The sequence below is a fragment of the Serratia sp. CY33802 genome, from assembly GCF_052169095.1.
Lineage (GTDB): Bacteria > Pseudomonadota > Gammaproteobacteria > Enterobacterales > Enterobacteriaceae > Serratia > Serratia bockelmannii.
Map to the genome: position 1 here is coordinate 1,297,744 of NZ_JBJNLL010000002.1, position 53,045 is coordinate 1,350,788.

A 53,045-nucleotide genomic window follows, 5' to 3' on the forward strand; every position below is an offset into this window, starting at 1 on the left:
CGGTAATGCGCCGCCTGGCGTTGCGCGACCACCAGCGAGCGCTCGCCGCGCTCAAGCGTCACCCGCACGCTGTGCTGATGCACGCTGACGTCGACGCCCTGTTCAGTGCGCGCCACGCTGAACTCGGTGCCCAGCGCCTGGGTGACGCCGTTTTTCGCCTCCACCCTGAACGGACGGCTTTCCGCCCCGCCCAACGGCGCGACGATAAAATAGGCGGCGCCGCTCAGCAGCCGCACCTTGCGCTCATCTGCGGAATACGCCAGCGCGATCGCGCTGCCGCTGTCCAGCGCCACCCGGCTGCCGTCCGGCAAAGCAACTTCGCGCACCTCACCGCGAACGGTTTGATAATCGGCCTGCAGGCCGATCCACAGATCCGGCCCGCGATAAACGCCGAATGAAACGGCGAGCGCCACCGCCGCTGCCACCGCCCAGCGGGGCCATCGATGGCGAGAGGGCGTTTTCAGCGTCGCCACCTGCGGTTGTAACGCCTGCCGCTGCTCAGGCGGCAGTTGCCCAAGCGTCGTCCACAGCAGGCGAGCCTGACGCAGCGCCGCCGGATGCTGCGGATCGGCGGCCAGCCAGGCGTCCAACGCTCGCCGCCGATCGGCCGGCAGCGCCCCTTCGGCCAGACTCACGGCCCAGGCGGCCGCCTGCTGTCGCGCCTGTGCGGTTAGCGGTTTCATAATGGCATAGACCTCTGTTTTTTCTGGTTATAGGTTAAGACGTCTGAGCGCGGATAAACCCGTAAAAAAGTTGCCATTATTGTTCTTCCATCCGCGCCATCAGCCGCTCGAGCGCGCTGGCCAGGTGTTTTTCCACCGTGCTGAGCGACACGCCTAGCTGCGCCGCCACCTGCGCCTGGGTCAGGCCATCGAGCCGGTTAAGGCGGAAAATTTGCTGCGTGCGCGGCGGCATGTCCGCTAGCGCCTGCTGCAACAGCTGCAGCAATTGGCTATCGATCGCCCGTTGTTCAAGCGCCGGTTCACCGGAGGGATACTGCGCCAGAATGTCGTCTTCGACCGCTTCGGTCTGCCGCCGCTGCTGCTGGCGCACATGGTCGAGCATCAGGTTTTTGGCGGTTTTGTACAGGTAGGCTTCGATATCGAGAATGTTACCCTGCGGATATTGCTCGGTAAGGCGGGTAAAACTTTCCTGCGCCAAATCCGCGGCCAGCTGAGGGTCGCGCAGTTTGGCGTTCAAATAGGCTTGCAGCGGCCGCATATGGCGCAGAAACAGCGCCTGCAACTCGGAATTGGACATCTCTTTTCCCAGAAGTGAAACACCCAATAGGGGCGATAAAAATCACATAAATGATTATCATTATCAATATTGTTCTGGGAAATATATGCTAACGCGGGGGGATAAACAGGAAACCGGCCTGGCGCCGGTTTCCGCTGTGCAGCAGGTCAGAGCTCTAGCGCCTCGTCTTCATAGCGGTGCTTGGCGTCGAGCGCTTCCTGCTCGGTTTCATGTTCACTGAGCAGCGTATTCGGCTCAATGTCGTCGGTGCGCACTTCAAAACGGCGCAGATGCAGGTTCGGGTCGCCCCGAAACACCTCAACGACGCGGGCGCTCCGTGGATAAGCAGGTTGATCATTTTCGCGCATGCCGTTCTCCCGTGTGTTTCACACAGTAGCAAGTATAGCAGCCGCCCTCATTCCGGCACGCGCGAGCCAAGATCGCGATCGCCGGGGGCGCCCGCCAACAGCTCGGTCAGTTCGTCGCAGGCGCAAATCCGGCCTTCACGCACGGTGAAGTGCGCCAGCACCCGCACGCGGCTGCGGGTACCGTCGCGCTTTTCCACCTCGACCAGATGGTGGGTCAGCACTGCCTCGCCCTGCTCCGCCGCCGCGATCACGCTCAGCGTCATGCGGCGGGTTTGCCGTTTCAGCAGCGCCATATGTTGCTCAAACTGCGCGAAGTTCAGCACCTTGCCATCCACCTGCTGGCGGTAGCCTGCGCTGAAACGGGCAGCGAGCTGCGTCGGCCGATGCTCCGGGCTGGCGACGACCTGCTGCAGCGTATCGAGCACCAGGTTCAGTGGGGTAACTTGAGTCATCACGTTTCTCCGAAATAGGGTGAACGGTGATCCTATCCCGGCCAGACGATGGCATAATAACCACATCAAGACTTTCAATAACGTTAAACGGCCAACATGACGCAGATCCGCAGCCAACGCCTTCAGCATGAAAAAAAGCACCTGACGCCCTGGCACCGGCACGAAGGCGGCCAGATCTATCTCTTGACGCGTGGCATGCTGGCAATGGAACTCCCGGGCCGGCAATGGGCGATCACCGGCGGTACGCTGGGCTGGCTGCCGCCGGGATGCGCCCATCAGGCGCTGGCCTGCGGCGACGTAGCGGGCTGGAGTCTGTATCTGCCGGGGGAAAGCGTGCCGGAGATGCCGCCGCAGCCGCAGCTGTTCACGGCCTCTGCGCTGTTGCAGGCCCTGGTGGAGCGTATCGCACAGTTCCCCGCCGGCCCACTGAGTGCGCCGCAACGGCGGCTGCTGCAGGTGCTGCTGGATGAAATGCATACGGCAAGCCGCGCGCCGTTGCAATTGCCGCTGCCGCAGGACGCCCGGTTGCTGAACATCGCCCGGGCGCTGTTGAACGATCCCGCCAGCCTGCGCAGCCAGCGCGACTGGGCCGACTGGGCCGGGCTCAGCCCGCGCACCCTGAGCCGCCGCTTTGTGCAGGAAACCGGCATCAGCTTCGCGCTGTGGCGCCAGCAGGCGCGGGTATTGCGTTCACTGGAGGGATTATCACGCGGCGCAGCGGTCGCCGAAGTGGCCGACACCTGTGGCTACGACAACGTCAGCGCCTACATCGCCGCCTTTCGCCGCCGCTTCGGCGTCACGCCCGGGGCGTACTTTGCGGCCGCTCGGCAAACGGAATAGGAAAACGGGCGCCCAGCGCCCGAAGAGAAGAAAGGGTTATTTCACCGTCTCACGCGGCAGCACCGCGAGGATTTGCTCCACCACCCGCTGCGGATCGGCGGCGCCGTCCATCACGTAATGCGCGGCGTCCTGATACAGCGCTTCACGCGCCGCCAGCACCTCGAGCATCTCTTCGGCGATCGGCCTGCCGGTGAGCGTCGGGCGCTGCGCATCTTCCGGGTACTCTTCCAACCGCTGCGCCAACACGCTGGCCGGCGCGCGCAGATAGATAACGGTGCCATGCTGGCGCATAAACTGACGGTTCTCTTCCGCCAGGATCGCGCCGCCACCGGTGGCAACTACAGTTGACGGTTTGGTCACGGTTTGCAACGCGATGGTTTCGCGGCGACGGAACCCCAGCCAGCCCTCGCGCTCGACCATTTCCGCCACGCTCATCTGTACCGCTTGCTGCATAAACAGATCGGTATCGACAAACTGATAGCCCAACGCCAGCGCCAATGCGCTGCCTACCGTGGTCTTGCCGGCTCCGCGAGCGCCTATCATGAACAGGGTTTGTGTCATTACGGGTTGTCCCTTATGCGGTGACTTGAGTGCATTGCATACCAAAATACCGAGCGGGTGCGATGGCGTGGTGGCTGCATCATACCCTGCCCGCTCTGTATTTCAATATTTACGATAGTGTAAATTCCATGGCACAGCGACTGCCGACGGCAAAGCCGTGCGCCAGATCCTCATCCAGGTGCCGCCGCAGGGCGACCGTGAGCCGCGCGTCGTCGAGCAGCCGGAATCCCAGCCGCCGGTAGTAGGGCGCATTCCACGGCACATCAATGAAGGTGGTGAGCGTCAGGCGAGTGGCGCCCTGCCGTTTGGCTTCTTCCACCACCGCGCCGATCAGGCGGCGGCCGACGCCCTGCCGTTGCCAGGCAGCGGCGACCGATAATTCGGCGACATGCCAGTCTTCCCCCTGAGCCAACACGGCGATAAAACCGGCGCACTCACCGTTGTCGCTTTCCGCCAGCCATTCACGGCGCTCGGCGATAAACGCGGCGTGCTGTTTCGGGGCCATCACCTCGCCTTCGGCGATAAAGCGCCATTCCGGCTGCTGGCGAAACAGCTGCGCCGCCGAACGTTCAACCGCCATCAGATGCGCGATATCTCGCTGCTGCGCCAAACGGATCTGCAGGCTCATGAGTTCTCCTTAACGTTGGGGCGGTTATTTAAACAAATTCCACCGCCCGTGGCTCAGAAATCGATACTGCCGCGCAGCACCACCTCACGCGGCTCTCCCACCGCCACGCGCAGATTGCCACCGCTGGACGGATAGTAGGTTTTATCGAACAGGTTCTTCACGTTCAGCTGCCATTTCACCCGATAGCCGTTGATCGGCATGGTGTAAGCGGCGAACGCATCGGCAACGGTGTAGTTATCCAGGTAGAAGCTGTTGGCGGCGTCGCCCGGGCGCCGGCCCACGTAGCGCGCGCCGGCGCCGATACGCACCTCATCTCCGCTGTACAGGCCCAGGCTGCCGAGGTTCTGGGTCAGGAACAGCGAGGCGGTATGGCGCGCCACGTTGGTCATCTCTTTCCCCTTGTTGTCCGGATCGTCCACCACGCGGGCGTCGGTATACGCATAGGAACCGATCAGGCTCAGCGAGTCGGTGAGATTGCCGGCCACGTCCAGCTCCACGCCCTGCGAACGCACGCGCCCGGCGGTGCGCGTCACGGTTTCGCCCTCCACCAGCTCATTGACCATGACGTTACGCTTGGTGATGTCGAACAGCGCCAGCGTGCCGGTAACGCCGTTCGGCAACGCCAGCTTGCCGCCGACTTCCCACGACTTGCCCTGCTCCGGCGGCAGCGAATCAATTTGGGTGGCGATGGAAGAGTTCGGCTTGAACGACTCGGTATAGCTGCTGTACAGCGACACGTAAGGCGTCAGCTTGTAGACCACCCCGGCGCGCGGCACCAGCTTGCCGTCCGAGCTGTCGGTGTTGGTCTGGAACGGCCGCCCCTTGCCGGCATAGACGTCGAAAGCGTCGTAACGCAGCCCGCCCATCACCAGCCATTTATCAGTCAATTGGATAGAATCCTGCATAAACCAACCGTAGCTGGTGAGGTTTTCCCGCTGGTCGCTGTCTTTGGCGCTGACCGCGGTCGACGGCGGCATCAGGCCGTATACCGGATGATAGATATTGAAATCGCTGTTCTTTTTACCGCGGATCATGTCGCCGCGGTAGGTACGGTTATCTTCAAAATCGAAGCCGAACAGCATCTGGTGGTTGATGCTGCCCCAGTCCACGTCGCCATTGAGCGTCAGCTGCACCGCGTTGGCGTGGCTGACGGCATGGGCTGTCGAGTCGGCCTGGCGGCTCAATGCGCCGGTCACCGGGTTCAGCGCCGTGGCGCGCGCCTGGTTGTCGCTGTAGCTGTTGCGGCTGTAGGCGTAGGTCAGCGAGCTTTTCCAGCGCTCGTTGAGCGTTTGATCGATCTGCAGAGTGACGCTGTCCTGATCGCCGCGGGTAGCGTTATAGGCTTCGTCGAAACGGCGATCGCGCGGCGTATTCACCGGTTTGCCGGTGCGCGAATCGATAATGGTGCCGCGATCGAACGGCACCAGATATTCCATATGCTCGTAGGCCAAGCGCACGGTGGTGTTCTCGCCATACCACATCAGCGAGGGCGCGATCACCGTCTGGCGGTTGCGGCCGAAGTTGCGCCAGTAGTCGGTTTCATCGTGATCGACGATCATGCGATAGGCGAATCCCGACGTACCGAGCGGCCCGGTAACGTCGAGCTGGCCGCCGCCGCCGTTGAAGCTGCTGCCCCAGCCTTCCACGTGGGTATGTTGCTGCAGCTGGGGCTTTTTGGTGATCATATTGATCATCCCGCCCGGCTCGCCCATGCCATACAGCATCGAGGCCGGCCCCTTGAGCACCTCCACCCGCTCGGTGGTCGGCGTAAAGTTGCGTGCCTGCACCGAGCGCACGCCGTCGCGCAGAATAGAGCCGTCGCGGTTATCGCCGAAGCCGCGTTTCATGACCGCGTCCTGAGTGCCGCCCAGCGTGTTGGCCTGGGTAATGCCGCTGACGTTGTACAGCGCTTCGTCCAGGCTGCTGACCGCCTGATCGGTAATCACCTGCTGCGGCACCACGTCGATCGCCTGCGGCACATTCAACAGGTTGGTTTCGCTGCGGGTGCCGGTGACGCTGGTCAACGGCTGATAGCTCTGCACACCGTCGGCGTCTTTGCGGCCAATCACCGTCAGGCTTTCTTCTTTCGACGCGACTTTTTCCGCCGCCCACGTCGGCAATGTTGCGCAGGCCGCCAAAGGCAATGCGCACCACCAGCCGCGCTTGTTGTTATTCATTATCTAACTGACTCCAATAGGTCCCTGAAAAAGGTAACGGCAAAAACTGCTGATACAGCTGTTGGAAGGTCTGCTGCGGGTTGATGTCGGCGAACAGATCCGGGTAAAACGCTTTGGCGAATACCTCGACCAGCACCACGTGGTACGGGCTGAGGTAAAAGTTGTGCCAGACGCTCCAGGCGCGGTGGTTTTTCACCGCCTGCAGGCTGGCCAGCATCGGCTGTTTGGCGATCAGCCGGCGGAAGCTGTCGGCGGCCTCCTGTGGGCTGACCTGCGGCCCGAGGCGCAGATCGGACAGCCGTTTGCCCTGCGGGCCGGCCATGCCGGTGGCGAGGTATACGTCGGGATTGGCGCTCAGAATGCTTTCCGGGTTCAGTTCGCCATACACCCCTTTGACGCTGGCGTTGGCGATGTTGTCGCCGCCGGCGAAGGTCAGCAGATCGCCCAGGTTGCCGTGTGCGGCGGTGGTGCAACAGGTATCGCGCCGCCCCAGATGCAGGTGCAGCATCACTTTGGGCTTCGCCCCCTGATAGCCCGCCAGCCGTTGCTGAACCACCGCCATATGCTGCTGATAAAACGCGATGAACTGCTCGGCGCGCTGCTGGCGATTGAGCACTTCGCCCAGCAGCCGCACGCTCGGCACGGTGTTGTTCAGCAGATCGATACGCAGATCGACGTAGATCACCGCCACGCCGGCCTTGTTCAGCGCGGAAACCAGCAGATCGTTGTCGCCGTCTTCACGCGCGTAGCGCGCCAGGATCACCAGATCCGGCTTCAGCTGCAGCAGGCTTTCGATGTTGACCTGGCGGAAATTATTGCCGCTGATAATGGGGATCGCGGCGATCTGCGGGAACTTCTGCGTATAGCGTTGCCAGCTTTGCGCATCGAAACGCGCCAGATCCGCCGGCCAGCCGACGATGCGCTGCGCCGGGTTGCCCGGCTCCAGCAGCGCCAGCGTATACAACATGCGGCTCTCCCCCACCACGATGCGCTGCGGATTGTCCGGCACCACAACCTGACGGCCGGTGATATCGGTCACCGTCTTCGCCTGGGCGGAGAACACGCCGAACCACAGAGAAAGCAGCAGTAAAATGAGGAAATTGCGCATGATTGAGCCGAAAGGGGGAAATAGTGTGCGCATGATAATCACTCTCATTAACACTTGCAATCCTGCGCCGCCATTGCCAAAAGAAATCCGGGAAACGGCGCCGGGCGCGCGGCAAACACGGCGAAACCGCTAAAATAACGGCTTTAAAAAGTTAAAAAAATGGCGGGGAAATCGGTTAAATAGAACGGGGAAACAGCTAAAAACCGGGAGACCTCCATGACTCAACGCATCATTCCGCTGTCGGAGTGCCCGCAGTTTGCCGATGTGTGCGCCGCCTGGGCCTTCGGCCAATGGGGCTCACAGCGCGGCGGTTCGCTGGAGCGCACCCAGTTGCGCTTCGCCCACTGCAGCCGGCCAAGCGACGATCACCTGACGCTGATGATGATCGACGGCGATCGTCCGGTGGGCATGGCCAGCCTGTGGCCCAGCGACGATCATCAGCGCCAGGATCTCACCCCATGGCTGGCCGGCGTCTTCGTGCATCCCGATCACCGCCGCAAGGGCATCGCCCACCGTCTTGAGATGGCCATCGTCGAGGCGGCGCGGCAACGCCATCACTCGGTTTTGCATCTCATCACCGACAAATCGGAAGCGCTGTACGCCGGCTGGGGTTGGCATCCCGTGGAACGCCGGCGGCAGCATGACGAAGAAGTGGTAGTAATGGCGAAAACGCTGTAGCTAACGCGGCGTACAAACATACACCAGCGCCGGCGGGAAGTTGCGCACCACCCGCAGGCGCTTCCAGTGAAAATAGCGGGACAGCAATTTTTCCGACAGGTGGCTGTATTGAAACAACACCAGCGTGCCGTTGCGCGCCAGCAGCCGCTGCCGGGCCTGCTGAAGAATGCGCACGCTTATCCTGACCGGGATCGACAGCAGCGGCAGGCAGGAAAACACCACGTCGTAATCCGTGGCCATTTGGGTCGCCGAATGGGGCATCACCTGCAGCCGCCGATCGTCTATCCCCCGAAGCCGATGCACGAAATGCGGTTGAATTTCGAAAGCCTCCAGCGCCGCATCGGCGCGCATCCGCCCCAGGATGCGTTTGGTCAGTACGCCGTCCGCCGCGCCCAGCTCCGCGATCGACAGCGCACGGGTCCATTCAATCTGGTTCAGCATCGCCTGGCACAGCCACGGGGAAGAAGGCGCCAGCGTACCGACGGTGCGCGGTGAAGCCATAAATTGCTGCAGGTAAGCGAAGTGATTCATCAGTTGCAGCCGGGTCGCATTTAACATTGAGGCCTCCTTGGGTTAAGCCCCCAATGTGAGCCGAATTTCTTAAGTAATCATTAACATGATTCCGAAAGCGGCAGACACAGTTGTAATAAAATGCGACCTCAGCCACGACGGCACAAAGAAAAACGGTCGTAATAATGACCTGAAAATAAGCCGTTTATGCGCCGACTGTTCAGATAATTATTACGACCGTTTATTTTATTGGCCACGTTGCCGTGGCCAGAGAGTAACAATCAACGCTTAGCGATAAATTTCCGCATTGCCGCGCCAGTTACTGGAGTCCCCGGGGGTGTCCAGGCCGATAATGCGGTAATGGCTGGCGCCGTCCGCCGCGGCTTTTTCTTTCAGGGCGGTGATGGCGTCATGCGGTGAGCCGCTAATGCCGGAAACCGACACGACGCCGATGCTTTGCAGATTGGCGGCCTGCTCGCTGTTGACCTGTTTCACCGACGACAGCGGCGCGGCGAAAGTGGAGAAGGAAGCGGCGGCGATCAATACGGCTGCGATGCTTGGGATAAGTTTCATGATTGACTCCAGGTGTTCTTGTTTATTAGCTCGTTGTCAGTGATGTTAATTATCCGCTAGCCAATGAAAACGGACGTCATGCAACGTAAAGAACATCAATCATTGTGAGGAGAATAAGGAGGATATGAGTGCGAGTGTGTATTTTCAGGCAGGAATGACTTTATTGAGTTCACCTTACCCCTATTTGATGAACAATTAAAGACAGGGCGAAAGAAAGAACGCACGCCGCCGCTATTTAAGATTTTTTACCCGCCGAGGCGCGCTGAGCTACGCTGATTTTGTGGCTTACCCTTTTAAGGAAGAACGCTTATGTCGCAAAACCTGCTGCGCGTGCGTGACGGTCAGGGCGCGTCGGTCTCATTCTCCGAACTGCTGTTCGATCTGATCTACGTTTTCGCCGTGACCCAACTTTCCCACTATCTGTTGCATCACCTGACGCTGACCGGCGCGCTGGAAACCCTGCTGCTGTGGTTCGCCGTCTGGCTGGCCTGGCAATACACCGCCTGGGTCACCAACTGGTTCAATCCCGATACCCGTCAGATCCGCCTGCTGCTGTTCGCGATCATGCTGCTAGGGCTGTTCGCCGCCGCCGCGCTGCCACAGGCGTTTGGCGAACGCGGTCTGATCTTCGCGCTGTTCTACGTCGCCATTCAGGTTGGCCGCTCCGTCACGGTGCTACGCCTGCTGGCGCCCGATCATCCGTTAAAACAAAACTTTCGCCGCATTCTCGGTTGGCTGTGCATCTCCGCCGTCTTCTGGATCGTCGGTGGGCTGGCAGAAGGCAATGCCCGCCTGGCGCTGTGGGCGATCGCCGTCTTGTGCGAATACGTCTCGCCGATGTTCGGCTTCCGTTTACCGGTCCTGGGGCGCTCGGACAGCAGCAGCGAATGGACCATCGAAGGCCACCATCTGGCAGAACGTTGCCAGCTGTTCGTGATCGTGGCGCTGGGAGAAACCATTCTGATCACCGGCGCTACCCTGAGCGAGATGGAAAGCTGGAGTCTGCCGGTGCTCATCGCCTCGCTGGTGGCCTTTCTCGGCAGCCTGGCGATGTGGTGGGTTTACTTCGACACCAGCAGCAAAGCCGGCAGCCACGCCATCAGCCAGGCGGAAAACCCCGGCCAACTGGGCGCTTATTTCCATTATGTGCACGTCGCGCTGGTGGGGGCGATCATCGTCTGCGCCGTGGCCAACGAGCTGGTGATCGCCCATCCCGACGGCCGCATCCAACACGCCACGGCGGCGGTGCTGCTGCTCGGCCCGGCGATTTACCTGTTCGCCAACGCGCTGTACAAACGGCTGGTGTATCACCGTTTTCCGCTGTCGCACCTGGTTGGGCTGCTGGCGCTGGCGGTATTGGCCCCTATCGCCTATTTAACCGATCTGCTGATGGTCAATGGCCTGACGACGCTGATCATGGTGATGGTGGCGGTGTGGGAGAGCATCTCGCGCGGCAGAGCGCCGCAGCAGCATGCGGAAGCCTGACACAAACGGGGGCGCTATCGCCCCCGCTGTGAGATTGATGACAAACCTCATGCCATTGCCGGGTTTGCAAAGAGCAGCGGATAAAAAACAAGGAAAATCAATTTATTGATTTTCGGCTGATGGCCACAAAGGAGGAAAAACCACGTTTTTTCCTCCTTTGTCAACGGTCTGACGGGGGCGCTATCGCCCCCCTATCTCGGTCACTTCAAGGGTTGCGGCAAGGTGAGCACCCAAAGCTCACTCAGCGATTCCGGCTGCTCCAGAGGGCGCAATTCGATGCGGGCGTCGGTTTTGTCGCCGTCGAGGCTCAACCGCCCTCCTTTCTCCAGCTGATAGTCACCGATTTTCTTGCTCTTTGGCGACGCATCCACCAGCTTGGCCTGCAAGCCGAAATCGTTGTCATTGATCACCGCCAGCGTGCGATCGTCGATCAGCGCCAACCCTTCCGCTTTCTCCTGGCGCCAACCCAACTGACGCAGATCCGCCACTTCCCGTTTCTGCGCCAGCTTCACGCCGCGTTTAGCCAGATCTTTCGCATCATCGAACTCCAGCGCTTTACCCTGGCCGTCAAACGCGCTCAGATCGCTGGCCTGCGCGAGATCCACCAGATAGATCTTGTTGATCATCGTCTTTTCTTTACCGGTTCCCTGTTCAATCAACAGGATGCGCTGGTTGTCCAATGCCACGACATCGCCAATTTTGGCGTCTTTGGCTTTTTTATAGCTGTCGATATCGATGGGATAGCCGTACATCGCGGTTTTGCCACTGCGCGGATCGAAGCTCACCAGCCGGGTAAACTGCGCCTTGTTTTTGCTTTTGCCGTCGACATCCAGCGTGCTCTGCACCGCCGCCAGAATGCGCCCATCCGGCATCCGGGTCAGCCCCTCAAAACCGCGGTTAGGCTGGCGCCACTTCAGGATGTTCGGTAACCCGCTCGCCACCGCCTGCTCGCCGGCCTGCGGCGTTGGGCCATATTTGGCGAGGATTTTACCTTTGCCGTCGACATGGATCAGAAACGGGCCGTACTCATCGCACAGCCAATAACCGCCGTTACCGTCACCGATGATGCCTTCGGTATCCAACCCGCGGCGATCGCCGGACAGCGGTTGCAGCGCGTCGTTCAACGCCACTTCGTTCGTGGAACCAATCAGCTCACTCGGCAGCGGCAGCCCGCTAATCGGCCCTTTTTCGTCATGCAAGGGCCGCGCATTCTCGGCCACGGCCTTGCCGCCGCCGATACGAATGTCCATCAACAGAGGCGTGAATTGCGGATTGGCGAAAATCTTGGCCTCTTGCTTGCCTACCGCCGGGGCATCGGCATTCGGGCCGCGATCGGTCAGCGTCGTCAGCACCAAATCGTCGCCCTGCTTCTTGTTGAACATCAACCCGGAGCCGATCCCCACCGGCAACCCCTGTGGGAAATGCTTGGCGAACGCCCCCTGATAGGCGACGCGTTCCCCACCGGGGAAGCCGACCATATAACGCGCCACCTCAATGTCGGCAGCGTGGGCCAATACAGGAAACAGTGAAGCCAACAGCAGGGAGAGCGATTTTATTTTCATATTTGTTACCCGAGGTTAAATGAAGCGTTGTCAGGCAGAAGACGATATTAATTTAGCATGACACTTAGATGACAATAGGCAATTCGTCAAATGCACATCAGGCAATAAGGTTGGCTGGCAAATAGAAATTAGCAATTAACCTGAGCGTATTGAATGGAGAAAACCGCTGGAAAAAACCGCCCGGAAATAACCCGTCATTTTGCTTAGGGTAAATTCTGATAACAAAGATAAAAAAATCGGCAAACGCGCGTCAACACGGCGAAAAACGGTGTTTTTCTCATAGACAAAATAAAATACCAGGGATTTAATACCGCCGTTATTCAAGGTGCATTAAGAAAATTCTATAGAATATCTGCATGAACTGAAAAAGCTGTTCTATAGTTTTTAGTGCTAACGCCCGTTAGTCAATTCCGCAGGATGGAATCTATGTCAAAGCGACTTTTTGCTGAATTTTTTGGCACATTTTGGTTGGTGTTTGGTGGTTGTGGTAGCGCAGTATTAGCAGCGGCATTCCCACAACTGGGTATTGGTTTCCTCGGCGTCGCGCTCGCTTTCGGTCTGACCGTGGTGACGATGGCCTATGCCGTCGGCCATATTTCCGGCGGGCACTTTAACCCGGCGATCACCGTCGGCTTATTCGCCGGCGGCCGTTTCGCGGCGAAAGACGTGATCCCTTACGTGATCGCACAGGTGATCGGCGGTATCGCCGCAGCGGCGGTGCTGTATCTGATCGCCAGCGGCAAAGCCGGTTTCGACGCCACCGCGGGCGGTTTCGCCTCCAACGGTTACGGCGAACACTCACCGGGCGGTTATTCTCTGCAATCAGCCATCGTGATTGAGCTGGTGCTGACGGCCTTCTTCCTGATCGTTATTCATGGCGTAACCGACAAGCGCGCGCCGGCAGGCTTTGCCCCGCTGGCGATCGGCCTGACGCTGACGCTGATCCACCTGATCAGCATCCCGGTGACCAACACCTCCGTTAACCCGGCGCGCAGCACCGGCGTAGCGATCTTCCAGGGCACCTGGGCGCTGCAGCAGCTGTGGGTGTTCTGGCTGGTGCCGCTGGTCGGCGGCATTATCGGCGGCCTGATCTACCGCTGCCTGCTGGAAGACAAAAAATAAGCGTATCGCAGTCGATCGCGTTTCACGGGGCAGCCTTCATCGGCTGCCCCGTTGCTTTCAGCCCTTCGTCACTTCAAACATCATGATATCGCTGGTAAAGGAGCCATCCAGCTGAATCGCGAAATGCTCCGCCACCTCTTGCGACACGCTTTGCTGCAGCGCGCGGATCGCGGTGACGAAATGCGCCGGGGTGCGCATGCGCGCCACCCAGCTATCGAACTCCAGCATCAATCGATCCGACGTCACCTCACGCACCACCAGCCCGGCTTCGGTCAATAACGCCAGCCACTCGCCTGGCGCATAGTTGCGCACATGCGAGGTATCACGCAGCACTTCCACGGTTTGCAGGTAGATATCCAGCAGCGGATGCCCCGGCGAGACCACGTCCATAAAGATCGCGCTGCCGCCCGGTTTGAGCACCCGCCTGACCTCACGCAGCGCCTGGCCGACATCGTGCCAGTGGTGCGCCGAATAGCGGCTGATGACCAGATCGAAGCTGGCGTCCTCAAACGGCAAAGACTCCGCCACGCCTTGCTGCAGCTGAATGTTACCCAGGCCTTTTTCCGCCGCCGCCTGCTTCACCACCGCCAGCATTTGCGCCGACAGATCGTAGGCCACCACCTGCGCCACCCTGGCCGCCGCGGTGAAGCTGGCATGCCCGGCGCCGCAGCCCAAATCGAGCAGACGCGCGTCGGCATGCGGCGCCAGTAACTGCGCGAGGCGTTGCAAATCCTTGCCCTGCGCATGTACCGCGCTGGTTAAGTAGGCGTTGGCCTGCTCGCCGAACTGCCGGTCTACCGCGTTTTTGTGGCTGTTGCTGTTGCTCATGTTTGCTCCTGTTATTATCCGGCTTGCGCCTGTGCCTGAAGGCTTTTCGGCTACTATAATCAGGCTACTATACGGGTACAATATGAGCAGTTATCCTGGTATAAATAGGTACCACGCTATGTCATCAGAAGCCTTATCCGGGCCAAAAGCCCTCGGCGCATTTCTGCGCGCGCACCGCGAACGCATCACGCCGGAAATGATCGGCCTGCCTAGCTCTTCGCGCCGCCGCACCAGCGGCCTGCGCCGCGAAGAACTGGCGCAAATCAGCGGCATCAGCGCCACCTGGTATACCTGGATCGAACAGGGCCGCGAGGTGTCTATTTCCCCCTATACGCTGGCACGCATCGCCAAAGCGCTGCGGCTCGGCCCGGCCGAACGCCACTACCTGTTTACCCTGGCGCGCATCGCCGATCCCGAGCAGGAAGCGCACCGCGAAACCGCCAACGACGCGGTGCTGCAAAGCGTGCATCAGATGACGGTGCCCTGCTATCTGCTGGACGTGACCTGGAACGTCGTCGCCTGGAACCCGCAGGCGGCGGCGCTGTTCCGCGGCTGGCTGGATGTGGCCAACAGCCCCAACCTGCTGCACTTCATGTTCTTCCACCTGTTGGCGAAAACGCTGGTCAGCGATTGGGAGGAACGCGCTCGCCGCGTGGTGGCCGAGTTTCGCGCCGAGACCAGCCATCATCAAAATACCGAAGAGATGCGCGCCTTCGTGCGCAACATGACGCACAACAGCGCGGACTTTAATCACTGGTGGAAGCAGCATGACGTGATGGCGCGCGAAGGCGGCGAAAGAGCGTTCGAACATCCTCAGCAAGGCGCACTGCGCTATCGCCAACTCACCTTCCATCCGGCGGAGCACGCCGGTCTGAAGCTGGTGATGCTGATCCCGCTGCCGCAATTGGTAACAAATTCATAGGCAGGTTTACCCGCCATTTATTTATTGGTTCATGTAAACGCGCTAGGGTGATTGTTACCGATGATAGTCATCATCCAGCAACGTTATTTATCTCCCGAGGTACGCCTATGCAATCCGAAGAACAACGCCTTATCGATGGTCTGTTTGGCCGCCTGAAAGAAGCCGAGACCAAGACGGGCCCACGGGATCTCCAGGCAGAGCAGCAAATCAACCAGCATATTCGCGAGCAGCCTTCCGCCCCTTATTACATGGCGCAGGCGATGATCATTCAGGAAGCAGCGCTCAAGCAGATGGACCAGCGGGTCAAAGATCTGGAAGCCCAGGTCGCGCAGCTGCAGCAAACTGCCCACGGCCAGCAAAGCAGCGGCGGTTTCCTGGCCGGTCTGTTTGGCGGCGGCAGCCGCACGCCAAGCCCGCGCGAACAGTATCAGGCGCAGCAGCAAAATACGGCGGCCTGGAACAACGCGCAGCAACAGCCTCAGCAACCGGCCTATGCCCAACCGCAGCAGGCGGCGCCTTCACGTGCCGGCGGCTTCCTGGGCGGCGCCTTGCAAACGGCGGCGGGCGTCGCCGGCGGCGTGGTATTGGCCGACATGCTGACCGGCATGTTCCGCCATTCGCAGCCACAGGAAATCGTGAATATTATCGAAGAAACCCCGGCGCCGCTGGACGACAGCGCGATGCGCAATTTCGACGCCTCCAACAACCTTGATACCTTCAACAACGGCGACGGTGGCAGCTTCCTGAACCAGGACAACGGCTTCCAGAACGCCAACTATCAGGACGACACGGACTACGCCGACGACGATTACAGCGACGACGACGACTCCTTCCTGTAATGCCCTCTCCCCCTCTCACCCGCAGAGGGGATTTCCCGTTTCGCCAATCTGGTCTACAGTGAACACTGTTCATTTATCCAGCAGAGAGAAACGATGACAAGCTTTAATCCTGCCACCCCTTTCTTCAGCGAACGCCTGCAGATGCGCCCACCGGTAATGGCGGACCTCGCACGTTTCTACGCCATCTTTGGCGATCCGCAAACGCAGCGTTTCAATCCCGCCGGCCCACTCACCAGCGAAGCGCAGGCCGCATCGGCGCTGCACGAGAGGATTGCCGGGTGGCAACAACACGGTTACGGTTCCTGGGCGATCGCTCTGCGCGAACGGCCGGATTGGATTATCGGCTTTGGCGGATTGTCCCGGAAAGCGCTCGGGGCGCAGCGCACCGTGAACCTTGGCTATCGCTTCGATACTCGCGTCTGGGGCATGGGATTGGCCACCGAGATGGCGCGGGCTTCGCTGCAATACGGTTTTGTCGGATTGGCGCTGGAGGAGATTTCCGCCATTGTACGTGCGGAGAATCAGGCCTCGTGGCGAGTATTGGAAAAGGTCGGTTTACGGCGGGTGGATACGCTGGATGACGTGCCCGGCGCAGCGCCGAGCCTGGTGTATACGCTAAAGCGCGGCGACTATCAGGGTTGATCGTCGCTGATTTTGGCCAACGCCATGCGGTAAGATTTGACCTTCTGACGCTTTTTCAACCAGGTGGTGGTAGACACGATGAACACCGCGCCCGACATCGCCAACACGCCGGTCGGGTGGCCGTAAAACACCATCAAGGCAAAGTACACGGCGGAAACGATCGCCACCCATTTCGCCGTATTGCCCATGTCGTTCTTCTCCTGGGTCAAACGGCGGATGTGCTCTTCTTCACTGATTCCCATACGCGCTCCTTGTTGGCTGAACGTTCCATTATATGGAGCTGGAGTGTTGATATTTCAAGCGGTTGGATGGTAAAGAAGCGTAAAGCTCAGGCCGGCGGTTCCTGCCGCCGGGGCAGATAACGCCCGGGCTGATCGGTGCCCGGCAGGCCGGTGCCGTCGTTGCGGCCAAACAGCCGGTAGCGATTGCCGGCGACCGCATCATAGACCTTGTCCGCCAGTCGCGGCGGCAGGTAACGCGCCAGCGCCAGTACGCGGTACGGCCACCCCACTTGACGCAGCGCCTGAAACAACGCCGCCGAACGTAGCCAACAGCGCCCCTGCTCAACATAGACCACGGAATCGAAACGATCGGTAGGCAATCCCAGCGCCTGCAGGATCGCCTGCCCTTCGGCGGATTGCACCGTCGCCAACAGAATGCGCCGCTGCCGATCGGCGCGAATAAGATACCTCACCAGCCCGTGACACAGATTACATTCGCCGTCGAACAACAGCGCGCGATCGCCGGGCTGGAGATAAGGCAGATGTGATAAAGGGGTCATCCCGCCTCCCGAAAAACGCTCGCCTTAGCCTAACGCGCCTAGCGCGCCCAGGCCAGAGCGGGATGACAGGGCGTGTTAAGGCGCGGGCGGTGCGTCAGGCACCGCCACCACCGCGACGCGAACTTCGTAATGTTTGGCGCTGCCCGCCGGGATCACCGCCGTCAGTTTGTTGATGGTTTCCACCGGATTGTCGCTGGCCGAGGTGGCGCAGAACAGCTCGCCGCCGTGGCAGAACCCCGGCTTGGGCGGGTGCCCGCCCGGGAAAGGCGGCATGCGCATCGGTTCATCCGCCACAGGCGGCAACGCTTTAGCCGCAGGCGCCTCGGGGGCAGACATCGCGCTCGCGCTGAACAACAGCGCCATGCCCATGCAGGGCAGCGCCAGGATCTTGATTGCTTGTTTCATTGAATTAGCCTCATTTGCCGGGTTCGGGATTACGCTACCCCGCCCCCGGCCCATGAGAAAGCCGCTTTTCGCTACCTTTTCGCCCCGCTGCGCTTTGCTTACATCCCGCGTCTAACGTGATGAAAGGCGAAAGGTTGGGTAAAGGGCCGTCGCGTTACTTGCCGTTCGTCAGCGTGTTGTAGCTGGTCATCAGATTGCGGTAGTCCGGGATATGGTTGGAGAACAGCGCGCCCAGCCCTTCGATGTCATTGCGCCAGTCGCGGTGCAGCTCGCAGGCGACGCCGAACCAGGTCATCAACTGCGCGCCGGCGGCCTCCATGCGGCTCCAGGCCGACTGACGCGTCAACTCATTGAAGGTGCCGGAGGCGTCGGTCACCACAAAGACCTCGAAACCTTCATTGAGCGCCGACAGCGCCGGGAATGCCACGCACACTTCGGTTACTACGCCGGCGATGATCAGTTGCTTGCGGCCGGTGGCTTTTACCGCCTTGACGAAGTCGTCGTTGTCCCAGGCGTTGATCTGGCCAGGGCGAGGAATGAAGGGAGCATCGGGGAATTGGGCTTTCAGTTCCGGCACCAGCGGGCCGTTGGGACCGTTTTCGAAACTGGTGGTAAGAATGGTCGGCAGGTTGAAGTATTTCGCTAAATCACCCAGCGCCAGAACGTTGTTTTTAAACCGATCGGGATCGATATCACGCACCAGCGAAAGCAGCCCTGCCTGATGATCCACCAGCAATACGGCGGCCTGGTCTTTGTCGAGGCGCTTGTAGTTTGCAGTCATGGTTTTACTCCTGTGGGGTTGATGTTGCGGATGAAACGCCCCGCCTGGCGGCGGGGCGTTGAGGTTTAAGTGTAGCGCCTGAGCCGGGGACCACGGCCCGCCCCAGGCGCCAAAGTTCAACCGGCGCTCGCTTCGGCGTTCATGCTGCCGAACTTACCGCTGTTGAAATCGCGGAACGCCTGCTGGATTTCCGCGTCGCTGTTCATGACGAACGGGCCGTAGCCGACGATAGGCTCATCGATCGGTTCGCCGCTCAGCACCAGCAGTGCGACGTCGTTGTTGGCTTCGATGGTGATCGAATCCCCCGCCCGGTCGAAACGCACCATTTGGGTTTCGCGCACCACGTCTTCGCCGTTGACCAGGATCGCACCGTGCAACATCACCAGCGCCAGCGTATGGCCTTCTTTCACCGTCAGCGTGGTGGTATGGCCGGCATTCAGCTTCATGTCCCACACGTTGAGCGGGCTGAAAGTGCGTGCCGGGCCGGCGTGGCCGCCAAAGTCACCGGCAATCACCCGCACCTGCCCGGCGCCGTCCGCCAGCGGAACCACAGGAATATCGGCGTTCAGCAGCGTCTGGTAACCCGGCTCGGCCATTTTGTCCTTGGCCGGCAGGTTAACCCACAGCTGCACCATTTCCATGGTGCCGCCCTTGCGCGAGAAGTCCCGAGAATGGAACTCTTCGTGCAGAATGCCAGAGGCGGCGGTCATCCACTGGACGTCGCCGGGGCCAATCACCCCACCGCTGCCGGTCGAGTCGCGGTGTTCCACTTCGCCCTGATAGACGATGGTCACCGTTTCAAACCCGCGATGCGGGTGCTGACCCACGCCACGAGTGCCGGAGGCGGAGCGGAATTTGGTTGGCGCTGCGTGATCCAGCAGCAAGAACGGGCTCATTTCCGCCCCCAAATCGTTATAAGAGAACAGCGAATTCACCAGGAAACCGTTACCGACCCAATGTGCTTCCGGGCTGTTGTGAATACCGAGGATTTTTTTCATCTTGAACTCCCGTTTCAGACCTCACGGCCTTAAGTTGATGTCAGAAGTTTAATCCGCCGGGGTTTGCTGCAGTAGTAGGCAAGATGTACACTCAGCGTTCTACTGATAGAACGATAAGGGATGCGATGCTGACCGATCTGAACGACCTGTTTTTCTTCGCCAGCGTGGTCGATCACCAGGGATTCGCCCCCGCCGGCCGGGCGCTGGGCATTCCCAAATCCAAGCTCAGCCGCCGCGTGGCGCTGCTGGAAGAGCGGTTGGGCGTGCGCCTTATCCAGCGCTCGACGCGGCGCTTCTCGGTGACCGAGCTCGGCCAAACCTATTACGCGCACTGCAAGGCGATGCTGGTGGAAGCGGAAGCGGCGCAGCAAGCGATCGAGCAGACCCGCGCCGAGCCCTGCGGCACGGTGCGCATGTCCTGTCCGGTGGCGATCTTGCACACCCGCGTCGGCAGCATGGTGGCAGCTTTTATGGCCGATTACCCCAAGGTGACAGTGCATCTGGAAGCCACCAACCGCCGGGTGGACGTGGTGGGGGAAGGGTTGGATCTGGCGATCCGCGTACGGCCGCCGCCGCTGGAGGACAGCGATCTGGTGCTGAAGATCCTCGCGCAGCGCACCTGGTGCGTCGCCGCCAGCCCGGCGCTGGTGCGCACCCTCGGGCCGGCGCAAACGCCGGAAGACCTGCGTAAATACCCGACGCTCGATCTCGGCCCGGCGCGCGCTCAGCACCAATGGCGGCTGACCGGCCCGCAGGGTGAACGGGTGGAGTGGGAACACACGCCGCGGCTGGTCACCGACGACATGCTGATGCTGCGTACCGCCGCCATCGCCGGCGCCGGCATCGTTCAGCTACCGGCGATGATGATGCGCGACGACATGCTGCGCGGCGAGCTGGTGCAACTGTTGCCGGGCTGGCAGCCACAGGGCGGCGTGGTGCACGCAGTCTACCCGTCGCGCCGCGGCCTGCTGCCGGCAGTGCGGCTGCTGCTCGACTATCTGGGGGAGCAGTTCGCCAGCATTGAAGAAGAGTGATCAGGCGGTGATTTCGATCGCGTTGCCATCCGGATCGCGAATGACGGCCTCGTAGAAGCCGTCGCCGGTCCAGCGCGGCGCAGACAGCAAAATGCCCTCCTGCTGTGCGCGCTGCGCCAACCGATCGACCTGCCGCTCATCCCCCAGCGACAGCGCGATGTGCGCCCAACCGACCCGCTCCTCCTGCGCCTGCGCCGGCAGCAACGTCGGCACGCACATGATCTCCAGCGACGGCCCGGCCGCCAGGCTGACGAAGCGGGAAACGAACCCCGGCCGGTTGCGGCTGACATACTCCTCCCCCGCTTCACCGTTGAAATAACGCTGCCAGAACGCCAGCTGCGCGTCGATGTTATGGGTCCACAGGGCAACATGGGCTATTTTCATCATCATTCTCCGATCGATAAATCGCTGTGCCAGATCTGGCCGCCGCCTTGCGCCACCTGCAACTCAAGCTGCGGGTGCGCGCCGCGCGCCGTCACCAGATGATCTACCCGCCCGGCGGGCAGGAAGGGGTAAGGGGCATAGGTATTGAGTTTGTCGCGGGTGCACAGCACCGCCACGCTGCCGGCGCGCGTCAGCAAGCGCTTTTTGAACGTGGCGTCCTGATAGCTCAATGCGGAAAAGCCACCGGCCGGGTCGTAAGCGCAGATGCCGGTGAACACCAGATCGAAATGAAACCCGTCTATCTCTTCCGCCGCCTTGGCGTCCACGCAGCCGCCGACCTGCGCATCCAGTTCGCCGCCGATCAGGATGGTGCGGATCCCCGGCCGTTCCAGCATTTTGCCGGCGATGCTCAACGCATTAGTTACCACCGTCAAACGCCGATCGCGTGGCAACAGCTCTGCCAGATACAGGTGGGTGCTGCCGGCATCGAGGAAGATCAGCTGTTCTTCGCCGATCACCCCCAGCGCGGTCTGCGCCAACGCCAGCTTCTCATCGCCGCTGAGGGCAATGCGCGCCGTCATGGGGCCTTCGGCCGGGGTCGGCGCCAGCGCACCGCCATAGATGCGTTTGCACAGGTTCTGCGCCGCCAACTGGCGCAGATCGCGGCGGATGGTCGCTTCGGTGGTATTCAAACGCTGCGCCATCTCCATGGCCAGCACCCGCCCCTGTTGGCGAAGCGTGTCGAGAATGGCCTGATGGCGCTCATTGGGTAACAGTTTGGACATCGCGGGGATCCGGTGGCGCTAAAGTGATCATAAATGTACACAAACGTACACAATCGAACAATCACTTTTTTGGCAACACTCGAGCGGCAGTGCTCATCTAGACTGAAAGTGACATCACCATTAAGGGATTATGACGCGATGACCTCCGCCGTGCTTTATACGCTGTTTCCCGCCGCAGCCACCGTCGTCGGCGCAGCGGTGGCGCTCTATCGCCGCCCCGGTGACGCCGCAATGCGCGTCATCCATCACTTTACCGCCGGCATCGTTTTCGCCGCCGCCGCCACCGAAATCCTGCCCGATCTCAAGCAGCTGTCGCCTGTGGCGGTGTTGCTGGGCGGCGTTGCGGGGGTGCTGTTAATGCTGCTGGTTCGGCGGCTGGGTGAAAAAGCGCAGGGGCCGGTCGGTTTTATCGCCGCGGTCGGCGTCGATATCTTTATCGATGGGCTGGTGCTGGGCATTGCCTTCGCGGCCGGCGCCAAAGCCGGCCTGCTGTTGACGCTGGCGTTAACGCTGGAAGTGCTGTTCCTCGGATTATCGATCGTCGGCGATTTGAAAGACTTTCTCGGCAGGCGGCTGCGTGCCATGGCGGCGATAGTCGGCCTAGCGCTGCTGCTGCCCATCGGTGGCCTGCTGGGGGCGCCGGTGGCCATGCTGGGCACATTTTGGCTGACCGCCTTTTTGGCCTTTGGCCTGATCGCCCTGCTCTACCTGGTGACCGAGGAGTTACTGGTCGAAGCGCATGAGGGCGGGAAAGAGACACCGTTCGCCACCGCGATGTTCTTTGCCGGCTTCCTGCTGCTGTTGTTGCTAGAGGAAGGTTTGGGGTAAAAAACGGGAATTTCATGGCGCATGCCGCCCGATGGCAACGCTTTGGCTATACTGTGGCAAGCGAAGTTACCGCAGACGTAACGGCTTGGGCGTAAAGGGAAAACGATGTTATTGACGATCGCAAGGTGGCTGTTTCAACTCCCCGGGAAGCTGTTCGGGCTGATTTTCAAAAATCGCCTGAGGATATTTTTGTTCTTCATGCTGGTCGCCATCGCGGTGCTCGGCGCCAAGCGCTATCTGCGCGCCCACCAGTATGACGACGAGTTCAGCCTCGCCGCCCCCGCCGATTACAACCGCGCAATAAAGCGCGAAATGCCGCTGCGCGAAGCGCGTGAACAGTGCGGTGGGCCGTTGCACGACAATGCCGGCCAGCCGTGGCCCGCCTCAGCCGGTTATCTGCATCAGCCGACCAGGCTGCCCGCGACCAGTCTGCATCGGCTGACGCTGGATAATCAGGGCAACGATTTCGCGGTGCTGGTCAAGCTGGAAACGCCGGCGGCGCCGCAGCAGCTGGCGGAAGTCTTTATTCCGCCCGCTGGCAGCTTCGAGGTAAAAATCAATGCCGACGCGGAACACGTGATGAAAATCAAGAACATCAAGACCGGCTGCATGTTCCGCTCCAGGTCATTCAACCTGGATAAACAGCGCGATTGGCGCATGCCGCTGACGCTACAGAAGGACGGCAGCCTGCAGCTGCAATCTATAGGCGATCGCCAATTCTGATCGGGCGCCGGGCAGAAAGAGCCGGCGCCGCATAGGGTTACTTTTTCACCGGATGATCGCGGCGGAACAGTTCCCAGCTTTCAATTTCCTGCCCACTCGGCAAGGTACAGGTGGAATACTGGCCTGCCGCATTCTCTTTGGCGTTCAGCTTGCCGCCGATTTTGGTGCAATACACGTCGGCCGGGTTCGCCATGCCGATCGGTTTCACCTGCGGCGGTGGTGGCGCCTCGTTGGATTTCACGGAACACCCCTGCAACATCGTCATCCCTGCCAGCAGGGAAAGCATCAACGTTTTTTTCATTTTTTCAGCTTATGCAAAAACGAACGGCGGAGCGCTCCGCCGTTCGCTCATCATGAAATAAAGGATTTGCCCTGCTTCAGCACCAGATCGCAGGCTTTTTGCTTCACCTTCTCGGTGATCTGCGAGGTGCCCAGGCTGTTCAGATCCAGGCTCTTGCCTTCGCCAGTCTGCAGCAAGCCACCCAGGCCCTGCTGATAATCCTGGCTCTTGGCGTTTTCGGTGCTGGTGATGCCCAGCTTGCTGAGCAGCTGATCTTTCACCCCTTCGGCGCCGTTAGCCGACAGCACGTTGTTTTTCACGCAGTACTGCAGGATACCGGCGGCATTGGTCATGCTGCTGGAGCTCAGCGCCTTGTCGCCGCCGTTCAGCAGACCGGTCAACGAGGAGAGTGACATGCCGCTGCTGCTATCGCCGCCCGACTTGCTCAGTTCACCCGCCGCGCTGCTGAGGGAATCCATCAGCCCGGCGGCCTGGGAGGCACCGCTGGCCAGGGTAGCGGACAGCGCCAAGGCCAGCAGTAAACGATGTTTGGTGATCATAGTGGTGAAACTCCTGTAATAACGGCATGCGATCGGCGCAGCGCGCCGGGATACCCTTCCGACGCCGCCGGCGGCGACAAGTTCCTTTTATCTCGCCACCGCGCCATTTTTCGGAATTCAGGAAATTTAGAACTGCCAGCGCAGCCAGGCGAAGAACACGTTGCCGTTGTTATAGGTACCGGGAATGTAGGTCGCCTGGAACGTCAGCCGCTGATAGCCGATAGAGGCCAGCGGCAGCGGCGCCGGAATAGGGATGTATTTCCAGTTGTCGCGCGCGGTGACGCTGGCGGTGAAGCCCAGCCCCAGGCGGAAATCTTTGTCATCCAGCGGGCGCCAGATCTTCTCGTAGGCGTAACCACCGATCGGCTCCCATTTGTTGAAGGAGTCCTTGAACGCCATGATGTAGATGCCGTGCCAGTCACCGTCGCTGTCGTAGCGGGAGATGCCGTAACCGGCGCCCCACGGGCGCTCGTTGTACTTATCGATATGTTCATCATCGTAAGTCCAACGGTTGTGCCAGGTGATGGCTGGGATATAGAGATCGTGGTTAGGCGAGTTGTTCCAGGTCTCCGCCACGTTATCGGTAAAACGCTGCCATAGACCCGGTTTTTCAGCCTGTGCGGTATTGCCACTTTCTGTACCAACCTCAGCGTAAGAAGGCAGTGCAGGAAATATCAACGCCAGAGAACATGCCAAAAGAGTCCGTTTGAGAAACATCGTAAAGCTCCTGTAAAAATACGGCCGCAGATTCTTACCGATAGCCCAGGCAAGATCAAGCTGTATCTAATTTATCCAACGCCCGTTGTGCTTTGGTTAAGTTTAGCACCGGAATATTCCCAATAATTTTTAACAGGTTGCACCGGTTTCCCCTATGCTATCGCCTTTAGGAGGGCAAAACCGTGGGAAAAGTCCGCTTTGTCGTTCGCTACTCGCGGGCCAGGTGCTTGACCAATACATCGACATCGAGGCGGTTCACAAATTCCAGAGAATATGAGGAATAGAGGCCGAACAGGCGGTTTTGGTGCCCGACCACCACCAGATCGATGCCAGCCTGATGAATGAAATCGCTCACGTCCTTAAAGCGCCGGATGGTGACGATTTCCTTGACCGCAACCGGCGCCTCGACGGCGCTCACCAGCCGGCTCAGCATCGCCTTGGCGGCGATCACCTCCTGCGCCTGGCGATCTTTGACCAGCGCATCGCTGCCGTACTCCAGCTCGGCGTAGTCGGCGTTAAGGTGGCCGACGGTGAGGGCAATCGGCAGCCCGCGCACCATCGCCACCGTTTGACGCAGCAACGGCAGCCCGTCACGCTCATCATGAATCAGTACCAGAATATGTCGATAGCTTTTCATCGCAGTTCCCCCCACAGGCCAGTACCGCTGGGACATCATCCCCTCTGGTAGGTATACGCCATCTGCGCGCACGTAGAGAAAAGTTTACGTATCACTTCCTACGGAATGTGATGGCCACCACGTTATATTAATGCCCGTGACGGCACATTTTAGCGCCGGCCCGACGTGGCGCGCACTGCAGGCCCGTAAAGCAAAGCTGACGAAAAAAGGCGGACAAAAAACGATCGTTGTTAATTTTTTGTTTTTGATTGGTTACAAGGTGGTTTCATGAAATAAGCGTGCGGCGGATCACCAAAATCCCCCTTTACGCCAGGTTCTGCTTTTCTTTCCCAGGCAAAAAGCGTTACGCCACCCGATGGGATTTAACGCGGCGTCAAAAGTACCGGATGACTCACCCTACATCACGATAAATGCCAATGCGCCGCCGCTTCTCTAGCGATATACCGACAATGAAAAATACCGTCTCTTTCCAATATCCAATACCCCTACTTTTTATGTATTACTCAATCGCGTAAAGCGCCGAATACAAACCGCCTATTCACCGGCCGCCCCCCTTATCTTGAACAAGCTGAGACTTTAAATAACTGTTAATGCTAACGACACAACATCGCCAGCAATTTATTTTTGCTGATTTTCGCCTGACAAAAATAAAGATAAATAATCCGGAGCAATCAATGAAAATAACTATCGGGTCATTCATTCTGCAACAGCTTCACGCCCTGAACGTCGATCGTATTTATGGCGTGCCCGGCGACTATAACCTCAGCCTGCTGGAGCTGCTGGAAAACGACGAGCGGCTGGCGTTTGTCGGCAACTGCAATGAATTGAACGCCTCCTACGCCGCCGACGGTTACGCCCGCATGAAAGGCGCCGGCGCGCTGATCGTCACCTACGGCGTCGGCGATCTGGCCGCGCTGTCCGGCATCGCCGGGGCCTATGCCGAATCTTCGCCGGTTATCTGCATCGCCGGCACGCCGCCGCTGCATGCGATGAAGAATCATCAGCTCTTGCACCATACCCTGGGCGATGGGAATTTCGACAACGTCATGAACTGCTTTAAACAATTCACCGTCGCTCAGGCTCTGATCACGCCGGAAAATGCCGCACAAGAAATACCACGCGTTATTTCCCGCGCCTGGATAGAGAAGAAACCGGTGTATTTACAGCTGCCGTCGGATATTTGCGATGTGGAAATTGAAATCGCCGCGGCGGCGGCGGCACCGCAATTACCGGCCAGCGATAAATACAATGTGCAATTAGCGGCGATGGCGCTGTTAACCAAAATCAAACGCGCACAGCGCCCAATCATGTTGGTCGATCAAATGGTGGATCGCTACCAGTTGCAGCAGTTGGTCATCGCGGTCGCTCACCGCTTCGCCATTCCGCTGACCAATATGCCCACCGCCAAATGCATTATCCCGGAAAACACCGCCGGTTGGATGGGCGGCTACAGCGGTAACCTGTCGCGCCCCGAACTGTATGAACACATGGCCCACTCGGATTGCGTGCTGAGCTTCGGCGTACGTCTGGTAGACTCCACCACCGGCTATTTCTCGCAGCAAATTCCCGCCGCCGCTCAGGTGGATATTCAGCCGTTTTCGATGAAACTGGACAACACCTCCTACCCAGCGGTAGCGACGGCGGATCTGCTGCAGGCACTGCTGGATCTGAGCGAAGACACGCCGGCGCAGCGTTTATCACCGCTGGCCGATCCCCGTGAGAAGCTGGCGACGCCGAGCGACGCGCCTATCGACCAGGCCTATCTGTGGCGACGCATTCAACGCTTCATCCAGGCGGATGACGTGGTAGTGGTGGAAAACGGCACCTCAGGCGCGGCCATCGGCGGCATGCGCATGCCAGGGGGCGTCAAGGTGGTCAACCAACCGATTTGGGGCTCGATCGGTTATACCCTGCCGGCGCTGCTCGGCACCCTGATGGCGGCGCCGGAGCGCCGCCACCTGCTGTTCATCGGCGACGGCTCCTTCCAGCTCACCGCGCAGGAAGTGTCTACCCTGCTGCGCTGCGAGCAAAAGCCGATCATCTTCCTGATCAACAACGACGGCTACACCATTGAACGCTATATCCTCGGCGAAAACTCGTCTTACAACGACATCAGCCCGTGGGACTACGCCAAACTGCCGGCGGTATTGAATACCCAGGCGCAGCCGTTCAGCGTGGCGGTGGAAACCACGCAACAGCTGGAAATGGCCCTGGAACACGCCTCGCGGCAGGATCGGCTGGCGTTTATCGAGGTGAAAGTGCCGATGATGGACACGCCACCGGTGATGAAAGAGTTCTGTAACCGCTGCAACAGCTTTAACTTTGGCCTGACCAACCCGCGTCGCAGCGCCTGAGGCGCGATCGCGCCGCCGGTGGTTCAGGAAACCGGCGGCGTTTTTTTATGCCGTTACCCGCCGGCGCGCGCCATGCAGCGCTGGCGGCGTTCGTCCACCCGCTTGGCGAACCAGGCGGTGGTCAGCTTGCGGGTGATTTTCGGGCTCTCCAACTGGATACCCGGCAGCATCTCACGCGGCAGCTTGCCGCCCGCCAGCGCATAGACCTTCTTATACAGGTCGGTATCGGCAAAGCCGGCCGTGTCGCCTTTCTCCAGCGCCCGGCGAATGGCGCTGTCGCTCATGTTCAGGCGCTTGCCGAGCGTGCGCACCGCCAGCTCGGTCGAACCGGGCTTGTCGCTGCCGAAATCGATAAGATCGCCGTCCAGCGCCAGCGGAATGGCGCTCGCCCGGCTGACCGCGTTTTGGAACGCCGCGTTGCGGCTGGCGTACCAGCCGGCGTTGAAGTCGGCGAAGCGGTAAATCGGCCGGCTGTAATCGGCCGGGTACCCCAGCAAATGCATAATGCCGAAGTACATACCGCCGCGCCGGCTGAAAACTTCGCGGCGAATCGAGCCGTCGACCGGATAAGGGTACCCTTTGGCGTGCGCCTCGGCGAAGGCGATGCTCACCTGCATCGGGCCGCCGGTATGTACCGGATTTAAATGGCCGAACAGCTTCTGCCCCATCGGCACGCGGTCGATCATGTCATCGAAGATATCGCTCAGATCCTTCTCGGTGCGCACCTTATCCAGCCGCTCGCTGTAGCTCTGGCCGTTCGACGACGAAATCTTCAATGCGGTGTGCACCAAAAAGTTCGGGATGTGCATCTGATCGGCGCGGCGGTCGATCTCCTTCCAAGCGATCTTCGGCAGCCCCGGCACCTGCGGGTTAGCCTGGAACGTCGACTCCTGTTCGGTCACCGCCAGCACCGAACACAGGTTCTCATCGCTCGGCTCGATGCCCTGCGCGGCGAAGGCGGCGGTAATATCGGTAGCCCAGCCCTGCCGATCGCCGGCGTTGGCCGGGATCAGCGTCATCAGTCGGGCTTTGACGTCGGCGGGGCGCGCCGCCGGTGCCGTGGTGGTGGTTTTGCTGGTACAGCCCGCCAGCGCCAGCAGCGCGGCCAGGCTTAGCAAACGGAAGGGCATCGGGTGGAATAAACGAAGTATCGGCATCTTTTCCCTGAACGTGATGACATGAACAGCACTGAAATTAGCCCAGCCGCCGCGCACAATCCAGTATAAATATACCCGTTCCGCCGCACAGGTGGGCCGGGAAATACCCAACAACGCAGGGAGAACAAAATGATCGAACTCAAAGAAATGACGGCGCAGGAACTGGATCACTACCGTAAATACGGGGTAAAGGCTTACGCAGACGATTTGGCGCGTTCGTTTCAGCTCAGCCAGGAACACGCGTTGATCGAGGCCGAAGCCAATTTCAAACGAGGGCTGGCGATGCCCGGCCAACGGTTGGTATGCGCGAGGCTGCCGAATGTCGAGGACAGCATCGCCACCGTCTGGTACGCCATTGAGCAACGAACCTTCGGTAAGCAGCTGTTTATCTATGATTTTGAAGTGACGCACGCCTGGCGTGGCAAAGGCTATGGCGAGCGGGTACTAAATGCGGTGCTGGACGCGGCGAGAGCACAGGGGGCGGAATATGCCGAACTGACGGTGTTCAACGATAATCCGACGGCCGCGCGCCTGTATTCCAAGTTAGGTTTCGATGCGGTCACCACCCGTATGCGCCGCCGTTTGTAGCAATAGGTTTGCGAAGCTCGGGATTTTCAAATGACGAATAAAGATGTATTTTATATGCATCATATAAATCACTTTGCTTGCCCAGCCAAAGGAGCCCCCTATGGAGCAGCAGCTGCTTTGCTATAAAACCCTGCCAGAATGGAACAGCGACACGCTGCCGGCGGCCTTCCGCCAGCGCCACAACACCCAGAGCGGCACCTGGGCGAAGCTCACCGTACTGAGCGGGAACCTGACGTTCGCCATGATGACCGAAGACGGCGCCACCACCGAGACCTGGCAGTTCAGCCCCGAAAGCCAGCCGCCGTTTATCGCACCGCAGCAGTGGCATCGCATCGTTTCCTTTTCGGACGACATGACCTGCCGGCTGGCGTTTTACTGCACGCCGGAAGATTACTACCACAAGAAATACGAACTGACGCGCACCCACTCCGAAGTGATCGAAGCGGCGGCGCGCATCGCGCCGGGCAAGGCGCTGGATCTGGGCTGCGGCGGCGGGCGCAATTCGCTCTATCTCAATCTGAAAGGTTTCGACGTCACCGCCTGGGACAAGCACGCGCCGTCGATAGCCCGCCTCAATCAGATCGTCGACGCCGAGCAGCTGACCCGCCTGAGTGCCGGGGTGCAGGATCTCAATACCCATCGCTTCAGCGGCGACTACGACTTCATCCTGTCCACCGTGGTAATGATGTTCCTCGAGCGGCAGCAGATCCCGCCTATCGTGCAAAACATGCAGGACAGCACCGTGCGCGGCGGCCATAACCTGATCGTGGCGGCGATGGATACCGAGGATTATCCCTGCCCGCTGCCGTTCCCGTTCACCTTCAGCCCGGGTGAGCTGAAGCATTATTATCGCGACTGGGAGATCCTCAAATACAACGAGGACGTCGGCCAACTGCACAAGACCGACGCCAACGGCAACCGCATCTCGCTGCGCTTCGCCACCCTGCTAGCGCGCAAGCTATAGCGCGTCGTGAAAGATCACCCCCAGCGTGTGGCGTTGGCCGGCGCGTATCCGGCTGACGCCGTGGCGCAGATTGACCCGATAGTAGCCTTTCACTCCCGCCACCGGCCGATGATGCACGGCGAACACCACGGCGTCTCCCTGCTGCAGCGGCACCACCTCCGGCCGGCTCTGCATCCGCGGCCGCTGTTCGGTCAGCACGAATTCGCCGCCGGTGAAATCCCGCTCGGGGGCGGAGAGCAAAAATGCCACCTGCAGCGGAAACACCCGCTCGCCGTACAGATCCTGATGCAGGCAGTTGTAATCTCCCGCTTCGTAACGCAACAGCAGCGGCGTCGGCCGCCGTTGGCCGGCCCGGTGGCATTCGGCCAGGTAAACCTCATGGTCGGCGGGATAACGCACCGCCAGGCCCAATAAGGCGTTCCAACGGTTGGCCACCGGCGCCAGCCGCGCATACATCAGGCTGCGCGCTTCGGCCACCGGCGACGGCAGCGGATAGGTGAAATAGCGGTACTCGCCGCGGCCAAAACCGTGCTTCTCCATCACGACGCGGCTGCGGAAGTGCGCATCCTGCGGGTAGAGCGCCGCCAGCTCGCGGCACAGCTCTTGGCTGAGCACGCTGGGCAACCGCGCGCAACCCTGCGCATCGAGTTCGCGCTCGATGGCCGCCCAGTCCAATTCGGCCAGCCGCGCCGCCAGCGCGCCGCTCATCGCTGCGCCTCTTTTTCCAGCAAGGCTTTCTTGCGCTCGACGCCCCAGCGATAGCCGGACAAGGCGCCGTCGTTGCGCACCACCCGGTGACAGGGGATCGCCACCGCCAGCACGTTGGCGGCGCAGGCACCGGCCACCGCGCGCACCGCTTTGGGCGCCCCGATGCGCCGAGCGATATCGGCATAGCTGACGGTTTCGCCGACCGGTATCGCCTGCAGCGCCCGCCAGACCCGCTGTTGAAACGCGGTGCCGCGAATATCCAGCGGCAGCGCCAACCCGTTCTCCGGCGCTTCAATCAGGCCCACCACCTGCGCCATCAGCGCTTCATACTGCGCGTCGCCGCCGATCAGCTCGGCGTTGGGGAATTTGTCCTGCAGATCCTGCACCAGCTGCTGCGCATCGTCCCCCAGCAGAATGGCGCAGATGCCCACCTCGCTCTGCGCCGCCAGGATCTCGCCCAGCGAACAGCGCCCGACGGCGAAATGAATGCGCATGCCTTTGCCGCCGGCTCGGTAGGCCTTCGGCGTCATGCCCAGCGCGGCGTTGGCTTGTTGGTAGAAGCGGCCGTTGGCGCCATAGCCGGCGTCGAAGATCGCGTCGGTCACCGTTTCCTGCTGCGTAAGGCCGGTGCGCAAGCGTTGGCTGCGCTGCGCGTCGGCGTAGCCTTTCGGCGTCAGGCCGGTGATCGCTTTGAACAGCCGGTGGAAATGGTATTGGCTCAACCCGACGTGGCGCGCCAGCGTCTGCAGCGACGGCGCTTTCTCCGCCCGTTCGATATAGCGGCAGGCCTCGGCTATCTGCCGCGCATGCTGTTCCGTCAACGGCGTCAGCCCCTGGCGGCAGCGTTTGCAGGGCCGATAACCCGCCGCTTCCGCCTGTTCGGCATCGTCGAACAGCTCCACGTTTTGCCGATTCGGCTGACGTGACGGGCAAGAAGGCGAGCAATACACGCCGGTGGTTTTCACCGCGTAGATAAAGCGGCCGTCGGCGTGCTTGTCGCGGCTGACAATCGCCAGCCAGCGCGGATCGGCGCTGTCGATTACGTTTTTCATCATCCGTTCCTCACTGCGGTTTCGATGTTAACCAGCATAGTGACGGGCCGTTGGCGAAACACGCCGACTCTTGCTTTTTAATTCGGCGCCGACGTTTTCAACAATCTTTCGACAATTTTTAACCAACAACATGAAGTTTATTACGTTGCCAACCCGGTTGCACAGCGTTAGGATCGCGGCCGGCCACGGGCGTGGCCAGTGTTTTTGCCTGTTAGTTGCGCGCATGGAGAGGTTATTGTGTTAGAGAGTTTTGGCGTCCTGAATTTATGGACCTATTTGGCCGGGGTGGTCTTCATCATCATTCTGCCGGGGCCGAATACGCTGTACGTGCTGAAAACCGGCATATCGCGCGGCGTGCGCGCCGGCTATACCGCCGCGCTGGGCGTGTTCATCGGTGATGCGATCCTGATCTTCTGCGCCTATATCGGCGTGGCGTCGCTGATCCGCACCACGCCGTTCCTGTTTACCCTGGTGCGTTTTCTCGGCGCGATTTACCTGCTGTTCCTCGGCGCAAAAATCCTCTACGCCACCTTCGTGCAGAAGGCGCAGGCGCAACAGCAGCAGATTGAGGGCGGCCACAGCATTCTGCGAAAATCGCTGACGCTGAGCCTGACCAACCCGAAGGCGATCCTGTTTTACGTGTCGTTCTTCGTGCAGTTCATCGATTTCAACTATGCGCACACCGGGCTGTCGTTCACCATTTTGGCGCTGATCCTCGAAGCCGTCAGCTTTATCTACATGAGCACGCTGATCTTCTCCGGCGCGATGCTGGCGCATTTCTTCAATCACAAGAAAGGCCTGGCGAAGCTCGGCAACGGCCTGATCGGCCTGCTGTTCCTTGGTTTCGCCACCCGTCTGGCGACCCTGAGCTCGTGATCCCTCCCGGCCGGCGCCCGCCGGCCTCGGTTTACCCTTCCGTCACGGCAAAATGACACGCAGGACAAACCGAATGTCAGGCAGACCAAAGCCGCCGCTTTCCCGCTGATCTAGACTTGCAGGGTTAACGATAACCTGATGAGCCTGATCGGAGGATGTATGTCTGACAATACCGTAGCCGTGCTGGATAGCGTATCGCGTTTTCTCGATCGTCAGCATGGGCTGTATATCGACGGCCAGTGGCGCGCGTCCGCCGCGGAAGGCCGCCTGGCGGTGTATAACCCCGCCAATGGGCAGCAGATCGCCACCACCGCCGACGCCAATGAACACGACGTCGCACTGGCGGTGCAGTCCGCCCACAAAGCCTTCAGTGAAGGCGTCTGGGCGCAGCGTCTGCCGGTCGAGCGCGAGCGTATCCTGCTGCGCTTCGCCGATCTGGTGGAGCAGCACGCCGAGGAGCTGGCGCAGTTGGAAACCCTGGAGCAGGGCAAATCCATCAACATCGCCCGCGCTTTCGAAGTCGGCAGCACCCTGAACTGGATGCGTTACACCGCCGGGCTGGCGACCAAAATCACCGGTCAAACGCTGGACGTCTCTATTCCGATGCCGCCGGGCGCCAAATATCAGGTTTATACCCGTAAAGAGCCGATCGGCGTGGTCGCCGGCATCGTGCCCTGGAACTTCCCGCTGATGATCGGCATGTGGAAAGTGATGCCGGCGCTGGCCGCGGGCTGCTCCATCGTCATCAAGCCGTCGGAAACCACCCCGCTCACCCTGCTGCGCATCGCCGAGCTGGCGAGCGAAGCCGGCGTGCCGCCGGGCGTGTTCAACGTGGTCACCGGCCGCGGCACCGTGTGCGGCAAAGCGCTGACCGAACATCCACTGATCGCCAAAGTCAGCTTTACCGGCTCCACCCCGGTGGGCAAAAGCATCGCGCGCGCGGCGGCGGATCGCCTGACCCGCGTGACGCTGGAGCTGGGCGGCAAAAACCCGGCCATCGTGCTGAAAGATGCCGATCCGCAGCAGGTGATCGAAGGCCTGATGCTTGGCAGCTTCCTCAATCAGGGGCAGGTATGCGCCGCCAGCTCGCGAATTTATATTGAAGCGCCGATTTATGATCGGTTGGTGGCCGGATTCGAACAGGCGGTGAAATCGCTGTCGGTCGGGCCGGGGATGGATACCGGCGCGCAAATCAACCCGCTGGTGTCGCTCGCGCACCGCAACAAGGTGGCGGCCTACCTGGACGACGCCCGGGCGAAAAACGCTGAGCTTATCGGCGGCGCGGCCGGGCCGGACGCCAACGGCTTCTACATTCCGCCGACCCTGGTGATCAACCCGGACGATCGGCTGAACCTGACGCGCGAGGAAGTGTTCGGCCCGGTGGTCAACCTGATTCGGGTGGCGAGCGCCGAAGAGGCCTTGAGCAAAGCCAACGACACCGACTTCGGGCTGACCGCCAGCCTGTGGACCACCAGCCTGCAGCAGGCGATGGCGCTGACGCCGCGCATTCAGGCCGGCACCGTGTGGGTCAACACCCATACGCTGATCGACCCGAACATGCCGTTCGGCGGGTTCAAACAGTCGGGCAGCGGCCGTGATTTCGGCCCGGATTGGCTGGATGCCTACACCGAATCGAAATCGGTCTGCATCCGCTATTGAGTGAAGCGGCGCGGGTCTGGCCCGCGCCCTGACTTACTGATACTGCCGACGGTATTCGCTCGGCGACATGCCGAAACGCTGCTTGAAAGCGGTCGAGAAATGGCTGTGATCGGTGAAACCCCAGTCGAGGCCGACGCCGGCCAGTTTTTCCTGCCCGGCGGCGCTGCGCAGCGCCTGCGCGCACAGATCCAGCCTGCGGTTCCTGATGTACTGCGCCACCACCAGCCCCTGACGGGCGAACACCCGATACAGACTGCGTAACGACACCCCCAACTCGGCCGCCACCCACTCAGGGCGCAGCTGCGCCGACTGAATATGCCTGTCGATCAATGCCAGCGCCTTGTCAAAGACCGGTTGCTGCCCCTCCGGCCGCGCCTGCTCGAGCGCCAGAGCCGGGCGCAGCAGCGCCGCCAGCGCATTCAGCACCGCCTCGCTTTCCGCCGCGGCAAGCTGAGGATCCTGCATGCTGCTCAGCACCAGCTGGCGGCTGAGGCGCACCGCGCTGAGCTCGGCTCCCAGACGCTGAGCGCAAGGCGGCGGCAGCGGCAAGCAGCCGCGCGGCAATAACAGGGAGATTTGGCGCGAATCGCGCTGGAAAGTGAAACTGCTGGGCTGTGAGGCATCGATCAGCGTCATGTCGCCGGGAGAGAGCACCGTTTGGCGATCGCCCTGCTCCATCAACGCGCTGCCGCGCAGCTGGATGACGGTGAAAAAGTGCGCACCGTCGCTGCGGGCAATTTCACGCGGCGTGCGGTACAGCCGAGCCTGGGACACATCGACCACGCTCAGGCGCAGGGCATGGGCACGAAACTCCTGCATCGCCCCGCTGAAGCCGGGCCCCAACGTTTTCGCGCAGAATCGGCCGCAGGCGGTGTTGATTTTCCCCAGCCACTCTTCGAAGCCGACGTCCCGGAGCGTTGCCAATGCCGTCATGATCTCTCCCTTCAAACAGCAGCGGTGCTGCGCCGTTGAACAGAAAAACACCATAACAATCCGTTAACACACAATCAATGGCGAGCGGGGGATTTGGCGCCGCGATCACAGATCATCGGGCGCACGTCATCAATCCGCCACGAAACCGTCATCTCATCGTCACAGGCCTCGCCAAAAATACAGGCTGTTCCCCCTTCACGTTGACTCCCTGGACATGACCCGATGAAATCGTTGCAGAAATCCATTTTAGCGCTGTGTTTGTTTACCACCAGCGCCCTGGCCGCGTTCCATGCGCAGGCGGCAGAGGAAGCCCAACCGTTCACCACCGCGCAGCAGGTGGATCTGACCCACATCCTGCCGCCGCCGCCGGCCAACGACTCGGCGCAGACCCAGCGCGAACTGCGGGAAGTGCTCGACATGCAGCAGAAACGCACGCCGCAAATGGCCAGCCAGGCTAAGGCGGATGCGGAAGAGAACGTCTGGGTATACAGCAACGTGATGGGGCCGAAGTTCAACGCCGAAGCGTTGCCGGCCGTGAGCGCCTTCTTCGATCGCATCGTCGCAACCGAAGCGGCGGTGGTCGATCCGGCGAAAGATTTCTGGAAGCGCCCGCGCCCGCATATGTTGGACAGCCGCATCGAGCCGATCGTCAAGCGCTCCAGCTCCGGCTCCTGGCCTTCCGGCCACACCACGCTGGGCACGCTGATGGGCATCACCCTGGCCAATATGGTGCCGGAGAAGCGTGCCGCCATCATGACGCGCGCCTGGCAATACGGCGACAACCGGGTGGTGGCGGGGATCCACTACCCTTCCGATATCGAGATGGGCCGCATCGCCGGCAGTGTGATCAGCCAGCAGCTTTCACAGCAGCAGGATTTCCAGCAGCAGTACCGGCAAGCACGCGACGAGCTGCGCCAGGCGCTGGATTTACCCGCGGCGAAATAGACCCGGCGGCTAGCACCGCGCCCTGACGGCCCGGTTTACGGCTGTTTGTCCAACAGGTAACGCACCACCGCCGCGTACTCTTTGGCGTAGCCTTCAACGCTGGTGCTGGCCATGCCGGCATTGTCTATCTTGTATTTGCCGGCCACGTAGAACGACGGGGTGCCGCGCACCTCGAATGCTTTCACCGCTTCGTTCTGCTTGGCGATCAATCCTTTGACCAGCAGGCTGTGGCGCGCGTTTTCATAGGTAGCGGCATCGATGCCGGCCGCCGTAAACACCCGCTGAATATCGTCGGCGCCGTTGACGGCGCGCTGTTTCTGCACCGCGTCGAACATCGCCCCTTCAATCTTGTCTTCCACGCCCAGCACCGTCGCCACCGCCCAGGCTTCGGTCAGCTCATTGCCCAGTTTGCCCATCAGGCTGACGTGATATTTGGTGACTTTCTCACCGGCGGGCAGCGCCTGCGCCACGGTACTGCCTACGCGATAGGTATCGGCGAACTGATAGCAAGGGCCGCAGTAGAAGGAGAAGAACTCCACCACCGCCGGCGCGGCGGCCACCGGCTTATCCAGCCGGGTGTATTGCTCGCCCGCACGGTAATCCGCGGCCTGAACCGCAGGCAGCGCCAACATCAATACGACGGCGGCGGCGAACGAACGCTTAACTTTTGCCAACATAAACACTCCTGGTTTCATCTATGAACATCGTCCTTAGCGGCGGTTTTTATAATCAAATAACCGCCAGAAGACCAGTTTTTATTACCTTCTATTTGTGAGGGATTATGTTCAGCGACCTTCGTAACCGTCCCAGTACGCACCTACCGCTTCCTGTGAGAGCACCTGGCGGCGCTTAGGATTGTCGGCGCTGCTGTAGGCGCGATTAATGAAAATGGTTTTGTGTTCCATGTTCTGCTGGAACTCCGCGCTGGCCAGGTAATCGGCCTTTTTCTGCGCCTCGCTGCGCGCCACGCCTGCCGCGCGATCCTTTTTCCCCAGTTGGTAGAACTGTTCGAACATCGGCACGGCGTTCTTAATACTGCCGTTCACATCGGTGCGGAATTGCGGATCAAAATCGTCGCGAGTTTGATAAACGTAGTGTTTGGCATGCTGCTCGGCACTGCTGAGGTGATGGGTGCAGGCGCTGAGCGCCAACAGCGGCAACAACAGCGCCGCGCTTTTCAGTCTTTTCATGTCGTCTGTCCCTGTCAGTGAGGAAGGTTCCTTTAGCGCCACGAGCATAGCGCCGCAACCCGGCAAACGTCAAACGACAAAAAACGCATCACATTGTTTTATATTAATATTATATACACTGATTGGTATTCATTGCCTGAAACACTATGCTTTAACAAAACAGGGTAAACACTCACCGACAGCGAGGCGGCCAATGAAACCGATCGACAAAAACGTGGGGGAGTACGACCTCACGGCGGAAAAAAAAGCGGGCATGATCACCGGCACCATCCGCGGCGAACTGCCGGACAGCGACGCCAATCTGCCGCTGCTGCCCTTCTCCGGCACTTTCGCCGGCCCCAGCGTGGCCGAAGCCATCGCCGATATTCAGCAACAGTTCCCCGACATCGAACCGGCGATTATCGACGATTTGCGCGAGGAACTGCTGAAGGCCGGGTTCTAATCCGGATCGCGGTGCCGCACGAACGGACTGTAGACCGGCGCGCCGGGCTTCAACGCCAGATCGGCGTCAAAATCTTCATTGCGATTGAACGGCACCGCCGGCCAGGTGGAAAACGCGTTCAAACCGTCCCGGTACGTCTGTGTCACCTGTGCCAAAGCGGCATTTTGCGCCTGCAGAGCTTCGCCCGCCAACCCGCCGCGCACGCCATAGACCAGGAACGGCTCCAGCACGCTAAAGCCGATATAGTGCAGCGCATGCATGATTGGCCACAGCATCAGCCGCATATCGCCGTCGCGCCCGTTCGGCGCGCAGGCCTGTGCGGAAGCGCCGGCGGTCACGGTCAGCAGCGCCCGCTTACCGCACATCACGCCGTTCTCATGGCGGTGGCGGCTGTCGTAGATCCCGCCGTAAACGAACACCCGATCCATCCAGCCCTTGATGATGGCCGGCGCGCCGAACCACCAGAAAGGGAACTGCAGCACCAGCGTATCCGCCCAGCGCAACAGCTCGATATGCCGCCGGATCTCCGCCGGCAGCGCCTGGATCGTCCAGTGATGGCGCTGCTCCTGCATCGCATCGAACCGGTCCACCTGCTTTCTGCTGGGGTAATGGCCGGCGCCCTCGCGCGGATCAAACCCCTCCTGATACAGATCGACCGTTTTCACCTGATGCCCCTGCGCCAGCCAGGCCTGCCGCGCCTGTTCGGCCAAATGGGCATTGAAAGAATGCGGCTCGGGGTGAGCCAGCACAATCAGCACGTTCATCCTGTGTCTCCCGTTGTAAGGTGGTGCTGTTATGCTGTGGCTTTATCGTCCCCTTGGCAATTACGCACCTGAAGGTAACCCCCAATGGCTTATCCCGGCGACGTCTATTCGAGCAAGTGTTCCGCACGCGATGCGCTGGCGCTGATTTCCGGCAAGTGGGTGATGCTGATCCTGCCTGCGCTGGCGCAGCGCCCGATGCGCAACGGCGAGCTGCTGCGCCGCATCGACGGCATTTCGCAGAAGGTGCTGACGCAAACGCTGCGCCAGCTGGAACGCAACGGGCTGCTCGAACGGCTAGATTTAAGTGAAAAGAATCAGGCGCATGTGGAATACCGGCTCAGCGCCGTCGCCTGCTCGCTGGTCGAGACGCTGGCGGCGCTGGACCGATGGGCGGAATACCATTTCCCCGAGCTGGACGCCGCCCGCGAGCGCTATGATGCCGACCGCGGGCGCGAGACCGATTAAAGCGGTTTGGCCCGCAGCGTCTCGCCGCTGCGCACGAAGTTGCCGGCCCCCAGATGATGAATGGTGTGCAGATCCGCATTGGCGGCGGTGAAGTTCCAGCGCCCTTGCTGGAACATCCGCTCGTCCGCTGCCGCGCTCAACACCTCGCCGAAGCAGGTGTCGTATTTTTCCTGTGCGCCGCTTTCCGGCAATAAGCGGCACTCCAGCCACGCCACGCAACCCTGTTCGATCAGCGGCACCTGCAGCGTGGCGCTCGGCGCTGCGGCGATGTGAAAGCGGGCAAACTTGTCTTCATCCAGCCCGGACACGCTGCCAACCGCGTAGGTGGCGTCGATGAACATGGCCGCCGGCACGCAAATGCCGAATGCGCCGCTCTCCTCGATCATTTGCCGGCTGTGCGCCCCTTTGTCCACCACAATGGCGATGCGCGGCGGGCTGAACTCCACCGGCATCGACCAGGCGGCGGCCATCACGTTGCGTTTGGCGCCGTCGTGGCTGCGGCTGGTGATCAATACCGTCGGGCCGTGGTTCAGCAGGCGGCTGGCGTGTTCGAGGGCGACAGGACGAAAGTGGCTCATCGGGAAATCCTTGCGAGTGACTGATTGTCCCGCAGTGTAGATCTGCGCTGCGGCGGCAGGCAACGCGGGGCGCACAGAATGCGCAGGTGAGACGCTTGTTCCCCGTCTCGCCATCCGTTATCTATAGTTAGATCAATTCGCCGGTAACGGCCCACTCCACCTGAGGATCTTGCCTTGACGTTTTTAAAACACCCTATCGCCGGATTGGTGCTGGCCGGCTGCGGCCTGCTGTCGGCGGGCGGCGCGCTGGCCGCTTCCGATGCGCTGGTGTACTGCACCGTCGCCTCGCCAGAATCGTTCAACCCGCAGCTCTCCAGCTCCGGGCCGACCTTTATCGCCACCTCGCAGGTGCTGTACAACCGCTTGGTGACGCTGCGTGAAAGCGATAAAACCCCGGCCCCGTCGCTGGCCACCGAGTGGAGCGTCAGCCCGGACGGCAAGACCTATACCTTTACCCTGCGCCAGGGCGTGAAATTCAACAGCAACAAATACTTCACCCCGACACGCGACTTCAACGCCGAAGACGTGGTGTTCACCGTGATGCGGCAGAAGGATCCCGCTAACCCTTATCACAAGGTCTCCGGCGGCAACTATGAATACTTCACCGACATGGGCCTGGATAAGCTGATCACCAAGGTGGAAGCGGTGGACGAGCATCACGTGCGCTTCACGCTGAGCCAGCCCAACGCCGCCTTCGTCGCTGACTGGGCGATGGATTTCGCCTCGATCCTGTCCGCCGAATACGCCGACGCCATGCTGAAAAAGGGCACGCCGGAATACGTCGACAACTGGCCGATCGGCACCGGGCCGTTTGCGCTGCAGCAGTACAAACAGGATTCGCTGATCCGCTACATCGCCAATCCGCACTACTGGCAGGGCGAAGTGGCCAGCAAGCACCTCATCTTCTCCATCACGCCGGATCCGCAAACCCGGTTGGCCAAACTGAAAACCAACGAATGCCAGATCATCCCCGCGCCGCTACCGGAACAGTTCGCCGCCATCAAGGCCGACGGCAACCTGCAGCTGCACGACATTACCGGGCTGAACGTCGGCTATCTGGCGTTCAACACCCAGAAAAAACCGTTCGACAACCTGCTGGTGCGCCAAGCGTTGAGCTACGCGGTAGACAAGAAAGCGATCGTCGCCGCGGTGTTCAAAGACAGCGGCACGCCGGCCAATTCACTGCTGCCGCCGGGCATGCTGGGCTACAACGACAAACTGCCGGAGTACGCCTACGATCCGCAGAAGGCGCGCGAGCTGCTGAAGCAGGCCGGGCTGGAACAGGGCTTTGAAACCGACATCTGGTCGATGCCGGTACAGCGCCCTTACAACCCGAACTCCAAGCGCATCGCCGAGATGATCCAGAGCGACTGGGCGAAGGTGGGCGTGAAGGCCAAGATCGTCACCTGGGAGTGGGGGCAGTATCTGGCCGGGCTGCGCAAAGGCGAGCAACAGAGCGCGCTGTACGGCTGGGTCTCGGACAACGGCGATCCGGACAACTTCGCCACCCTGCTCGGCTGCGCCGGCGTGCAGAGCGGCGCCAACGTGGCACGCTGGTGCGATAAGGATTATGACCGGCTGATCCAGCAGGCGATCCAGGAGAACCAGCCGCAGGCGCGCGCCAAGCTGTATCAACAGGCGCAGGTGATCTTCGCCAAACAGGCGCCGTGGCTGCCGCTGGCCACCGGCAAAGTGTTCTACGCCACCCGCAGCAACCTGAGCGGCTATGTGGTGGACGTGAACGGCAGCGATTTCGCCAAGGCCAAATTGAACTGATCTTAGGCGCCGCAGCGCGGACTGCGGCGCAACCCGCTTCATCGCTTAATAAGCTGCCAGCCTCTGAACCTATCATTATTAGCTTCATAACTTACGGCGCTCACCTATCACCAGACGCATATCCCACTAAACCAATAGCTTAATAAGCGAGCTGAACCTGGCGTTTTGCCTAAATTGCGCGCACGCGCTTTCCTCCGATGTAACATTTCGTTACCATCGACGCACAGACCCTTTAACATCAAAAGGTAACCCGGTGCAGAACACCTACATGCCGTGGCAAATTCGCCTGCACTGGCTGGTGGCGATCCTGCTGGTCATCACCTGTGTCACCATCGAGCTGCGGAGCTTTGCCGAACCGGGCAGCGCCCCTTGGTACGTGCTGGTTGTCACCCACTTCAGCTGCGGCGTAACGGTATTTGCGCTGATGATCGCCCGCCTGTTCCTGCGCTGGCGCCACCCCTCGCCCGCCATCGCGCCCAAACCGCCGAAGTGGCAAACCGGCCTGGCGCACCTGACGCACACCCTGATCTACCTGCTGCTGCTGACGCTGCCGGTGCTGGGGGTCTATTCGCGCTATCTGGGGGGCACAGAGTGGTATCTATTCGGCCTGCCGATGCCGTTCGCCGACGTGGCCGATCGGCCGCAGGCGCGGGCGATTATCGGCTGGCACAAAACGCTGGCGTCATTCGGCTACTGGCTGATCGGCCTGCATACCGCCGCCGCACTATTCCACCACTATATCGTCAAGGACAATGCGCTGGTGCGCATGCTGCCACTGATGAAAAAGCGCTGACCATCCGGCGCCAGGGATGAATTTTCGGACCACGCCTGCTGACAGGGAATGATATGCAAACCCAATTTTTTCATGTGACCGTCGAGCAATGCGCTTGCCAACAGACGGCGCCCGACAATCTGGTGAGGATCATCGCCTCCGGCCAGACGTTCTTTTTTTATCGCGATGACTTCAGCGACAGCGAAAATCTGCTGGCCAGGCTCGCTGCCGGCGATCGGGTGAAGATCGGCGCCCACCGCCTGCGGGACGGCAGCTACTGGCTGCACTGGCTGCTGCACGGCACGAAAGGCCGGCTGGAGCCTGACAGAACGCTGAAATATAAGCTGAAATACTTCGCCCTGCTGCTGCTGGGCGCGGCGCTGGCCGGCGGTTTCCCGGCGGCCTTTTTCATCATGGACCGGGAAGATTCCTGGCTGACCATCGTCCTGTTCTTTATCGCCATCATCGCCGGCCTTATCGGCATCGGCATGGTGCTGTTCGTCGGTTCGGAGCTCCTGTTGATTGCGCACCGCGGCCGCAGGCGCCTGCTCAGAGCGCTGGATCGCGTGCTGCAGGGGCAAGACGTCACGCCGCCCGGCTCGCTCAGCCTGAAAATCCCCGGCATCAGATACCGGGCCGTCCGCGCAGACGCCGCGCCAGCGCCCACAATGCCACAAACCGAGTTCCCCCTCCCCGAGGGCGTCGAGGCCTCCGGCATCGAGACGGTCAACGCCCTGAGCTACGAACTCTGCCACTATGAGATCCCGCGGCAGGTGCAGTATTTGGACACCTATGCGTGGCGTCAGAAGGAGACGCACTTCGCGTTGACGACCCGCGCGCTCAACGTCCCCAATACCAAACTGCACCCGGTATTTCGTCGGCAACATCCGCTTTTCATCGCCAAAGGCGATCCGCTGCAGGTGCTGTATTGCGAAAACGACACCGTCCCCGAGTTGCCGACGGTGCGTGGGATCATCAATCATCGCGATCGCCAAACCTATCTCATCGGCGGCAGCCGCTACTTCACCGAAGCCGGCCTTAACCTGTGCGCGCGCGTTGTCTTCATTTTTGGGGCAATCGTGGCGTGTTTTGTGCTCGGCATGACGGTGGTGGATAACGCCGATACCCCGGCGGGCTTTTACCTGGATGCCTGGACCCTGAAGCGCCTCGGCAGTGAATTGCCGCCGATTATTCTGCTGCTGATGCTGATGGTCAGCGGCCTGGCGCTGCTGATCGAGGGTTTCGCCCAGATCTGTCGCCTGTACTCTTTTGACCAGCACCGCACGTTTAAAACGTTTAAATACCTGCGAAATCTGCGTCGCAGGTTGTGGCGGCAGGCTCAGGTGACGGAGCTGAAATGATGACGTTAGCGCTTTATAAAAGACCCCTTATTATCCTGACGCTGTTTTTAGCCAGCGCGCTGGGCGTCTATTTGCTCGCCCCTGAGCAACGCTATGCGCAGTGGCAATGGACTCGGGGCGACCAGGCGTTGCCGACGATAGCCCGGTACGATCTCATCCATAGCTACCCGGCGCAGGACGGCGCCCTGCTGCTCACCAGCAAAAGAAGTGAAGACCGCGCGTACAACAGCTTTTACGGTTGGGCGGCCAACTACCTCAGCCAGGTGCTGTTTGCCGGCCCAAAAGGGTTACAGATGCTGGGGGAACTCGACGACTTGATCCACGATGCGGTTTGCGGCGAGCAGGAGTGCGTGCTTTTTCTCTCTGAGGGCCGCAGGCTGGTTGATGTGCAACGGGGTACCATCGGGGCGCTGATCCCCTGGCCGGAGGGCGACGACAACCGACCTTCCTTTGTCGGCGGCAAACTGGTGGCGCAACCGGGAAAACGCGCGCTGTATCTCATCAGCACCGAAGGCGTATTCTACAGCCCGGACTTCGGCGCCCATTGGCGGCAGACGCTGGATCTGCCGGCGCTGCTGGACGCGCGGCAACTGCTGGGCTTTGAGCGCGGCGAGGAGGAGTCACCGACGGCTTACGCCTCCGGTAAGCGCAAATCCGTACCCGAGATATTCACCGCCATTGATGGCGACCGCGTGCATTTCTGGATGAACCCGGTGCTCGGATCTGGCGCGTTACACATCGCCGTTAACGGTAAAACCGGCGAGGTGATTGAAATGCATTGGCTGCTGGTGCGCGTGGAGGAAAGCGCGCAAGCCCCGGACGGCGGCATCTACCTGATCGCACAAACGCTGGACAGAGGGCTGTATCAGCTTCTGCGTTATCAATCCGACGGGCAGTTGAAGGTGCTGCTGGAGACCGGCGATAAATCGCTGTATCAGCTCTGGGCGGGCAACGATAAGCTGGTCGCCCAAACGGATAACGGCGATGCGCGTCTTTCGCTGATTTTCGATCTGCGCTCATCCGACGTGCACTACCGACAGCCGTTGGAGTACCGGTACAACGGGCGCGACGACGCGCGCCAAACCGTGATCGAACCAGAAAGCCACTATGACGATGACGGGGAGATCCCGGCGCTGCCCTACTTCGTTCGCTATCGCTCCACCACGCCGTGAACATAAGGAACTTGCCATGCTGTTAGGTTATGGCGCCGGCGCCGCCGGCCTGCTGGCGCTGTTATTGGCCCTGCTGCTCGCCGGCATCCTGCTCGCCTGGTGGGGCTGGCGCTACGCCGCCGCCCGCTGCGGCCGCCCGCGCCCGCCGCTTTCCTGGGGCGGCTATCTGTTGGCCTCGGCGCTGGCGATCTACCCGGTGGCGTTCGCGCTGATGCTGATCGGCATGGCCATCCAGGACATCAAGAGCCAGCGGGCGGAAGATCGTTGGAATCAACGCAGCTACTTGACGCTCGACGAGGCAAAGCCGTTCGGTGAAACGACGCTGCCGAAAGGCAGTTGGGTAAACCGCCAGGAGCCACGCCTGCCCGGCACCGAAGACAGCCCTATCACGATGAACGGCGTGACCGCCGTGCGTTTTCCTCAGCCGCAGAGCGTGGCCGGCGTACCGATCATCGCCTTCGAGGTTTTACCGCCGGTGATGGAGCTGGCGAGCGCGCATACCTTTACCCGCCCGAGCGGCCAAAGGGTGCACTGCGAAGCGGGTTGGCTGGTCTCTTTCTCTTTACCGCCGGATAAGCCGACCCCGCAGTGGGAGGAGTGGCAGGCCGGGCTGCCTGCGGCGGCGTTTCGGCCCAGCGACTGGATCTTTAGGGAGTGCTTCTCCGGCAGTCCGATCGCGGTGCTGACCTTGCACAACGGCGAAGTCAGGGTGCTGCCCTAAGCCTTACGCCGTGGCGTTGGGCAAACGCACGGTCACGCGGTTATTGGCCGTGGGCAGCTGCAGCGGCGTTTCCTGCCAGCTCACCGCGATAACCAATACCGGCGGGGCCGGCACGCGCGGCTCACGCCCGTCGGGCCCCACGCTGTAGGCATCCCATTCAATCACAAACACCCCGCCGTCTTGCGGCTCGACCCGCTCGACGAAAAAGGTGGTGTCCGAACCGCGCCCGCCCGCCGGTTTATGTGCATAAGAGAGCAGGCTGAACCACTCGCCGGCGAAGTACAGATGGTAAAGGCCATCGACGATATGCTCGCCGTGGAACTGGCAGCCGCCGACGCTCAAGCCGCAGCCCGCTGGGGATCCCGCCACGCGTTCGAGATCGCGCACGAAGCGATCGGTCGGCCGGTTATCCAGCAACAGCTCATAAGGCGGCGCGTGCAGCAGCGCGGCAGGATCGTCCGCCAGGCGCAGATCCGCCGACAACATCAAGCGCGCCGCCAGCACCCGGCCGTTGGGCAAGGCGATCTCCAGACGATCGGCCGGATCCTCTGTCCACGGCGGCACCCACAGACCGCGCACAAGGTGCAACGGCGTAGCCTCCGCCTGCCGACACCTCGCCCGCAGCCGCGCCAGCGCCTCGGCGGTACCGGCGGCCAGCGCGTCCTGCTCGCGATCGGTCAATGCCGGCAGCGCGTACATCATCCGGGCAGCAGGCTCGTACACCGTCAGCCCCTCACCCTCACGACTGCGGGTCGGGATCAGGCGCAGCTTGCCATCGTCCACGTCCTGCGGCGCCGCACAGGCGCCATGCACAATCGCCCCGTCACGCAGCAGCAGCGTCCAAAAACTGGGGCCGCCCATGCCCAGCTCCCCCACGCCGCCAATCTGCCGATCGCTGTCGCCGGCGTGCGCCATTTCAATCGGCTGCGAATGCCAGTCGGTTTTGCGCCACTCTGCGGCCTCTTCGGGGTCTTGCACGCCTTTAGCGGCGTACTTCACCCATTGCAGCACGGCAAACAGCGCGATGCACAGCACGCCGAAAATCGGGTGATCCTGCCAAATCAACCCCCAACCGACGATCAAAAAGGCCCAGGCGGCCATGGCGATATCCTTTTCCACGAGAAAACCGCCTGATTCTAGCGCAGGAAACGCAAAGGGTTGAAGCCTATGCCATGAATAATTAGCCGTTAAATAGAAAGATAATAATTTCAGCGTTATTTCTGTGACTACAAAGATCACATAAATAACGCTTCAAAGAGTGATTTGAACGTAGAAAAGACAACTCCCTGTATCTCAATGCAATATTCGCAACCCTATTAAAAACCAAAAGATAAAAGGGAAAAAAAACTGCAGTAATTTGTGCATATTCTAAACATTGACTATGTTTATACATACTCTTTATATGCAGGTAAATAGACTGAAAAACAAAAGAGAAAGGCTCCCAATATAATTAAACAAACCTCGCATACCGCGTGGGTGAAACGCTATTAATTATAAAAATTCCGAGGATATTTTATCTCCGCGGAACGGGTCACTTTGCATTTTATCGGACCAATAGGCTACACACCGCAATTAATATCATTATTAGCATTCCGGAGAGCGACAATGAAAATCGTTACGGGCATTATCCTTACCTCTGTGGCCGTCTTCAGCGGCGCGGCTTACGCGGCCGATGCGCAGCCTACCACCGGCAGCGCGGCGGTGATGCTGGAACATGTGCATGCCGTGATGGAAAACGGCAGCCCGGCGCCGCAGCACGACGCCGCCTGCAAAAAAGAACTTTCCATGCCGGAATCGAAATATATGGGCATGAAGGTCAAAACCGATTACACCATCAACAGCAGCACCATGATGATGTCGGCCAAGTCGATGTTCCCATCGCCGGACTCTATGAAACCGATGGAGCTGACGGTCGATCTCTCCGCGCTGGGCCTGGCGGATGTGTATGCCTTCGGCGCCTTTAAACCGGCCGCGCTGCCGCAGGCCTATATTTATTTCACCATCGACAAGGATTTTAAAGATCCGGTCAGCACCTTTATGATCATCAACCAAGGCAAGCAATATAACTGCGTCATTTCCAGCTCGAATAAAATGATGAGTGAAGAAATGCGCGGCAAGATGATGAAGAAACAGTAGCGGAATGAAAAACGGCGCTTCCCTTAACAGGAGGCGCCGTCAGCAAAGCCTTAAATCAGACCCGGATTGTATTTCTGGTTGAACTTCTCTTCCGATTGGAACAGATAAATAATGCCTTCGATAAAGCCGACAATTGCCGGGATCCCCGTCCAGCAGAACAGCAGGTAGAACAGCCCCCACCACTTCATCCCCAGGTAAAACTTGTGAATGCCCAGCCCACCCAGGAAGATGGCCAGCAGGGCCGCCGCGAGCTTGTCTTTTCTGCTCATAGTGCACTTCTCCTTACTTCTCACCGAACCACCGGCATGCCTAAAAACGGATGCCGCTCCACAGAGCGCCGCATCGCAATGCTTGAGGAGAAAACATTCACCCATCAAGACTCAACAGGGGTAATTATAACAGTGATTAATTAAACGGTTGTTTAACCGGCAAAAAGGTAAGCAAAGGGAATCTGAAGGAGAGATGGTGCCGATAATAGGAGTCGAACCTACGACCTTCGCATTACGAATGCGCTGCTCTACCAACTGAGCTATATCGGCATCGAGCCGGGCCTGCGGGGCAAGCCGGAAGTGCGTTGAACAAGGTAGACCTGCGCGCGAAATGAGTCAATAGCCGCCGGGGCGTTTGGTTGTTTTGCAAGCAGCCAGACTGCCCCACGTTGCCCCTTCCAAAAAAATCAGGGCGCAGCACGCTGCGCCCTGACCTCTTTATGATCGCAATGCGGCCTTAGCTGCGCACCAGATCGTCGCCGTAGCCGATCCACTTGTAGGTGGTTAGCGCATCCAGGCCCATCGGGCCGCGGGCGTGCAGTTTCTGGGTGCTCACCGCCACTTCCGCGCCCAGGCCGAACTGGCCGCCGTCGGTGAAGCGGGTGCTGGCGTTGACGTACACCGCCGAGGAGTCCACTGCGCGCACGAAATGCTCGGCGCTGCTGAGCGAACGGGTGAGGATCGCGTCGGAGTGGTTGGTGCCGTGAGTGCGGATGTGGTCGATGGCCTGATCGATATCGTCCACCAGCAGCACGTTCAGATCCAGCGACAGCCATTCGTCGTCGTAATCCTCCGCGTTCACCGGCACCACCGTCGCCGGGCCGCCCTGCAGCAGCGGCAGCGCGTTTTCCGCCGCGTGCAGCGTCACGCCCGCCGCCGCCATTTTGGCGCTCAGCGCCGGCAGGAACTCGGCGGCGATGCTGCGGTTCACCAGCAGCGTCTCCAGCGAGTTACAGGCGCTCGGGCGCTGGATCTTGGCGTTTTCAATCACCGTCAGCGCCTTGTCGAAATCGACATCGGCATCCACGTAGGTATGGCACACGCCGATGCCGCCGGTGATCACCGGGATGGTCGATTGCTCGCGGCACAGCTTGTGCAGGCCGGCGCCGCCACGTGGGATCAGCATGTCGACATAGCGATCCAGGCGCAGCAGTTCGTTCACCAGCGCACGATCCGGGCTGTCGATCGCCTGCACCGCCGCCGCCGGCAGACCGCACTGTTCTAGCGCCTGCTGGATCACTTTCACCGTCGCCTGGTTGGTGTTGTGCGTCTCTTTCCCGCCGCGCAGGATCACCGCGTTGCCGGTTTTCAGGCACAGGCTGGCGACGTCGATGGTGACGTTCGGCCGCGCCTCGTAAATCACGCCGATCACGCCGAGCGGCACCCGCCGGCGCTCCAGCTTCAGCCCGCTGTCCAGCAGGTTGCCGTCCAGCACGTGGCCGACCGGATCGTTCAGGCGGCATACCTGGCGCACGTCGTTGGCGATCGCCGCCAGCCGCGCCGGGGTCAACAGCAGGCGGTCGAGCAGCGCTTCGCTCATGCCGGTGGCGCGCGCCTGCGCCATGTCTTGTTCATTCGCCAGCAGGATCGCTTCACTCTTGGCTTCCAGCCTGTCGGCCATCACCGACAGCACCTGATTTTTCTTCGCCGTGCTCAGCACCGCCAGCTGCCAGGAGGCCTGCTTGGCGGCCTTCCCCATCTGCTCCAGCATGCTCACTCCTTAACTGACAATCATATCGTCGCGGTGCACTGCCACCGGACCGTATTCATAACCGAGGATCTCGCTGATTTCCTGCGAGTGGTGCCCGGCGATCATGCGCATCGCGTCGCTGTTGTAGCGGCTGACGCCGTGCGCCAGATCGCGCCCCGCCAGGTTGCGGATGCGGATCACTTCGCCGCGCGAGAAGTCGCCCTTCACTTCGCGGATGCCCTTCGGCAACAGCGAGCTGCCGCGCGCCATCATCGCTTCCACCGCGCCATCGTCGACGGTGATCTCACCGGCCGGTGGCGCGCCGAAGATCCAGCGCTTGCGGTTTTCCAGCGGGGTTTCCAACGCGTGGAAACGGGTGCCCACCGGTTTGCCTTCGATCACGTCCGCCACCACGCCCGGCTTGCTGCCGGCGGCGATCACCACGTCGATGCCGGCGCGGCAGGCCACGTCGGCCGCCTGCAGCTTGGTGCCCATGCCGCCGGTGCCCAGACCGGAGACGCTGTCGCCGGCGATGGCGCGCAGCGCGTCGTCGATGCCGTGCACTTCACGGATCAGTTCGGCCTGTGGGTTGTTGCGCGGATCGGCGGTGTAGAGGCCCTGCTGATCGGTAAGCAGCAGCAGTTTGTCAGCCCCGGCCAGAATGGCCGCCAGCGCCGACAGGTTATCGTTGTCGCCCACCTTGATTTCGGCGGTGGCGACGGCGTCGTTCTCATTGATTACCGGCACGATGCGGTTATCCAGCAGCGCCGTCATGGTGTCGCGCGCGTTGAGGAAGCGCTCGCGGTCCTCCAGATCGGCGCGCGTCAGCAGCATCTGCCCGACGTGAATGCCGTAAATGGAGAACAGCTGTTCCCACAGCTGGATCAGCCGGCTCTGCCCTACCGCTGCCAGCAGCTGCTTGGAGGCGATGGTGGCGGGCAGCTCGGGGTAGCCCAGGTGTTCGCGCCCGGCGGCGATGGCGCCGGAAGTGACGATGACAATGCGGTGGCCCGCGGCGTGTTGCTGCGCACATTGGCGCACCAATTCGACAATGTGGGCGCGGTTCAGACGCAGCGATCCGCCGGTCAACACGCTGGTGCCCAATTTCACAACCAATGTCTGGCTGCCGTTCATAGTATTTCTGCCGTGTGTAATGATGAGAAGAAGAGTGCAAAGGTCTTTGTAACAGGAGAGACGCGTTATGCCAACAGGCACAACGCGAAATCAGCACAATACGTGGTCAAACGGGGTCAGGCGGAGAGTTTGATCAGTTTTTCTTTGAAATCGTCGGCGGGTTCCAGCCCCAGTTCCATGGTCGCCAGCAGCTCGCCCAGGCGGCGATGGAAGTCGCGCAGGGTGTCTTCCAGCTTGGCGTTTACTTCATCATCCTTAATGTTTTGCGCCGTCCAGTCGCCTTCCTTGTCGAACAGGCCGAATTGGTACGAATAGGTGAAGCGCGCCTCTTCCGCCTGCAGCTCCATCCACCAGCCCCAGAACTCACGCTTCTCCGGAGCGGGCTTTACATTGACGCAGACGGCCAAACAATCAAAGAAAAAACGGTCGTTTTCACATTGCCCTTCACGCAGGTACGGCCCCAAGCTGGCAAAACGTTTCATTAGTCGGCTTTTAGGGTGACCACTCGGTAACGTCATTCTCTAACCTCCTCAATGTAGACCACTCTTTTTAACAAACTGTTAAAATTTAGCAACTAATTAACGCATTTTGTCCCTCAGCCAACCGGACATCTGCAGCAACGCCCGGTGGAAGCTGTCGTACACCGGGGTGCGCGGGATGGCGACCAGCTTGCCGCTCACCGAGGAGGTGACGATCAGCTGCGACTCCTCTTTCGGACTGAGCGTATCGCGCTCCCAGTAGCCGGAGATCATCGGCGTCGGGCAACGGCGCCCCAGCAGCCCCTGCATTTTCAGCGAATAGCTGTTCAGCTCCACCTTCAGCACGTTGTCCGAGGCGTTAGCCATGCCCATGCGGCTGGCCAGCACGTCCATATACATGTCCGGCACGTTCAACTGGGTGCTGCTGTCGCACAGCAGGCGATGCACCACCGGCCCCAGGCAGGCTACGCCGCGCAGCCGCTGCGGCTCCAGATAGGCCAGCCGCACCGCCACGTTGGCGCCGAAGCGGAAGCCGAAGGCGCTCACCCGCTGATGATCCACCCACGGCACCGAGGCCAGCTGGATCAGCACCTGTTGGTGCAGGTAGCTGGAGTCCTGCGTCAGCTTCCATTTGCACGAAGAACCGATCGACGGCATATCGAGCGTCAGCATGGCGATGCCGTGCGGCGCCAGGTAGTCGCGGAACAGGCGATGATAGTCGGTCTGCAGCGTATCGAGGCTGCCGCACATCAGCACCGTCGGGAACGGCGCCTCGCCCTTCTCCGGCATGTGCAGGAAACCGGTGACGCTGCCGCCGCCTTCGATGCGGAACTCCAGCTCTTTCAGCTGATACGGCAGCAACAGCGCCGCCTCTTCGTAAGCGCGGTTGGCGAGCATCTCCGCCTGTTCGGCCAGCTCGTCGCCCTTCAGGTGCGGGTAACCGGCGATGCTGTACAGGCTCGCGGCCTTCAGCCAGTACTCGCCGCCGAGCAGCGGATCCTGCTGTTCCGTCGCCCGCTGCTGCCACTGCATGCCCTGATGGATCCACTCGTAGATCCAGTTGCCGTTGCGGTAGCCCACCACGGTATCCAGCCGCTGCGGATTGCTGCGCTCGGCGTCCGAGGCGGCGATGCGCGCCAGCACTTCGTGGATTTCGATCGGGCTGACGCCGCGCCAGGCCCACAGCAACGGATTCAGCATGCGATACCAGCTGCCGGTGGTGTCGCCTTCCAATGCGGAATGCATGGCGGCGCTCACTTTGTTGCGCGCGCGCAGCACCAGCGTCGAGGTTTCAGGGTGTTTGAATTTGGGCTTGAAAAGAATTTCAGAAAGGTTGGCCTGTGCCATGGTAACAACAGCCTCCGTAAATCTGGCGATAGGCCGCAAAAGGCCTACTTAACTGGAGGTAGTGTA

61 protein-coding genes and 1 tRNA gene (1 of these 62 running past the window's edge) are annotated in these 53,045 nt (G+C 60.6%); 24 read left to right on the forward strand and 38 right to left on the reverse strand.

Going from position 1 to position 53,045, the window contains the following annotated elements:
• The 4 genes from ACJ8HA_RS12815 to ACJ8HA_RS12830 form a co-directional block, all read right to left on the reverse strand.
• Positions 1-683, reverse strand: partial view of a FecR family protein gene (locus tag ACJ8HA_RS12815; RefSeq protein WP_173889180.1) — the 5' portion only. It extends 271 nt beyond the left edge of the window; the window shows 683 of its 954 coding nt (coding positions 1-683); its start codon is at positions 681-683; its stop codon lies off the left edge, out of view.
• Positions 684-759: 76 nt separating this feature from the next.
• A complete protein-coding gene (locus tag ACJ8HA_RS12820) occupies positions 760-1,260 on the reverse strand; it encodes an RNA polymerase sigma factor (RefSeq protein ID WP_049206220.1) in 501 nt (166 codons plus the stop codon).
• Positions 1,261-1,406: 146 nt separating this feature from the next.
• Positions 1,407-1,607 carry a YaiA family protein gene (locus tag ACJ8HA_RS12825; protein ID WP_004940491.1) on the reverse strand — a complete coding sequence of 67 codons (201 nt, stop codon included), beginning with the start codon at positions 1,605-1,607 and terminating at the stop codon, positions 1,407-1,409.
• 47 nt (positions 1,608-1,654) lie between these two features.
• Positions 1,655-2,059 carry a nuclear transport factor 2 family protein gene (locus ACJ8HA_RS12830; RefSeq protein WP_342117084.1) on the reverse strand — a complete coding sequence of 135 codons (405 nt, stop codon included), beginning with the start codon at positions 2,057-2,059 and terminating at the stop codon, positions 1,655-1,657.
• Between the two features lie 96 nt (positions 2,060-2,155).
• Between ACJ8HA_RS12830 and ACJ8HA_RS12835 the strand changes: the two genes are divergently transcribed.
• Complete coding sequence (locus tag ACJ8HA_RS12835) at positions 2,156-2,899, forward strand: helix-turn-helix domain-containing protein (RefSeq protein WP_043135599.1); 744 nt, start codon at positions 2,156-2,158, stop codon at positions 2,897-2,899.
• Between the two features lie 36 nt (positions 2,900-2,935).
• Here the strand turns inward: ACJ8HA_RS12835 and aroL are convergent, their stop codons facing one another.
• From aroL to ACJ8HA_RS12855, 4 genes are all read right to left on the reverse strand, one after another.
• Positions 2,936-3,460, reverse strand: coding sequence for a shikimate kinase AroL (aroL, locus tag ACJ8HA_RS12840; protein ID WP_025301720.1), 525 nt, complete (start codon positions 3,458-3,460; stop codon positions 2,936-2,938).
• A 109-nt stretch (positions 3,461-3,569) separates the two neighbouring features.
• Complete coding sequence (locus tag ACJ8HA_RS12845; protein ID WP_043135598.1) at positions 3,570-4,088, reverse strand: GNAT family N-acetyltransferase; 519 nt, start codon at positions 4,086-4,088, stop codon at positions 3,570-3,572.
• 53 nt (positions 4,089-4,141) lie between these two features.
• Positions 4,142-6,265, reverse strand: a complete 2,124-nt coding sequence (locus ACJ8HA_RS12850; RefSeq protein WP_060432537.1) for a TonB-dependent siderophore receptor — start codon at positions 6,263-6,265, stop codon at positions 4,142-4,144.
• Positions 6,258-7,373 carry an ABC transporter substrate-binding protein gene (locus ACJ8HA_RS12855; RefSeq protein WP_442515370.1) on the reverse strand — a complete coding sequence of 372 codons (1,116 nt, stop codon included), beginning with the start codon at positions 7,371-7,373 and terminating at the stop codon, positions 6,258-6,260. The genes ACJ8HA_RS12850 and ACJ8HA_RS12855 overlap by 8 nt, the downstream gene beginning before the upstream one ends.
• Positions 7,374-7,589: 216 nt before the next feature.
• Here ACJ8HA_RS12855 and ACJ8HA_RS12860 point away from each other — a divergent pair, with 216 nt between their 5' ends.
• Positions 7,590-8,051 (forward strand): GNAT family N-acetyltransferase, encoded by a 462-nt coding sequence (locus ACJ8HA_RS12860; RefSeq protein ID WP_025301716.1) that lies wholly within the window; start codon positions 7,590-7,592, stop codon positions 8,049-8,051.
• On the opposite strand, the gene ACJ8HA_RS12865 is transcribed toward ACJ8HA_RS12860, so the two are convergent.
• Positions 8,052-8,609 (reverse strand): class I SAM-dependent methyltransferase, encoded by a 558-nt coding sequence (locus ACJ8HA_RS12865; protein WP_025301715.1) that lies wholly within the window; start codon positions 8,607-8,609, stop codon positions 8,052-8,054.
• Between the two features lie 240 nt (positions 8,610-8,849).
• On the reverse strand, positions 8,850-9,134 hold the full coding sequence (locus ACJ8HA_RS12870; protein ID WP_004940519.1) for a YdgH/BhsA/McbA-like domain containing protein: 285 nt from the start codon (positions 9,132-9,134) through the stop codon (positions 8,850-8,852).
• Between the two features lie 309 nt (positions 9,135-9,443).
• Between ACJ8HA_RS12870 and ACJ8HA_RS12875 the strand changes: the two genes are divergently transcribed.
• Positions 9,444-10,619 (forward strand): low temperature requirement protein A, encoded by a 1,176-nt coding sequence (locus ACJ8HA_RS12875; protein ID WP_043135588.1) that lies wholly within the window; start codon positions 9,444-9,446, stop codon positions 10,617-10,619.
• Positions 10,620-10,819: 200 nt separating this feature from the next.
• Here ACJ8HA_RS12875 and ACJ8HA_RS12880 read toward each other — a convergent pair whose 3' ends face one another.
• Positions 10,820-12,181, reverse strand: a complete 1,362-nt coding sequence (locus ACJ8HA_RS12880) for an esterase-like activity of phytase family protein (RefSeq protein WP_346419230.1) — start codon at positions 12,179-12,181, stop codon at positions 10,820-10,822.
• Positions 12,182-12,607: 426 nt separating this feature from the next.
• Between ACJ8HA_RS12880 and aqpZ the strand changes: the two genes are divergently transcribed.
• The gene (aqpZ, locus tag ACJ8HA_RS12885) at positions 12,608-13,303 is read left to right on the forward strand and encodes an aquaporin Z (RefSeq protein WP_025301712.1); all 696 of its coding nucleotides are present in this window, start codon (positions 12,608-12,610) and stop codon (positions 13,301-13,303) included.
• 57 nt (positions 13,304-13,360) lie between these two features.
• Here aqpZ and ACJ8HA_RS12890 read toward each other — a convergent pair whose 3' ends face one another.
• Positions 13,361-14,131: a class I SAM-dependent methyltransferase gene (locus tag ACJ8HA_RS12890; protein WP_025301711.1), complete on the reverse strand. Its 771-nt coding sequence runs from the start codon at positions 14,129-14,131 to the stop codon at positions 13,361-13,363.
• A 118-nt stretch (positions 14,132-14,249) separates the two neighbouring features.
• Between ACJ8HA_RS12890 and ACJ8HA_RS12895 the strand changes: the two genes are divergently transcribed.
• The 3 genes from ACJ8HA_RS12895 (at position 14,250) to ACJ8HA_RS12905 (ending at position 16,534) form a co-directional block, all read left to right on the forward strand.
• Positions 14,250-15,053, forward strand: coding sequence for a helix-turn-helix transcriptional regulator (locus ACJ8HA_RS12895; protein ID WP_442515359.1), 804 nt, complete (start codon positions 14,250-14,252; stop codon positions 15,051-15,053).
• A gap of 107 nt (positions 15,054-15,160) precedes the next feature.
• On the forward strand, positions 15,161-15,892 hold the full coding sequence (locus ACJ8HA_RS12900; protein ID WP_025301709.1) for a DUF2076 domain-containing protein: 732 nt from the start codon (positions 15,161-15,163) through the stop codon (positions 15,890-15,892).
• Positions 15,893-15,985: 93 nt separating this feature from the next.
• On the forward strand, positions 15,986-16,534 hold the full coding sequence (locus ACJ8HA_RS12905) for a GNAT family N-acetyltransferase (protein ID WP_025301708.1): 549 nt from the start codon (positions 15,986-15,988) through the stop codon (positions 16,532-16,534).
• Here ACJ8HA_RS12905 and ACJ8HA_RS12910 read toward each other — a convergent pair.
• The 5 genes from ACJ8HA_RS12910 to ACJ8HA_RS12930 all read right to left on the reverse strand — a co-directional run bounded on the left by ACJ8HA_RS12910 (position 16,525) and on the right by ACJ8HA_RS12930 (position 19,499).
• Positions 16,525-16,776: a hypothetical protein gene (locus ACJ8HA_RS12910; protein ID WP_025301707.1), complete on the reverse strand. Its 252-nt coding sequence runs from the start codon at positions 16,774-16,776 to the stop codon at positions 16,525-16,527. The two genes, ACJ8HA_RS12905 and ACJ8HA_RS12910, sit on opposite strands and share 10 nt — an antisense overlap.
• 86 nt (positions 16,777-16,862) lie before the next feature.
• The gene (locus ACJ8HA_RS12915) at positions 16,863-17,315 is read right to left on the reverse strand and encodes a thiol-disulfide oxidoreductase DCC family protein (RefSeq protein ID WP_025301706.1); all 453 of its coding nucleotides are present in this window, start codon (positions 17,313-17,315) and stop codon (positions 16,863-16,865) included.
• Positions 17,316-17,390: 75 nt separating this feature from the next.
• Positions 17,391-17,720, reverse strand: a complete 330-nt coding sequence (locus tag ACJ8HA_RS12920) for a hypothetical protein (protein WP_025301705.1) — start codon at positions 17,718-17,720, stop codon at positions 17,391-17,393.
• 154 nt (positions 17,721-17,874) lie between these two features.
• Positions 17,875-18,501: an isochorismate family cysteine hydrolase YcaC gene (ycaC, locus tag ACJ8HA_RS12925; protein ID WP_025301704.1), complete on the reverse strand. Its 627-nt coding sequence runs from the start codon at positions 18,499-18,501 to the stop codon at positions 17,875-17,877.
• A 116-nt stretch (positions 18,502-18,617) separates the two neighbouring features.
• Entirely contained in the window at positions 18,618-19,499 is an 882-nt protein-coding gene (locus ACJ8HA_RS12930; RefSeq protein ID WP_016928920.1) for a pirin family protein, read from the reverse strand.
• A 125-nt stretch (positions 19,500-19,624) separates the two neighbouring features.
• Here ACJ8HA_RS12930 and ACJ8HA_RS12935 point away from each other — a divergent pair, with 125 nt between their 5' ends.
• Positions 19,625-20,533, forward strand: a complete 909-nt coding sequence (locus tag ACJ8HA_RS12935; RefSeq protein WP_043135578.1) for a LysR family transcriptional regulator — start codon at positions 19,625-19,627, stop codon at positions 20,531-20,533.
• On the opposite strand, the gene ACJ8HA_RS12940 is transcribed toward ACJ8HA_RS12935, so the two are convergent.
• Together ACJ8HA_RS12940 and ACJ8HA_RS12945 are read right to left on the reverse strand one after the other, a co-directional pair.
• Complete coding sequence (locus ACJ8HA_RS12940; RefSeq protein ID WP_099817528.1) at positions 20,534-20,917, reverse strand: VOC family protein; 384 nt, start codon at positions 20,915-20,917, stop codon at positions 20,534-20,536. It abuts the gene before it with no gap.
• A gap of 2 nt (positions 20,918-20,919) precedes the next feature.
• On the reverse strand, positions 20,920-21,702 hold the full coding sequence (locus ACJ8HA_RS12945; protein ID WP_049208663.1) for a DeoR/GlpR family DNA-binding transcription regulator: 783 nt from the start codon (positions 21,700-21,702) through the stop codon (positions 20,920-20,922).
• Positions 21,703-21,840: 138 nt separating this feature from the next.
• On the opposite strand from ACJ8HA_RS12945, the gene ACJ8HA_RS12950 reads away from it, so the two are divergent.
• Together ACJ8HA_RS12950 and ACJ8HA_RS12955 are read left to right on the forward strand one after the other, a co-directional pair.
• The gene (locus ACJ8HA_RS12950) at positions 21,841-22,530 is read left to right on the forward strand and encodes a transporter (RefSeq protein WP_442515360.1); all 690 of its coding nucleotides are present in this window, start codon (positions 21,841-21,843) and stop codon (positions 22,528-22,530) included.
• A gap of 105 nt (positions 22,531-22,635) precedes the next feature.
• Positions 22,636-23,253, forward strand: coding sequence for a hypothetical protein (locus ACJ8HA_RS12955; RefSeq protein WP_049206229.1), 618 nt, complete (start codon positions 22,636-22,638; stop codon positions 23,251-23,253).
• 37 nt (positions 23,254-23,290) lie between these two features.
• On the opposite strand, the gene ACJ8HA_RS12960 is transcribed toward ACJ8HA_RS12955, so the two are convergent.
• The 4 genes from ACJ8HA_RS12960 to ACJ8HA_RS12975 form a co-directional block, all read right to left on the reverse strand.
• Positions 23,291-23,554: a putative hemolysin gene (locus ACJ8HA_RS12960; protein ID WP_043135572.1), complete on the reverse strand. Its 264-nt coding sequence runs from the start codon at positions 23,552-23,554 to the stop codon at positions 23,291-23,293.
• A gap of 50 nt (positions 23,555-23,604) precedes the next feature.
• On the reverse strand, positions 23,605-24,093 hold the full coding sequence (locus ACJ8HA_RS12965) for a DUF2501 domain-containing protein (protein ID WP_043135570.1): 489 nt from the start codon (positions 24,091-24,093) through the stop codon (positions 23,605-23,607).
• Positions 24,094-24,219: 126 nt separating this feature from the next.
• A complete protein-coding gene (pagP, locus tag ACJ8HA_RS12970; RefSeq protein WP_025301698.1) occupies positions 24,220-24,810 on the reverse strand; it encodes a lipid IV(A) palmitoyltransferase PagP in 591 nt (196 codons plus the stop codon).
• 208 nt (positions 24,811-25,018) lie between these two features.
• Positions 25,019-25,447: a universal stress protein gene (locus ACJ8HA_RS12975; protein ID WP_025301697.1), complete on the reverse strand. Its 429-nt coding sequence runs from the start codon at positions 25,445-25,447 to the stop codon at positions 25,019-25,021.
• 674 nt (positions 25,448-26,121) lie between these two features.
• On the opposite strand from ACJ8HA_RS12975, the gene ACJ8HA_RS12980 reads away from it, so the two are divergent.
• Positions 26,122-27,801, forward strand: a complete 1,680-nt coding sequence (locus ACJ8HA_RS12980) for an alpha-keto acid decarboxylase family protein (protein WP_442515361.1) — start codon at positions 26,122-26,124, stop codon at positions 27,799-27,801.
• A gap of 53 nt (positions 27,802-27,854) precedes the next feature.
• Here the strand turns inward: ACJ8HA_RS12980 and ACJ8HA_RS12985 are convergent, their stop codons facing one another.
• The gene (locus ACJ8HA_RS12985; protein ID WP_149570264.1) at positions 27,855-28,958 is read right to left on the reverse strand and encodes a DUF1615 domain-containing protein; all 1,104 of its coding nucleotides are present in this window, start codon (positions 28,956-28,958) and stop codon (positions 27,855-27,857) included.
• 129 nt (positions 28,959-29,087) lie between these two features.
• Between ACJ8HA_RS12985 and ACJ8HA_RS12990 the strand changes: the two genes are divergently transcribed.
• Both ACJ8HA_RS12990 and tehB read left to right on the forward strand, forming a co-directional pair.
• The gene (locus ACJ8HA_RS12990) at positions 29,088-29,546 is read left to right on the forward strand and encodes a GNAT family N-acetyltransferase (RefSeq protein WP_025301694.1); all 459 of its coding nucleotides are present in this window, start codon (positions 29,088-29,090) and stop codon (positions 29,544-29,546) included.
• 100 nt (positions 29,547-29,646) lie between these two features.
• Positions 29,647-30,510: an SAM-dependent methyltransferase TehB gene (tehB, locus tag ACJ8HA_RS12995; protein WP_060432526.1), complete on the forward strand. Its 864-nt coding sequence runs from the start codon at positions 29,647-29,649 to the stop codon at positions 30,508-30,510.
• Here tehB and ACJ8HA_RS13000 read toward each other — a convergent pair.
• Positions 30,505-31,218, reverse strand: coding sequence for a 2OG-Fe(II) oxygenase (locus ACJ8HA_RS13000; RefSeq protein ID WP_043135561.1), 714 nt, complete (start codon positions 31,216-31,218; stop codon positions 30,505-30,507). The two genes, tehB and ACJ8HA_RS13000, sit on opposite strands and share 6 nt — an antisense overlap.
• A complete protein-coding gene (ada, locus tag ACJ8HA_RS13005) occupies positions 31,215-32,270 on the reverse strand; it encodes a bifunctional DNA-binding transcriptional regulator/O6-methylguanine-DNA methyltransferase Ada (protein ID WP_099817533.1) in 1,056 nt (351 codons plus the stop codon). The genes ACJ8HA_RS13000 and ada overlap by 4 nt, the downstream gene beginning before the upstream one ends.
• 237 nt (positions 32,271-32,507) lie before the next feature.
• Here ada and leuE point away from each other — a divergent pair, with 237 nt between their 5' ends.
• Both leuE and ACJ8HA_RS13015 read left to right on the forward strand, forming a co-directional pair.
• The gene (gene leuE, locus ACJ8HA_RS13010) at positions 32,508-33,146 is read left to right on the forward strand and encodes a leucine efflux protein LeuE (RefSeq protein ID WP_004940625.1); all 639 of its coding nucleotides are present in this window, start codon (positions 32,508-32,510) and stop codon (positions 33,144-33,146) included.
• Between the two features lie 159 nt (positions 33,147-33,305).
• A complete protein-coding gene (locus tag ACJ8HA_RS13015) occupies positions 33,306-34,805 on the forward strand; it encodes an aldehyde dehydrogenase family protein (RefSeq protein WP_016928934.1) in 1,500 nt (499 codons plus the stop codon).
• Between the two features lie 33 nt (positions 34,806-34,838).
• Here ACJ8HA_RS13015 and feaR read toward each other — a convergent pair whose 3' ends face one another.
• Positions 34,839-35,738 (reverse strand): transcriptional regulator FeaR, encoded by a 900-nt coding sequence (gene feaR, locus ACJ8HA_RS13020; protein WP_049206237.1) that lies wholly within the window; start codon positions 35,736-35,738, stop codon positions 34,839-34,841.
• 222 nt (positions 35,739-35,960) lie between these two features.
• Here feaR and ACJ8HA_RS13025 point away from each other — a divergent pair, with 222 nt between their 5' ends.
• Positions 35,961-36,683: an acid phosphatase gene (locus ACJ8HA_RS13025; RefSeq protein ID WP_049206238.1), complete on the forward strand. Its 723-nt coding sequence runs from the start codon at positions 35,961-35,963 to the stop codon at positions 36,681-36,683.
• A 35-nt stretch (positions 36,684-36,718) separates the two neighbouring features.
• Here ACJ8HA_RS13025 and ACJ8HA_RS13030 read toward each other — a convergent pair whose 3' ends face one another.
• Both ACJ8HA_RS13030 and ACJ8HA_RS13035 read right to left on the reverse strand, forming a co-directional pair.
• Positions 36,719-37,360, reverse strand: coding sequence for a DsbA family protein (locus tag ACJ8HA_RS13030; protein WP_043135553.1), 642 nt, complete (start codon positions 37,358-37,360; stop codon positions 36,719-36,721).
• Positions 37,361-37,468: 108 nt separating this feature from the next.
• Entirely contained in the window at positions 37,469-37,873 is a 405-nt protein-coding gene (locus ACJ8HA_RS13035) for an Exc2 family lipoprotein (RefSeq protein WP_060447666.1), read from the reverse strand.
• A 193-nt stretch (positions 37,874-38,066) separates the two neighbouring features.
• Between ACJ8HA_RS13035 and ACJ8HA_RS13040 the strand changes: the two genes are divergently transcribed.
• Complete coding sequence (locus ACJ8HA_RS13040; RefSeq protein ID WP_019454278.1) at positions 38,067-38,315, forward strand: hypothetical protein; 249 nt, start codon at positions 38,067-38,069, stop codon at positions 38,313-38,315.
• Here the strand turns inward: ACJ8HA_RS13040 and ACJ8HA_RS13045 are convergent.
• Complete coding sequence (locus ACJ8HA_RS13045) at positions 38,312-39,079, reverse strand: NAD(P)H-dependent oxidoreductase (protein WP_049208678.1); 768 nt, start codon at positions 39,077-39,079, stop codon at positions 38,312-38,314. The genes ACJ8HA_RS13040 and ACJ8HA_RS13045 overlap by 4 nt on opposite strands.
• A gap of 84 nt (positions 39,080-39,163) precedes the next feature.
• On the opposite strand from ACJ8HA_RS13045, the gene ACJ8HA_RS13050 reads away from it, so the two are divergent.
• Positions 39,164-39,544, forward strand: a complete 381-nt coding sequence (locus tag ACJ8HA_RS13050; RefSeq protein ID WP_060447667.1) for a winged helix-turn-helix transcriptional regulator — start codon at positions 39,164-39,166, stop codon at positions 39,542-39,544.
• Here ACJ8HA_RS13050 and ACJ8HA_RS13055 read toward each other — a convergent pair.
• On the reverse strand, positions 39,541-40,122 hold the full coding sequence (locus ACJ8HA_RS13055; RefSeq protein WP_238969008.1) for a flavin reductase family protein: 582 nt from the start codon (positions 40,120-40,122) through the stop codon (positions 39,541-39,543). The two genes, ACJ8HA_RS13050 and ACJ8HA_RS13055, sit on opposite strands and share 4 nt — an antisense overlap.
• A 174-nt stretch (positions 40,123-40,296) precedes the next feature.
• Between ACJ8HA_RS13055 and ACJ8HA_RS13060 the strand changes: the two genes are divergently transcribed.
• From ACJ8HA_RS13060 to ACJ8HA_RS13080, 5 genes are all read left to right on the forward strand, one after another.
• On the forward strand, positions 40,297-41,898 hold the full coding sequence (locus ACJ8HA_RS13060) for an ABC transporter substrate-binding protein (protein WP_025301682.1): 1,602 nt from the start codon (positions 40,297-40,299) through the stop codon (positions 41,896-41,898).
• Positions 41,899-42,166: 268 nt separating this feature from the next.
• A complete protein-coding gene (gene cybB, locus ACJ8HA_RS13065) occupies positions 42,167-42,691 on the forward strand; it encodes a cytochrome b561 (RefSeq protein WP_238969642.1) in 525 nt (174 codons plus the stop codon).
• 53 nt (positions 42,692-42,744) lie between these two features.
• Entirely contained in the window at positions 42,745-44,031 is a 1,287-nt protein-coding gene (locus ACJ8HA_RS13070) for a hypothetical protein (RefSeq protein WP_173889204.1), read from the forward strand.
• Positions 44,028-45,203, forward strand: a complete 1,176-nt coding sequence (locus ACJ8HA_RS13075) for a hypothetical protein (protein ID WP_149570260.1) — start codon at positions 44,028-44,030, stop codon at positions 45,201-45,203. Before ACJ8HA_RS13070 ends, ACJ8HA_RS13075 begins: the two co-directional genes overlap by 4 nt.
• Positions 45,204-45,219: 16 nt before the next feature.
• Positions 45,220-45,924, forward strand: coding sequence for a hypothetical protein (locus ACJ8HA_RS13080; RefSeq protein WP_167324856.1), 705 nt, complete (start codon positions 45,220-45,222; stop codon positions 45,922-45,924).
• A 3-nt stretch (positions 45,925-45,927) separates the two neighbouring features.
• On the opposite strand, the gene ACJ8HA_RS13085 is transcribed toward ACJ8HA_RS13080, so the two are convergent.
• Positions 45,928-47,043: a hypothetical protein gene (locus ACJ8HA_RS13085; protein ID WP_311271983.1), complete on the reverse strand. Its 1,116-nt coding sequence runs from the start codon at positions 47,041-47,043 to the stop codon at positions 45,928-45,930.
• A gap of 486 nt (positions 47,044-47,529) precedes the next feature.
• Here ACJ8HA_RS13085 and ACJ8HA_RS13090 point away from each other — a divergent pair, with 486 nt between their 5' ends.
• Entirely contained in the window at positions 47,530-48,060 is a 531-nt protein-coding gene (locus tag ACJ8HA_RS13090; protein ID WP_197812890.1) for a hypothetical protein, read from the forward strand.
• Between the two features lie 50 nt (positions 48,061-48,110).
• Here ACJ8HA_RS13090 and ACJ8HA_RS13095 read toward each other — a convergent pair whose 3' ends face one another.
• The 6 genes from ACJ8HA_RS13095 to frsA all read right to left on the reverse strand — a co-directional run bounded on the left by ACJ8HA_RS13095 (position 48,111) and on the right by frsA (position 52,979).
• Positions 48,111-48,329 carry a TM2 domain-containing protein gene (locus ACJ8HA_RS13095; RefSeq protein ID WP_015376761.1) on the reverse strand — a complete coding sequence of 73 codons (219 nt, stop codon included), beginning with the start codon at positions 48,327-48,329 and terminating at the stop codon, positions 48,111-48,113.
• Positions 48,330-48,523: 194 nt separating this feature from the next.
• Positions 48,524-48,599 (reverse strand) — tRNA-Thr (locus ACJ8HA_RS13100).
• 187 nt (positions 48,600-48,786) lie between these two features.
• A complete protein-coding gene (gene proA / locus ACJ8HA_RS13105) occupies positions 48,787-50,040 on the reverse strand; it encodes a glutamate-5-semialdehyde dehydrogenase (RefSeq protein ID WP_442515362.1) in 1,254 nt (417 codons plus the stop codon).
• Positions 50,041-50,049: 9 nt separating this feature from the next.
• On the reverse strand, positions 50,050-51,153 hold the full coding sequence (gene proB / locus ACJ8HA_RS13110) for a glutamate 5-kinase (RefSeq protein WP_015376738.1): 1,104 nt from the start codon (positions 51,151-51,153) through the stop codon (positions 50,050-50,052).
• A 116-nt stretch (positions 51,154-51,269) separates the two neighbouring features.
• The gene (gene crl / locus ACJ8HA_RS13115) at positions 51,270-51,671 is read right to left on the reverse strand and encodes a sigma factor-binding protein Crl (RefSeq protein ID WP_004930258.1); all 402 of its coding nucleotides are present in this window, start codon (positions 51,669-51,671) and stop codon (positions 51,270-51,272) included.
• 60 nt (positions 51,672-51,731) lie between these two features.
• Positions 51,732-52,979, reverse strand: coding sequence for an esterase FrsA (frsA, locus tag ACJ8HA_RS13120; RefSeq protein WP_021504999.1), 1,248 nt, complete (start codon positions 52,977-52,979; stop codon positions 51,732-51,734).
• Positions 52,980-53,045 lie beyond the last annotated feature (66 nt).

What these genes read in the sequence shown, in the direction of transcription:
- cybB (WP_238969642.1), top strand. Translation starts at nt 42,167, where the DNA reads ATGCCGTGGCAAATTCGCCTGCACTGGCTGGTGGCGATCCTGCTGGTC.
- ACJ8HA_RS12870 (WP_004940519.1), bottom strand. Translation starts at nt 9,134, where the DNA reads ATGAAACTTATCCCAAGCATCGCAGCCGTATTGATCGCCGCCGCTTCC.
- ACJ8HA_RS13025 (WP_049206238.1), top strand. Translation starts at nt 35,961, where the DNA reads ATGAAATCGTTGCAGAAATCCATTTTAGCGCTGTGTTTGTTTACCACC.
- ACJ8HA_RS12930 (WP_016928920.1), bottom strand. Translation starts at nt 19,499, where the DNA reads ATGAAAAAAATCCTCGGTATTCACAACAGCCCGGAAGCACATTGGGTC.
- ACJ8HA_RS12965 (WP_043135570.1), bottom strand. Translation starts at nt 24,093, where the DNA reads ATGATCACCAAACATCGTTTACTGCTGGCCTTGGCGCTGTCCGCTACC.
- ACJ8HA_RS12985 (WP_149570264.1), bottom strand. Translation starts at nt 28,958, where the DNA reads ATGCCGATACTTCGTTTATTCCACCCGATGCCCTTCCGTTTGCTAAGC.
- ACJ8HA_RS12975 (WP_025301697.1), bottom strand. Translation starts at nt 25,447, where the DNA reads ATGAAAAGCTATCGACATATTCTGGTACTGATTCATGATGAGCGTGAC.
- ACJ8HA_RS12865 (WP_025301715.1), bottom strand. Translation starts at nt 8,609, where the DNA reads ATGTTAAATGCGACCCGGCTGCAACTGATGAATCACTTCGCTTACCTG.
- ACJ8HA_RS12910 (WP_025301707.1), bottom strand. Translation starts at nt 16,776, where the DNA reads ATGGGAATCAGTGAAGAAGAGCACATCCGCCGTTTGACCCAGGAGAAG.
- feaR (WP_049206237.1), bottom strand. Translation starts at nt 35,738, where the DNA reads ATGACGGCATTGGCAACGCTCCGGGACGTCGGCTTCGAAGAGTGGCTG.
- proB (WP_015376738.1), bottom strand. Translation starts at nt 51,153, where the DNA reads ATGAACGGCAGCCAGACATTGGTTGTGAAATTGGGCACCAGCGTGTTG.
- frsA (WP_021504999.1), bottom strand. Translation starts at nt 52,979, where the DNA reads ATGGCACAGGCCAACCTTTCTGAAATTCTTTTCAAGCCCAAATTCAAA.
- ACJ8HA_RS13055 (WP_238969008.1), bottom strand. Translation starts at nt 40,122, where the DNA reads ATGAGCCACTTTCGTCCTGTCGCCCTCGAACACGCCAGCCGCCTGCTG.
- proA (WP_442515362.1), bottom strand. Translation starts at nt 50,040, where the DNA reads ATGCTGGAGCAGATGGGGAAGGCCGCCAAGCAGGCCTCCTGGCAGCTG.
- ACJ8HA_RS13050 (WP_060447667.1), top strand. Translation starts at nt 39,164, where the DNA reads ATGGCTTATCCCGGCGACGTCTATTCGAGCAAGTGTTCCGCACGCGAT.
- ACJ8HA_RS13000 (WP_043135561.1), bottom strand. Translation starts at nt 31,218, where the DNA reads ATGAGCGGCGCGCTGGCGGCGCGGCTGGCCGAATTGGACTGGGCGGCC.
- ACJ8HA_RS12880 (WP_346419230.1), bottom strand. Translation starts at nt 12,181, where the DNA reads ATGAAAATAAAATCGCTCTCCCTGCTGTTGGCTTCACTGTTTCCTGTA.
- ada (WP_099817533.1), bottom strand. Translation starts at nt 32,270, where the DNA reads ATGAAAAACGTAATCGACAGCGCCGATCCGCGCTGGCTGGCGATTGTC.
- ACJ8HA_RS12825 (WP_004940491.1), bottom strand. Translation starts at nt 1,607, where the DNA reads ATGCGCGAAAATGATCAACCTGCTTATCCACGGAGCGCCCGCGTCGTT.
- aqpZ (WP_025301712.1), top strand. Translation starts at nt 12,608, where the DNA reads ATGTCAAAGCGACTTTTTGCTGAATTTTTTGGCACATTTTGGTTGGTG.
- ACJ8HA_RS13095 (WP_015376761.1), bottom strand. Translation starts at nt 48,329, where the DNA reads ATGAGCAGAAAAGACAAGCTCGCGGCGGCCCTGCTGGCCATCTTCCTG.
- ycaC (WP_025301704.1), bottom strand. Translation starts at nt 18,501, where the DNA reads ATGACTGCAAACTACAAGCGCCTCGACAAAGACCAGGCCGCCGTATTG.
- ACJ8HA_RS12940 (WP_099817528.1), bottom strand. Translation starts at nt 20,917, where the DNA reads ATGAAAATAGCCCATGTTGCCCTGTGGACCCATAACATCGACGCGCAG.
- ACJ8HA_RS12920 (WP_025301705.1), bottom strand. Translation starts at nt 17,720, where the DNA reads ATGAAACAAGCAATCAAGATCCTGGCGCTGCCCTGCATGGGCATGGCG.
- ACJ8HA_RS12890 (WP_025301711.1), bottom strand. Translation starts at nt 14,131, where the DNA reads ATGAGCAACAGCAACAGCCACAAAAACGCGGTAGACCGGCAGTTCGGC.
- ACJ8HA_RS13090 (WP_197812890.1), top strand. Translation starts at nt 47,530, where the DNA reads ATGAAAATCGTTACGGGCATTATCCTTACCTCTGTGGCCGTCTTCAGC.
- ACJ8HA_RS12990 (WP_025301694.1), top strand. Translation starts at nt 29,088, where the DNA reads ATGATCGAACTCAAAGAAATGACGGCGCAGGAACTGGATCACTACCGT.
- ACJ8HA_RS12875 (WP_043135588.1), top strand. Translation starts at nt 9,444, where the DNA reads ATGTCGCAAAACCTGCTGCGCGTGCGTGACGGTCAGGGCGCGTCGGTC.
- ACJ8HA_RS12845 (WP_043135598.1), bottom strand. Translation starts at nt 4,088, where the DNA reads ATGAGCCTGCAGATCCGTTTGGCGCAGCAGCGAGATATCGCGCATCTG.
- ACJ8HA_RS13080 (WP_167324856.1), top strand. Translation starts at nt 45,220, where the DNA reads ATGCTGTTAGGTTATGGCGCCGGCGCCGCCGGCCTGCTGGCGCTGTTA.
- ACJ8HA_RS12835 (WP_043135599.1), top strand. Translation starts at nt 2,156, where the DNA reads ATGACGCAGATCCGCAGCCAACGCCTTCAGCATGAAAAAAAGCACCTG.
- aroL (WP_025301720.1), bottom strand. Translation starts at nt 3,460, where the DNA reads ATGACACAAACCCTGTTCATGATAGGCGCTCGCGGAGCCGGCAAGACC.
- ACJ8HA_RS13030 (WP_043135553.1), bottom strand. Translation starts at nt 37,360, where the DNA reads ATGTTGGCAAAAGTTAAGCGTTCGTTCGCCGCCGCCGTCGTATTGATG.
- ACJ8HA_RS12820 (WP_049206220.1), bottom strand. Translation starts at nt 1,260, where the DNA reads ATGTCCAATTCCGAGTTGCAGGCGCTGTTTCTGCGCCATATGCGGCCG.
- ACJ8HA_RS13075 (WP_149570260.1), top strand. Translation starts at nt 44,028, where the DNA reads ATGATGACGTTAGCGCTTTATAAAAGACCCCTTATTATCCTGACGCTG.
- tehB (WP_060432526.1), top strand. Translation starts at nt 29,647, where the DNA reads ATGGAGCAGCAGCTGCTTTGCTATAAAACCCTGCCAGAATGGAACAGC.
- ACJ8HA_RS12950 (WP_442515360.1), top strand. Translation starts at nt 21,841, where the DNA reads ATGACCTCCGCCGTGCTTTATACGCTGTTTCCCGCCGCAGCCACCGTC.
- pagP (WP_025301698.1), bottom strand. Translation starts at nt 24,810, where the DNA reads ATGTTTCTCAAACGGACTCTTTTGGCATGTTCTCTGGCGTTGATATTT.
- ACJ8HA_RS12830 (WP_342117084.1), bottom strand. Translation starts at nt 2,059, where the DNA reads ATGACTCAAGTTACCCCACTGAACCTGGTGCTCGATACGCTGCAGCAG.
- ACJ8HA_RS12850 (WP_060432537.1), bottom strand. Translation starts at nt 6,265, where the DNA reads ATGAATAACAACAAGCGCGGCTGGTGGTGCGCATTGCCTTTGGCGGCC.
- ACJ8HA_RS12980 (WP_442515361.1), top strand. Translation starts at nt 26,122, where the DNA reads ATGAAAATAACTATCGGGTCATTCATTCTGCAACAGCTTCACGCCCTG.
- ACJ8HA_RS13040 (WP_019454278.1), top strand. Translation starts at nt 38,067, where the DNA reads ATGAAACCGATCGACAAAAACGTGGGGGAGTACGACCTCACGGCGGAA.
- crl (WP_004930258.1), bottom strand. Translation starts at nt 51,671, where the DNA reads ATGACGTTACCGAGTGGTCACCCTAAAAGCCGACTAATGAAACGTTTT.
- ACJ8HA_RS13015 (WP_016928934.1), top strand. Translation starts at nt 33,306, where the DNA reads ATGTCTGACAATACCGTAGCCGTGCTGGATAGCGTATCGCGTTTTCTC.
- ACJ8HA_RS12905 (WP_025301708.1), top strand. Translation starts at nt 15,986, where the DNA reads ATGACAAGCTTTAATCCTGCCACCCCTTTCTTCAGCGAACGCCTGCAG.
- ACJ8HA_RS13045 (WP_049208678.1), bottom strand. Translation starts at nt 39,079, where the DNA reads ATGAACGTGCTGATTGTGCTGGCTCACCCCGAGCCGCATTCTTTCAAT.
- ACJ8HA_RS13070 (WP_173889204.1), top strand. Translation starts at nt 42,745, where the DNA reads ATGCAAACCCAATTTTTTCATGTGACCGTCGAGCAATGCGCTTGCCAA.
- ACJ8HA_RS12915 (WP_025301706.1), bottom strand. Translation starts at nt 17,315, where the DNA reads ATGACCCCTTTATCACATCTGCCTTATCTCCAGCCCGGCGATCGCGCG.
- ACJ8HA_RS12955 (WP_049206229.1), top strand. Translation starts at nt 22,636, where the DNA reads ATGTTATTGACGATCGCAAGGTGGCTGTTTCAACTCCCCGGGAAGCTG.
- ACJ8HA_RS12860 (WP_025301716.1), top strand. Translation starts at nt 7,590, where the DNA reads ATGACTCAACGCATCATTCCGCTGTCGGAGTGCCCGCAGTTTGCCGAT.
- ACJ8HA_RS12935 (WP_043135578.1), top strand. Translation starts at nt 19,625, where the DNA reads ATGCTGACCGATCTGAACGACCTGTTTTTCTTCGCCAGCGTGGTCGAT.
- ACJ8HA_RS12960 (WP_043135572.1), bottom strand. Translation starts at nt 23,554, where the DNA reads ATGAAAAAAACGTTGATGCTTTCCCTGCTGGCAGGGATGACGATGTTG.
- ACJ8HA_RS12900 (WP_025301709.1), top strand. Translation starts at nt 15,161, where the DNA reads ATGCAATCCGAAGAACAACGCCTTATCGATGGTCTGTTTGGCCGCCTG.
- ACJ8HA_RS12895 (WP_442515359.1), top strand. Translation starts at nt 14,250, where the DNA reads ATGTCATCAGAAGCCTTATCCGGGCCAAAAGCCCTCGGCGCATTTCTG.
- ACJ8HA_RS13035 (WP_060447666.1), bottom strand. Translation starts at nt 37,873, where the DNA reads ATGAAAAGACTGAAAAGCGCGGCGCTGTTGTTGCCGCTGTTGGCGCTC.
- ACJ8HA_RS12945 (WP_049208663.1), bottom strand. Translation starts at nt 21,702, where the DNA reads ATGTCCAAACTGTTACCCAATGAGCGCCATCAGGCCATTCTCGACACG.
- ACJ8HA_RS12855 (WP_442515370.1), bottom strand. Translation starts at nt 7,373, where the DNA reads ATGCGCAATTTCCTCATTTTACTGCTGCTTTCTCTGTGGTTCGGCGTG.